We start from the raw sequence: 57,219 nt of genomic DNA, 5'->3' as shown, positions 1-57,219 counted from the left end.
ACGCAATAGGGTCAGGCGCCTATTCCCTCACCCCGCGCGATGCAAGCCGAAGGGGACGACCTTGTTGCCCGCATCATGGCCGATATCGGCGCGGCCAAGATACGGAATGTCGCAGCGCGCGCACCAGTGGCGCGCGATATCCTCGGCGTCGGCGCCGAAGGGCCGGTCGTTTTCGGGGATGTCGCTGACGCGGCCGAGCCGCAGCCCGGCCAGCCCGCGCGGGCCGAGATAGCTGGCGACATGGAAGAAGGCGCGATCGAAGGCGTAGAGATATTCGCTCACCTCCTCGACCAGCAATATATGACCACCAAGGTCGGGTTCGAGCGGAGTACCGAGCAGCATCGACAGCGTCATCAGGTTGAACGCCGCGTGGCGCGCGCCATGCTGAAGCCCCGGCTCGCACACCGCAGGATCGCGCGCGACGAGCCAGTCGAGCGCACGCAGCACCGCGGCATCGCCATCCGCGCGGCGGATATCGGCGACCATCGGGCCATGCGCGACATGGTCGAAGCCGTCGCGATAGAGCGCGCCGAGCAGATTGCCCTGGTCCGAATAGCCGAGATACGCCTTGCCGCGCGCGATGTCGGTCATCGCCGCGACCGCGTCCTCGGCGATCCGGCAGGCACCATAACCGCCGCGCGCGAACCAGATCGCGTCGATGTCGGGACGGTTCGCCATCTCGACCAGCGCCGCAAAGCGATGCCCGTCCTCGCCCGCGAAATGGCCGTGGACCGCGAAACATTGCGGGTCGAAGACGAGTTCGACGTCGGGATAGCCGAGGCTCGCCAGCGCGCGCACCGCCTCGGCATCGTCGGGCAATATGGGGGTGCTGGGGGCGACGATCCCGATGCGCATAGCGTTCGCCTCCCCTTCCCTTGCCAAGCCCTCGCCAACGCCATAACGCCGCGCCATGACCGAAAACAAATCCTATTTCTTTTGCGGCATCGGCGGGTCGGGCATGTTGCCGCTGGCGATGATCGTCGCGGCGCGCGGCGCGCAGGTTTCGGGCTCGGATCGCAGCCGCGACCAGGGGCGTTCGCCCGATAAATTCGCGTGGATCGAAGGCCAGGGCATCGCGCTGGTCCCGCAGGACGGCAGCGGCGTCGCCGCCGGCCAGACCCTCGTCGCCTCGGCGGCGGTCGAGGACAGCGTTCCCGACATCGCCGCCGCCAACAAGCTGGGCCTCCCCCGCATGACGCGCGCCGATCTCAACGCGGCGCTGTTCAACGAAGCGGCGCAGGCTGTCGGCGTCGGCGGCACCAGCGGCAAGTCGACTGTCACCGGGATGATCGGCTGGATCCTCGCGCGTGTTGGACGCAAACCCACGGTGATGAACGGCGCGGTGATGCGCAATTTCGCCAGCGACGAAACACCCTTCGCCAGCGCGCTGGTCGGCGATGCGGCCACTTATGTGAGCGAGGTCGACGAGAGCGACGGATCGATCGCGATCTACCGCCCCGACGTCGCGGTGGTCACCAACATCAGCCTCGACCACAAGAGCCTCGACGAGCTGCATCGGCTGTTCGGCGATTTCGCCGCGAAGGCGCGGATCGCGGTGGTCAATGTCGACGACCCCGAATCGCGCCCGCTGATGAGCGGCGAGAATGTCATGCGCTTCGGCTTCAGCCCGCTCGCCGGGATGCGCGGCAGCGATTTCGAGGCACTGCCCGACGGGTGCCGTTTCACCGCGCACTTCAACGTCACGCAGTGCGAGGTGCGGCTGCGGATGCCGGGGCGCCACAATGCGTCCAATGCGCTGGCAGCGATGGCGGCGGCGCGCGCGCTGGGCATTTCGATCCGGGAGTCGGCAGCCGCGCTCGCCGATTTCACCGGCCTTGCCCGGCGCTATGAGGTGCTGGGGCAAGCCGGCGGCGTCACTATGATCGACGATTTCGCGCATAATCCCGACAAGGTCGCCGCGACCCTCGCGGCGGTAGCCGAACTGCCGGGCCGCGCGCTGCTGTTTTTCCAGCCGCACGGCTATGGCCCGCTGCGCCAGATGGGCAAGGAACTCGCCGCCAGTTTCGCGGCCGGCATGCGCGACGGCGACAAATTGTTCGTCTGCGATCCCGTCTATTTCGGCGGCACCGTCGACCGCAGCATCGGCAGCGAGGCGCTGGTCGCCGACATCGTCGCCGGCGGCGGCGATGCGGTCCACCTGACGACGCGCGCCAATTGCGGCGCGGCGATGCTCGATGAGGCGAAAGCGGGCGACCGCATCCTCATCCTCGGCGCGCGCGACGATACGCTGACCGAGTTCGGGCGCGAATTGCTGGCGAAGCTCGCATAGTTCCTTCTCCCCTTGAGGGAGAAGGATACGAAGCCTTGCGCCGAAGGCGCTCGGCGTAGTTGGATGAGGGTTGCGCGCCAGAGGCGCGCGCGGCCCTGCGGACCGCAACCCCTCACCCAGCTTCGACTAACCGCCAAGGCGGTAAGTCTTCGCAACCCTCTCCCTCAAGGGGAGAGGGGCGGCATGCTTGATTCCCTCGCGCAAATCTGTATAGGCGCGGCCATCGGGGCGAGGCTTTGAGCCATCGCCCCGTTTGCTTTGCACCGATTCGCAAAGCGAGACGACAGCCGGAGGGGGTTCGCGATTGGCGCGGAACCAGCGATCGGCCAAATCGAAGGAAGCGCACCATGCCGTTCTACGAGCATGTTTTTATCGCGCGTCAGGACCTGAGCCAGGCTCAGGTCGACGCGCTGGCGGAAACCGTCACCAACGTCATCGGCGAATATAAGGGCGAGGTCCACAAGACCGAAACCTGGGGCCTGAAGCAGCTCGCCTACAAGATCCAGAAGAACCGCAAGGGTCATTATGTGATGTTGTCGGCCGAAGTGTCGGGCGAAGCCGTTGCCGAGATCGAGCGTCAGGCTGCGATCAACGAAGATATCATTCGCTGGATGACCATCAAGGTCGACGAACTCGAAAAGGGTCCCTCGGTCATGATGCGCAAGCAGGAACGTCGGGGCGGCCGTGGCGGCCGTGACCGCGACGGCGAAGAATAAGGAACAAAGACATGGCACGACCCTTTTTCCGCCGCCGCAAGACCTGCCCCTTCACCGCGAAGGACGCACCGGTCATCGATTACAAGGACGTCCGCCTGCTCCAGGGTTACCTGTCGGAGCGTGGCAAGATCGTCCCGTCGCGCATCACCGCGGTGTCCACCAAGAAGCAGCGTGAGCTGGCGAAGGCGATCAAGCGCTCGCGCCACATCGGCCTGCTCCCCTATATCGTTAAGTAAGGAGGGCTGGTCCGATGGAAATCATCCTGCTCGAACGTATCGAAAAGCTTGGCGGTATCGGCGATGTCGTCACCGTCAAGAACGGCTTTGCCCGCAATTACCTGTTGCCCAACAACAAGGCGCTGCGCGCGAACGACACCAACCGCAAGCTGTTCGAAGCCAACCGCGGCAAGATCGAGGCTGACAACGCCGAACGTCGTGGCGAGGCCGAAGGCCGCGCCAAGGATTTCGACGGCAAGCAGATCGTCCTGATCCGCCAGGCGTCGAACACCGGCCAGCTCTATGGTTCGGTTTCGGTGCGCGACATCGTCGATGCGCTGGCCGAAGACGGCATCACCGGCATCGGCAAGTCGATGGTCGAACTCGAACGCCCGATCAAGGCGCTCGGCCTGGTCGACGTCAAGGTCAAGCTGCACCCCGAGGTCGTCGTGACCGTCGGCGTCAACGTCGCGCGCTCGCCCGACGAAGCCGAAATGCAGAAGCAGGGCATCGACGTCATCGCCGCGATGTTCGAGGAAGAACAGGCCGAGGCTGCTGCCACGGCGCTGGAACCCGACAGCGAAGACGAGTTCGAAGAAGGCACGCCGCCTTCGGAAACCGCCGTCGAAGCGGTTGCGGACGACGCCGAAGAAGCCTGAGCTTTTTCAGCCAAAGCCATTTGAGAGGGCCGCGTTTCCGAAAGGGAACGCGGCCCTTTCTGTTTGGGGGTGATGGGTTGCGGGCGAACGCCGCGTTTGCGTAATCCGCATCGTCACCCCGGGCTTGACCCGGGACCCGCCTCCCTTCTTTCGCCGTCGGACCAAAGGCAAGGCAGGCCCCGGGTCAAGCCCGGGGTGACGATGAAATAGGTGCCCGCTCCCCACCCCAAAGCCGACGCACCCACCCGCCGATCCCCGCTGGCCAATCCCCCTCGCCTTTCCTATGGCCGCAACTGATGGCCGACGATCCCTTCCAGCGCCGCTTCGCCGGTGACGCGAGCCTGTTACCGCATATGGCGGACCTCGCGAACGACCGCGTCCTGATCGCGCTGCTGACCGAGGCCGATTATCGCGCCACGAGCTTCCTCGACCAGCGGCTGCTCACCGACCGGATCGGGCGCGAGTGGATGGCGTGGGATGCGCTGCCCGACCTTGGCCCGGCGGCACCGCGCCCGCACCATATCTTCCACATCGGCCATGTCGGCTCGACCCTGGTCTCGCGGCTGCTCGCCGAGACGGGCGACGTCCTGCCGCTGCGTGAGCCGATGCTGCTGCGCACGCTGGCGCAGGTCGCCGAGCGCATCGATCGGCCGGAGTCGGTCTGGTCGCCCGATCTGTATCGCCAGCGGCTGGCGCAGGTGTCGGGCTGGCTCGGCCGCGGTTTCGCCGCCGGACAGGTCGCGATGGTCAAGGCGTCGAGCGTCATCACCGCGATCGCCGACGACCTGACCGGCGCCGAGGGCCGCGCGCTGTTTCTCTACGCCCCGCTCGCGCGCTACATCGAAACCATTCTGGCGGGCGAGGCGTCGCTTGCCGAAACACTGGCGCAGGCGCCCGCCCGCATGGCGCGCCTCGCGGTGTTGTTTCCCGACTTTCCGCACCGGCTCTGGCAATTGCCCCCGGTCACCCGCGTCGCGATGAGCTGGCTTTGTGAAATGGCGACCGCAGCCCGCACCCTGCCCGCCGCCGATCCACGCCACCTGTGGGTCGATTTCGAGGCGATGCTCGCCGACCCCGCGACCAGCCTGACCGCACAGGCACGGCATTTCGGCCTCGCGCTCGACGCGGCGCGGATCGAGGCCGCGCTCGCGGGGCCGATCATGCGCCAATATTCGAAGGCGCCCGAGCATGGCTACAGCCCCGACCTGCGGCGGCAATTGCAGGCGCAGGCCGCCGCCGAGCACGCTCCGGCGATCGCCGAGGCCATCGCCTGGGTTGAAGCGCTCGCCGCACGCGATAAGACAGTCGGCGACCTGCCGATCCACGGCCGATAGGAACGACGATGTTCAAGCTTGTCCAGTTGCTCGACGATGCGGAAGTGCGCGCGCTGCGCGACATCGCCGCGGCCGGCCAGTTCGTCGACGGCAAGATCAGCAACCCGCATTCGACGATCAAGAACAACCTCCAGCTCCACGATGCGCAGGCCTATGAACGCTCGTCGAAGATCCTGCTCGACGCGATGGTGCGCAATCCCGATTTCATGGAGTTCAGCTTTCCCGCGCGGATCGCGCCACCGCTGCTGACGCGCTACAAGCCGGGCATGCATTACGGGCTGCACCCCGATGCCGCCTATATCCCGCTGCCCGATGGCCAGCTGCGCACCGACGTCAGCTGCACGGTGTTCCTGGGCGATCCCGCCGATTATGACGGCGGCGCGCTGCACGTGCAGCTCGGCAACGCCGACCTGCGCTTCAAGGAAGCTCCGGGCGTCGCGATCGTCTATCCCTCGCACACGCTGCACGAGGTCGAGCCGGTGACCCGCGGCGAACGGCTGGTCGCGATCACCTTCATCCAGAGCCTGATCCCCGACGTCGCGCACCGCAATCTGATGTACGAACTCAACGAGGTCGCGGCGCTCGAGGGCGGCAAGATGGATCCCGAAAATTATACGCGGCTGCAGGCGGTGCAATATCAGCTGCTGCGGATGTGGCGGCGCTAGGGCCGGTGAGTGGCCACGAAGAAACCCGCTACGAAGCCCGCCTCAACCACAGCGCGGTCACCCGCTTTCTCCATTCGGTCCGCTACAAGAACCTGCTCGGCGTCGTCGCAGCGCTATCGGGTTTCCGCGGCGGCAAGCCGATCCGAATCCTCGACATCGGCTGCGGCAGCGCGCGCGCCTTCGGCCTGCTCAATCCCCGGTTCGCCATCGACTATGTCGGTGTCGAAATGCGTCAGAAGCTATGCGCAGTCGCCCGCGACCGTTTCGGCGACCGCCCCAATTTTCGGGCCGTGCGGAACATCATCGGCAACCGGCTCGACCTGATCGACCAGGTCGACCTGGTCATCGCGCTCGAAACCCTCGAACATATTCCCGCAGACCAGGTCGCGGTGCTGGTCGAGCATATCGGTCGCGCCGAGATCGACGGATTCTATTGCACCGTACCGAACGAGATCGGTCCCGCCATCGCAGTCAAGAACCTGGGGTCGGCGATGATCGGATATCGGCGGCACCGCGAATATAGCTGGCAGGACACCTTCCACTCGGCGACCTACCGCCTCGACAAGGTCGCGCCGCACCGGACCGGACACAAGGGCTTCGACTGGCGCGCGCTGCAACGGGTGATCGCGGCGCATCTCGACATCCAGGCGGTGCACCGTTCGCCCTATGGCTGGGTGCCGCGCGCGGTGTCGCCCAGCATCGGTTTTTATTGCACCCCGCGGCCGCGGCTCAATAGCCCATCAGGCTGAGCACTTCCTTGCGGCTGCGCTCGTCCTCGAGGAAGCAGCCGAGCAGCCGGCTGGTCACCATGCCGACGCCCGGGGTGCGCACGCCGCGTCCGGTCATGCAGCCATGCTGGGCGTCGATGACGACCGCGACGCCATGCGGCTGGAGATTGTCCCAGATGCATTTCGCGACCTCGGCGGTCAGGCGCTCCTGCACCTGCAGCCGCCGCGCAAAGCCATTGAGCACGCGCGCGAGTTTCGAGATTCCGACGACGCGGTCCTTGGGCAGATAGGCAATCGACGCCTTGCCGGTGATCGGCGCCATATGATGTTCGCAGTGCGACTGGAACGGGATGTCGCGCAGCAGGACGATCTCGTCGTACCCGCCGACCTCTTCGAAGGTGCGCGACAGGTGGATCGCCGGGTCCTCGGCATAGCCCTGGCAATATTCGAGCCAGGCGCGCGCGACCCGTTTCGGCGTGTCGAGCAGGCCCTCGCGCGACACGTCGTCGCCGGCCCATGTGATCAGTGTGCGGACCGCATCAAGGACCGCGTCGGGCACCACCGGCCTGCCGTCCGGTCCCACTTCCACCTTCGTCATCCGCCCGCCTTCACTGTTGCTATCATGTCGCACATTTCGGGACGAAAGCGCCGCGAAGCAAGCCCCGCGCGACAATAATTTGCTCCAGCGGGCAAAGCTTACGTTGCGGAATCGGAGCTTTTTTCTCGTCTCACGTAATAATATTCCAGCAGGTGAATCTGGTTCAACAAGTCACTTGACGCTTTCGTCAACTGGGCGCAGTTTTATGAGGTTACAGAGCCTGCTCAAGCAGGCCGTGATCGGAGAGCCGGCGTTATTCCCCGAGCGCCGGGGGGAGAGGACGATGCCCAGCACGGCTGGCTACAATATATCGCGCACGCGCTCGCGCTGGACCGATGAGGTTCAGCGCTCGTAGTCACACGTCTGGACACATCCCCTCCCAATTGAGTGATGCAATTGGGCGATCCGCGACGCGGATCGAAAAAGGGAGGCTATATATGAAGTTCAAGGCACTGATCGGCACCTCGATCCTTGCGATGTCGGTGGCGAGCCCGGCGTTCGCGCAGAACGCGGCGGACGAGACCGAACGCGACGCATTCGGCGGCGAAATCGTCGTGACCGCGCAGCGCCAGTCCGAACGCCTGCAGGATGTTCCCATCGCGGTCAGCGCCTTTTCGACCGAAGCGCTCGAGGCGCAGCAGATCAAGACGCCATCGGATCTTCAGCTGACGCTGCCCAACGTCACCTTCACCAAGACCAACTTCACCGGCGCGAGTTTTACCATCCGCGGCATCGGCGACCTTTGCGTCGGCACGACCTGCGACAGCGCGACCGCGATCCACCTGAACGGCGACCCGCTCTTCTCGACCCGCCTGTTCGAAACCGAATTCTTCGACCTCGAGCGCATCGAAGTGCTGCGCGGGCCGCAGGGCACGCTGTTCGGCCGCAACGCGACCTCGGGCGTGGTCAACGTCATCACCGCCAAGCCCAAGCTCGGCGCGTTCGAAGCCGCCGCCGAAGCCGAGTACGGCAATTATGATTCGATGAAGGGCAAGGCGATGGTGAATATTCCCATCGGCGACACCCTGGCACTGCGCGTCGCGGGCATCTACCTCAACCGCGACGGCTATACCAAGAACACCTTCCTCAATACCCGCATCGACGACCGCGACCTGTATTCGGTGCGCGGTTCGATCCGCTGGGAGCCGACCCCGGACACCACGGTCGATTTCCTCGCCTCCTATTTCCACGAACGCGACAAGCGCACCCGCATCCAGAAACAACAGTGCCAGCGCGACCCGACCGGCATCCTCGGCTGTCTGAACACCCGCCGCGACAATTCGCCGTTCAACGGCAATGCGACCTTTACCGCCGCGCTGACGTCGAAGGAATTCCTCGCGACCCAGGGTATCCCGACGGCGTTCGCACTCGGCAGCCTCTATGGTCCCGACGTCTATGCCAACACGACGATCCCCGCCGATTCGCGTACCGTGAACACCGCCTTCACCCCGCAATATTTCACCAGCGAACTGACGCTGCAGGGCGAGATCGAGCATAATTTCGGGCCGGTCTCGCTGCAGGTTTCGGGCCAGTACCAAAAGGTCAAGCTCGACTCGATGCAGGACTATAACAGCAACGTCGGCAATCGGGCCCTGTATGCGGGCGGCCTGAACACGCTGGCCTTCTTTGCCGCCAATGGCATCCCGACCGGTCTTCCGGCGCCCTTTCCCGCCTTTGTTCCCGGTTCGGCCGCCTATTTCGCGCCGGTCGCCGCCGCGATCATTCCGCAGGGCCCGAACGGCCCGCTCTGCACCTCGCTGCCCGAGGAAACCGGCTTCGGCTCGTTCGGCGGCAACAAGATCTGCGACGCGACGTCGCTGCAGTTCGACCGGTCGAACCAGTATAACAGCAGCTGGTCGACGGAAGCCATTCTCAGCAGCGATCTCGACGGGCCGTTCAACTTCCTCGTCGGCGGCATCTATGCCGATTATCACCTGACCGAGAACAGCTATTATGTGAACGCCTTCCCGATCGACTATCTGACCGGCGTTCTCGGCGCGTTCAACTCGTTCGCCAACGGCCTGCCGCCGTCGTTCCTCGCGACGCCTTTCTTCCGCAACAACACCGACGATCTGAAGATCAAATCCTATGGCATCTTCGGCGAGGCCTATTTCGAGTTCAACGACCGGCTGAAGCTGACCGCCGGCCTGCGCTACAACAACGACAAGAAGAGCGTGCTCGCGCGGTCGACCCTCGCCAGCTTCCTGACGCCCTTCGGCCAGACCGGCGACGTGTTCGGTTCGCCCTTCGTCGGCTCGTTCGACGCCGATCCGGGCACGCCGGGCAACCAGCTCATCCAGGCGCGCAGCGTGAAGTTCAACAAGCTGACCGGACGCGCGGTCCTCGACTTCAAGGTCACCGAGGACAACCTGATCTACGCCTCCTATTCGCGGGGCTATAAATCGGGGGGCATCAACCCGCCGCTGCAACCGATCTTCCAGGTGCCCGAGAACTTCAAGCCCGAACAGGTCGATGCGTTCGAAATCGGGTCGAAGAACACGTTCGGCGACGGCGCATTGCAGCTGAACCTCACCGGCTTCTATTACAAGTACAAGGATCTTCAGCTCAGCAAGATCGTCGCCCGCACCGCGGTCAACGACAATATCAATGCCAATATCTGGGGTTTCGAGGCCGAAGCCATCGTCCGCCCCGATCCGAACCTCGTGATCAACCTGGGTTTCAGCTATCTGAACACCAAGGTCGTCGGCGACGAATATAGCAGCAATCCGCGTGACTTCGGTGGCGGCCGCAAGGATGCGGTGATCATCAAGGACATCACCAACGCCGCGAACTGCGCGGTGGCGTCGGCGTCGGGCAACGTGGCCGGGGTCAACGGCTATGTGAACCAGGTCAATGCGCTGATCAACCAGGGCGCCATTCCGGGTCTCAAGGCGGGCGCCGGCTTGCAAGGGACCACACCCTTCCCGTCGGATGGCGGCATCGCATCGACGGGCGCCTACAGCGTTTGCGCCGTGGTCATGGCGCTGGCACCGACGCTTGGCCAGGCCTTTGGCGGGATCGAGACCTCGGCCACGCTCAATGGCGAGCTCTTCCAGTATACGGCGGGTATTCCCGTCAATCTGAAGGGCAATGAACTGCCGCAGGCACCGAATTACAAATTCTCGGCAGGTGTCCAATATACCGTCAACTTCGGCGACGGCATGTCGCTCGTCCCGCGCTTCGACCTCGCCTACACCGGCGACAGCTATGGCAGCATCTTCAACGGCAATGTGAACAAGATCAAAGGCTATGCCCAGGTCAACGCCCAGATGCAGCTGAACGGCACCGACGACAAATGGTATGTGAAGGGGTTCATCCAGAACCTGTTCAACTCGTCGAGTGTCACCGGCCTGTACATCACCGACCAGTCGTCGGGTAACTACACCAACATCTTCACCCTCGAACCGCGCCGCTACGGCATCGCGGCGGGCGTGAAGTTCTAAAGCCCGACGGCGGCAACGCCCAAAAGAAAACCCGGCCTCTCGGCGGAGAGGCCGGGTTTTTCTATGCCCGAAATCCGGGGACCCGACAGCGGGGGGCAGGCGTGCCGCCCCCCGCTATCCCGATCCTCAGAATTTGAAGCGAACGACACCGCCATAGGTGCGCGGCTGGTTCGGGTAGCCCGAAACGCTGCCCGACTGCGCCACCGCGGGGAAGATCGTCGTCAGATAGGTCGCGTTGGTGAGGTTGCGGCCCCACACGCCGACTTCGACGCCATTGGTCAGCGCGACGGTGAACGACGCGTTGAGCTGGTTGACTTCGCGCTTCAGATTCTGCGCGACGCTGGCCGGGAAACCGGTCAGGCCCTCGACGATCTGCACCGGGCTCTCATAATGATAGTCGACGTGCAGGATCGCGCGCGTACCGCCCGCGAATTCATGCGTGTAGGTACCGCCAGCCGACACCGTCAGCGCCGGGATGCCCGCGGGCGTGCTGCCCGAGATATCGCCGAACGCCGAATTGATGAAGCTGTCGTACTTCGGATCGAGATAGGTGAGCGCCATCGTCAGGTTCAGGCCCTCGACCGGGCGGACCGAGCCGTCGAACTCGACGCCGAAAGTCGACTGCTTGCCCGCATTGGCGAGCGCGAAGCCGGTCCCGGTGAAGATGTTCGACTGGAAGCCCTTGATCGACTGCTTGAACACCGCGAGGTTCAGCGACGCGACCGACCAGTTGGCCTTGAGGCCCGCTTCATAAACGGTCGATTCTTCCGGCGCCGCGAAACGCGAACCCGAGGTGAGGTTCACCGTGCCCAGACCGCCGCTGATGATCGCCGGCAGGTCGCTGCGGAGCGGGCGGCTGTCGCGCGACAGGTTGACCGAGCTCGCCTTGAAGCCCGTCGCATAGGTCGCATAGAGGTTGACCGTGTCGGTCAGCTCATACGACGCGCGGACGCTGTAGGCGAGATCGCTGTCGTTGGTCTTGCCGGGCTCGACCGCATTGGGCAGGTTCAGGAACGGCGGCAGGAACTGGAACTGACAGAGGCCCAAACGCGAACCATCCGCCTGACGAGGACAGAGCGGATTTGCGCCAACAATCGTGGGATTGGCCGCAAGGAATGCGGCGGTCGCCGGATCGACGCCCGCACCCACCAACAGAGCCTGACGGAACGGCGCATAGGCCGCCGCGTCGAGGTTGATGCCCGAGAAGACGTCGCTGCTGACGACGTCGGTCGCGAAGCGCTTCTTGTCCTTGGTGTAGTTGGCGCCGACGGTGAGGGTCAGGCGATCGGTGACGTCGAAATCGACGGTGCCGAAGATCGACATGGCTTCATTCTTCAGGCGATAGGCTTCGTCGAGCCCGGTGCCGGTCTTGAAGAAGGTCCCTGCATATTTTGCCGGATTGCCTTCGAGCGCGCCGAGCGTGCCTTCGAGCAGTCCAACGTTGAGCGCGTTGCCGCTCGCCGCGCGGATCAGCGCATCGCCATAGGGACGGAACTGGGTGCCGAACTTGATCGCGCTCTGCTGGTCGATCTTCTCGTTGAAATAATAGCCGCCGAGCAGGAAGTTGAGCGGGCCGTCGAAATCGGACGTCACGCGGAATTCCTGCGTGAAGGTGTCGATGTCGACATAATCGCTCTTCTCACCGATCAGGTCGGCGCCGGTGAAGTCCGAATCCTGGTTGGTGTCGGCGCGAACCTGGCGATAGGCGGTGATCGAGGTCAGCGCGAGATTGCCGAGGTCGTAATCGATCTGCGCCGAACCGCCGTAGTTCTTGATTTTGTTCGACGACAGGAAGTTGTTGTACACATTGTACGAGAAGGGATTGTTCGCATCGACGCTGGGGCCGCCCGCCAGCGCGTTGGTGATCGCGACGGTGGGACCGGCGATGACGTTGCCGGCGATGCAGCAATTTTCGTCGATCTTGTCATAGTCGCCGATCAGGCGGATCGACAGCGCATCGGTCGGTTCGAACAGCAACTGGCCGCGCACGCCGTAACGGTTGCGGTCATTGACGTCGGTGCCAAGCTTCAGGTCCTGGGCATAGCCGTCGCGGCGGTTGTAGTTGCCGCCGATCGAGAAGGCGATCGTGTCGCTGATCGGGCCGGTGACATTGCCCTTCACGGTGATCGCGTCGTAATTGCCATAGGTGACTTCGGCGCTGCCGCCGAACTTGAACTGCGGCTTTTGCGTCACGATGCTGATGACGCCCGCCGAGGCGTTCTTGCCGAACAGGGTCGACTGCGGGCCGCGCAGCACTTCGATGCGCTCGACGGCGGGAAGGTCGCCGATCTGCGCGGCCGAGCGCGAGCGGTAGACGCCGTCGATGAAGACGCCGACCGACGGTTCGATCCCGGCATTGTTCGCGCCGTTGCCGAAGCCGCGGATGATGAAGTTGGTGTTCGCGCTCGACTGGAGCTGCGACACGCGCAGGCTCGGCACCGCCGACTGCAGGTCGATGAGGTCGCGGATCTGCGAACGCTCGAGGTCGGCGGCCGAGGTCACCGAAACGGCGACGGGCGTGTCCTGCAGCGTCTGCGAACGCTTGGTCGCGGTGACGATGATCTCGTTGCCATAATCGACGGTTTCGGTCGTCGTGTCGGCGGCCGGGGCGGCGTCCTGGGCAAAGGCGAAGGCAGGGGTGGTTGCGGCGCACAGCATGGTGGCGCCCAACAGGATGTTGCGCAAGGTCATGAGGTCTCTCTCTCCAACCCGCCGGAACGCGGCCCATGGGCCAAAGGAGGGGATGCTCCAGCGGGAACTGGCGGCTCTAGCCGCCCGGTTCGCCGCGTCAACGGGGCGGCGTTATCACATGACTGATTTTCCGGGGTTAAGTGACCAAAAAGCAACAGTTTGCACCGCACCATGACGGGTCAAGTCAGGCCATGGCATCGCCACAATAGGCCATGTCTTAACCTTGCCCCTTTAGGGTGACGCTACTGCGAGCGAGGAGATCATGATGCAAGCTACACATAGGAGCATGCCCCCCGGGATCGCCGCGGCGGCCGCGCTGGCGATCGCGGCATCCGCGGCCGCGCAACCCCCAGCCCCCGACGTTCCGATCGCCCTCGTGAACGGATTCCACAGCGGCGGCCATATCGAAGACTATGTCGCGCGGGTGGTCGGCGAGCTTCGCCAGGCGGATCGGGCCGGCGACGGCCTCGACCAGCGCGACATCGACTTTGCCATGGCGCGGCGCGCAGCGGTCCAGCGCGCCGGGCCGATCCAGCGAATCCTGCCGATGGACCTCGACGGCGACTTCCGGATCACCCGCGACGAAATCGGGACGAGCACGAGCGCCGATTCCGGCACGCCCGACGATCAAACCGCGCGCGATCGCCGCATCGAGCATCATCTCCAGCAATATGACATCGACGGCGATGGCGTCATTACCCTGCCCGAAGCCGCCGCGACCGCGCGCCAGCAGGCATGGGACTATCGGCTCGTCGCGCTGCTCGCGACCGATCCCGACGGCGACGGCCGGCTGACCGCCGCCGAACTGACCGTTTTGGCGGAAAAGGCCTTCCGCGCCGTCGATGCCGATGGCGACGGCACCACGTCGGAGCCGGAACTTGCGGCGATCCGGGGCAGGATACGCGAAAGCCAGATGACCTGGCAGGCCGAAATCTGCCAATTACCAGCCGTGCCCGCCGCTGCGAGGCTGATCGCCTATGGCGGCTATGAGAGCCGGACGATCTCGCCCGTCCAGATCGAGAGCAACGACAAGCGGGAGAAGACGCGGCTGGTCGAGGTGACGATCGAGCCGGGCGGGCAACCGCTCTATCTTGTCCTGACATCCTATGAAACGACGCTCTGGCGCCTCACCGGCGCAACGGACCGGGTGAGCCATGTCGTGGCCTCCTCCTACCGCGCCGGGCGCGGATCCATATCGGCGGCGGGCGTCACCGGGGTGCCGGCGAGGAAGGTCACGATCTCGAAGGCGGGGTGCCCCAATTATTTCAGCTCGACCACCGAGGAAGAGACCGAGCGCGCGCGCGCATCGATCCGCTTTTCGCTGAAGCGCGATCCCGACGCGATGTTCGCCGACTATGCCGCCGACCGGATATCGCTACCCTCGGGCACGATCGCGGCGACGCCGGACGAATGACCGCGAGACCGTCCGGCTGAGGTCATAAGGATGGGAAAAGTGGTGCCCGGGGACGGATTCGAACCGCCGACACTGCGATTTTCAGTCGCATGCTCTACCAACTGAGCTACCCGGGCACGGGCCTCGCGAAGCCGACCGGCCCGCTGGCGAGCGGCGGCTATAGGCAGGGTCTCGCATCCTGTCCAGCACCTTTGTTGCGCCGTTACGACCGGCTATTCGTCGGTGAAATTATCCTCGTCGGCGGTGCCGTCGGCGGGCTGGTCGACGGGCACGCGATAGCCCTCGCCGAACCAGTTGAGCAAGTCGCGGTCGCGGCAGCCGCGGCTGCAGAAAGGCTTGAATTCGTCGGCACGCGGCTGGCCGCATAGCGGACAGGTACGCGGTCTGGCGGCGGGTTTACTGGGCATGGCCCGATCCTTTGATGGCGGCATCGGCGATGAGTTCGACCGGGCGTCCGGTGCGTGTCTGCAGCATATGGGTCCACGCAGGGTGCGCCGCAATATGGTCGGCAACCGCCGGGCGCACGGTCAGGCGCAACACCCCCGTCCCCGCCGCGCGCTCGGCCTGCCGCAGCAGCAGCGCCGCGTCGGTCGCGGTCGCATCGAACCGCACCTGCTCGATCAGCGACGGCCGCTCGCGGCGGCGGATGATCTGCAGCAAGCCGAACCCGTTGGTTGCGGTGCGTTCGAAAGGCTGTGGCAGGATTTCGTCGATGAGCGCGTCGACGGCCAGCCGTTCGGCGCGGGTGCGAAGTGACGGAAAGTCGATTCCGATCGACCCGCCGACATCGCAGCAACGGATGACATGGGCCGCCGCCGCTGCCCCCGCCTTCGCGAGCGCCAGGGCGTCACCTTCGCCGTCGATATCGATCAGCGTCATCGCGGGCGTCGTATCGACCCACAGCGCGCCACCGGCAAAGGGCCAATGGCCGGCGCGGACATGGTCGATCACCTCGGACCACCCGGCCTCTTCAAGGCGGTCGAGGCCTGTCGGGTGCAAGTCGACCACCGGAAATTCCGTCGCGGCGATGCGCGTGCGAAGATCGGGTCCCGCGACCGGCGAACTGCCCTCGGTCGCCAGCCGAACGCGGGCGGGCTTGTCGCGTCCGCGTTCGCGTAGCGCCATGCGCGTGATTTCGACGATGAGCCTCGTACCGAGCGAGATGGGGGATGGCAGCGCCGCGATCGTCGCGAGGGGTTGGCCCGGCACATCGAGCATGACCTTGCCCGATTCGACCAGCCGGGCGGAAACAATCGCTCCGACGAGGGGAGCTTCATCGTCGCGTTCGATGCGGGCCTCGACGATTGCACCGTCCTCGACCAGCGCGGCGCGCGCCTCGCCGATCCCGGCTTCGTACAGCCACTCAGCCAAGCGGCACACCCGCGCTGCTCAGCAGACCGCGCGTCTCGAACAGCGGCAGGCCGACGACGTTCGAATGGCTGCCCGACAGGAGGCGGACGAAGCTTTCGGCCCGGCCCTGGATCGCATAGCCGCCCGCCTTGCCCATCCCTTCCCCACATTCGACATACCAGTCGATCTCGGCGGCGCTCAGCACCTTGAAGGCGACGATGGTGTCGGCGACGCGGACGCGCGGCTTGCCGTCGGCGCCGACGACGCAGACGCCCGACCAGACATGGTGCCGCCGTCCCGACAGCAGGCCGAGCATGCGACGCAAATCGGCCTCGTCGACCGGCTTTTCGAGGATGCGGCGTCCGACCGCGACGGTGGTGTCGCCGGCGAGCACCACCTCGTTCGGCGCGCGTTCGACCGCAAGCGCCTTGCCTTCGGCGAGCCGCGCGACATAGGCGCGCGGCAGTTCGCCCTTCAGCGGCGTTTCATCGATTTCGGGGGCTGCGACGCGCGTCGGGGTCAGGCCGATGCGCGCGAGCAATTCGAGCCGGCGCGGCGACGTCGAGGCCAGCACCAGCGCAGGAGCATCCACCGCCCCGCTCACTTGAAGCGATAGGTGATCCGACCCTTGGTCAGGTCATAGGGGGTCAGTTCGACGAGAACCTCGTCACCGACGAGCACGCGGATGCGATTTTTGCGCATCTTGCCGGCCGTGTGGCCGAGAATCTCGTGATCGTTTTCCAGTTTGACGCGAAACATCGCGTTGGGAAGCAGTTCGACCACCTGGCCGCGCATTTCCAGAAGTTCTTCTTTCGCCATCAATCCTCAAGGGTCTCGAACAAATTGGGATGCGCGCCCATAGCCGCAAAAGGCGGCGATGGAAAGCCATCTGTCAGTGGACAAGCCGCAGCTTCCGCGCGAGCCGCCAGCCGACGGTCTTGGCCCAGGCGTAGCTCGGCCAGCGCGGCGGCATCGCGGGGTCGAGCCCCATGCGGCGCAGTGCGGCGTTGGCCGCATGGGCTTCGGATTCGCGATAGCTCCATTCGCTGCGCCAGGTGATCGACAGCGAGATCGACGGTGCGTCGCCATTGGCGACATAGTGCGGCGCCATGACGGGCATCAGAACCGCGTCGCCGGGCGCGAGCGGCACGGCTTTCTGCCCGCCCTCATAGCCTTCCTCCCACGGCAAATTGCGGTGGCCGCCGGTGTGATAACGCTCATGTTCGCGGCGATGCGCGAAGCGTTCGTCGCCGGCCGGCCAGACGTTCATCACCTTGGTCCCGCGCAGTTGCAGCAGGATATTATGCTCGGGATCGAAGTGGAACGGGGTGATCGACCCCGGCGACGAGATGAAGATAAACCCCTGCGGCGTCAGCATCGCGCCGGTGCGCGGCTGCACCACGGGTTCGAGTTCGCCGAGCAGCGCCATCAGCAGATCGCGATACGGCGCCTCACTCTCGATATTCTTGAGCACCGCCCAGCTGCCATTGCTGTCGATGGTGCGGATCGTCTCGCCGATCGACAGGCCGTTGGCGGGAATATCTTCGGGCAATATGCCGATCGGCACGTCGCCCGGATTATATTCGACCTGCCCGGCGGGCAGGCCTTCGCCGAGCCGCGCCAGCGCTTCGAGCGACAAGAGCGGATGGTCGGGCAGCCGGTGATGCAGCAATCCGGCCTGTTGCGGATAAAGCCGTTCCATCGTTTCGAGCGTCTCGGGCGGAAAGACGCGGCTATCGATCTTTTGGTGCGCGGTCATGGCTGGTCCTGGTCTTCGGTCGTTTCGGCGGGTGCGGCATCGGTCCGTTTCAGCCGCCGCCATGCCTTTTCGGCCTTGGTGAGCAGCGAAAAGCGCAGCCGGTCGCCGGCGCCGCTCAGCGGCACATTGATCCAGACGAGCGCGCGGCGCTCGCGCCATACGCTGTCGATCATCGGATGGCCCGACGCGGCGCAACTGTCGACCCAGTCGATGCGATCGTCGTCCAGCAGGTCGAGGTTCGCCTGTTGCAGCAATACCCCGGGCGAAAAGCGCGCATAATCCTCATCGAACGCGGTCTTGAACGAAAAGCCGCCCGGCGGGCAGAGGAAGTTGACCAGCATCGCGAGCGGCCGGCCGTCGAGGTCGAGCGCACGCATGTCGAGCCGCCCGGCTTCCGCGGCCCCGGCGAGGATCGCGCGGAACCACGCCTCGGTCTCGCCATGGCTGGCGAGCGCCGATCCGGCGCGCCCCTTCCAGCCGCGCGCTTCGAGGTCGAGGAAGGCATCGACCCATGGTTCGACCGGTTCGCCCGCCGACCAGCGGCGAAAGGCGACCGCGCCCTGTTCGGCCAGCCGGTTCGCCTGCCGCCGATGTTCTTTGCGCTTTTTCGCGCGCACCGCGCCGTCCCAATAATCCTCGGGCGACAGGGCACTTTCGAGCAGCGCCCGCTCTTCGCGATGGACGATCTCAGCCTCGGCGCCGCGACCGCGAGCGACATCGACCAGCGCGCGGTGAAGCGGGCCGTCCTCGGTCAGTCGCGGCATATGGACCAGCGTCTTCGCCCAGCGCGCGGCGTCGCACCAGCCGAGCAGGATCGACCAGAACAGACTCTCGAACCCCGCGCGGACCAGCGGGGCGCCATGAAAATGATTGGGATGCGCCCAGCCGGTGACATGGCGAAACGGCAGGCGGCCATAATGGCTGGCGGGCGCCAGCGGCATGACGCCGATCACCGGCCCTTCGGCGCCGTCGCGGACCATGACGAGCCGCGTCAGCCGCTCGGGATCGAGCAGGTGCAGCGCCGACTGCAGGCACCAGCGTTCAGCAAAGGGGTTCGGCTCGCTCGCCTCGGCCGCAACCGCGTCCCACGCGGCCGCAAGCGCCGGAGACAGCGCCAGCGGATCGACGACGCGCACCGTCAGCGGCGTGGCGGCGGCGGGCGCGGGCATGCCGTCGGCGGGAAAGGCGGGATGAACCGTCATTGCGGCGAGGCTAGCAGCGAGGGGTTAAGATGAGGTGGCTGGAAGGATAAGCGGAGCGACCGGTTTCAGGCGGTAGAGGATAAGCTGCGCTATAGATCCCGTTTGTGTCGAGCGAAGTCGAGACACGCTTGGGGAGCGCCGGCCTTCGCGTGTCTCGACTTCGCTCGACACAAACGGAAATAGAGGATGGTCTAGAAATCATCCGCAAGCGGACCGTCGTCGCACCTCAAATCCCGAACAATTTCGCCAGCGACTTTTCCAGCATGAAGAATTGCCAAATCAGCCGCCCGTGATCGCGCCGTCCGCTCTGGTGCGCGGAGACGATGCGTTCGATCTCGGCCATGTCGAACCAGCCCGACCGCGCGAGGGTGGACGAGGTCGCAAGCGCCTTCGCCTGCTCGACCAGCGGGCCGCGAAACCAGTGCGATACCGGGGTCACGAACCCCATCTTGGGCCGATAGAGGATGTCGTGCGGCAGGTAACGCTCCATCGCCTGCTTCATGATCGCCTTGCCGGTGCCGCCCTTCACCCGCATCGACGCGGGCAGGCTCGCGGCGAATTCCACAAGGCGATAGTCGAGCAACGGCTCGCGCGCTTCGAGGCTCACCGCCATGCTCATCCGGTCGGTCTTGGTCAATATGTCGCCGGGCAGCCAGATTTTCAGATCGGCATATTGCGCACGATCGAGCGGTTCGCGCGCCGGCGCGTCGGCCATCGCCTGCCAATAACGCGCCTCGGCGACATGATCGCCGAGCGCGTTTTTCGCCGCATCGTTGAACAGCCGCGCGCGCTGGTCGGGGCCGGTCACCCCGACCGCCTCGCCATAGCCTTCGGCGCCGCTCTTCGACAAGCTGGCGAGCGTCGCGCGCGCGCGCAGCGGGCGCGGCGCCCAGTCCATCTGCGGCCAGACCTTCGCCAGCGGCCCGAGCAGATTGCGGCGCAGCACCCCGGGGATCAGCCCGCGCAGCCGTTCCTCCTGATGCTGGAACACCAGCCGGCGATAGCCCGCGAACGCCTCGTCAGCGCCGTCGCCCGACAGCGCCACGGTGACCTCTTCGCGCGCGAGTTCGCAGACGCGATAGGTCGGCAGCGCGCTCGCGTCGGCGAAGGGCTCGTCGAACATGTCGGCGATCCGGTCGACAAGGTCGAAGTCGCTGGCCGCGACCGTCCGCGTGCGATGGTCGGTCGCGAAGCGCTCGGCGATTGCTTGCGCATAAGCCGTCTCGTCGAGCGCCGCCTGGTCGAAGCCGATCGTGCAGGTTTTGACCGCCTTGCTGCTCGCCTCCGCCATCAAGGCCACCACCGCGCTGCTGTCGACCCCGCCCGACAGGAAAGCGCCGAGCGGCACGTCGGATACCATGCGGTCGGTCACCGCAGCGCGCATCAGGTGCGTCAGATGCTCGGCCGCCTCGCCCTCGCTGGCGCGGATACGCTTCGAAAAGTCGGGCGCCCACCAGCAGGTCGGCGGCGGCACCGGCTTGCCGCGTTCGAGCAGCAGATAATGGCCGGCGGGCAATTTCTGCACCCCCGCGACGATACAATTGTCGTCGGGGACGTAACCAAACGCGAGGAAGTCCTCGACCGCCGCGATATTCGCCTCCTGCCGCAGCAGCGGGTGCCGCAGCAGCCCCTTGAGCTCGGACGCGAAGGCGAGCGACCCGTCGGACAGCCGCGCATGGTGCAGCGGCTTCACCCCCAGCCGGTCGCGCGCGAGGAACAGGCAACCCCGCTGATGGTCGTGGAGCGCGAAGGCGAACATGCCGTTGAGCCGCGACAGGCATTCGACGCCCCATTGGCGCCAGGCCGCGATGATCACCTCCGTGTCGCCGCTGGTGCGGAAACGGTGGCCGCGCTCCTCCAACTCGGCGCGCAGCTCGCGGAAATTATAGATCTCGCCGTTATAGGTCAGCGTCACCGCCTCGTCGTCGCTCGCCATCGGCTGCGGGCTGCCGGCGATGTCGATGATCGAGAGGCGGAGATGGCCGAGACCGACGCCCGGCGCGGTCCACACACCGGTGCCGTCGGGGCCGCGATGCGCCATCGGATGGAGCATCGCGCGCAGCCGCGCCGGGTCGACCGGCTTTGCCGTGTCCAGATGATAAAGGCCCGCGATCCCACACATATTCGGCGAGGCTCTAGCGCAGTTTCAGCGCGCGGTCAGCCATCGCCTGCGCTCCGCCCGACGCGGAAACGAAATCGGTGATCGCAGATACGCCGCCCTGCCGCTCCTCGCTCGACACGATCAGCGACAGCGCGCGCGGGTCGCCGCCGAGCAGACGCGCCTTGAGACCGGCGAGCTTCGCGGCGCGGGGGTTGCCGGTGACCGCGCCGTCGACGAAATAGAAGGTCGCGGCGTCGCGCAGCACCGGACCGGGGTGCAGCACCCGTTCGGTCTTGCCGCCGTCGATCGCGGGCAGCGCCGCGCTCCACGCCCATTGGCTGTCGGGGTCGATCGCGCCCTGCCCGAAGGCGACGACCTCGCGCCCCTCGTCCTGCCGTTCGTAGCCGCCTAGTCCGACCGCGACGCGGCGCCCCTTGCCATCGATGAAATGGCGGAGCCAGAGCTGGTCGGCACCGGCGAAACGCGGCGCCCAGACGGTGCCTTCGCCGATCGTCTCGGTCCAGCCGGCGGGGACGGCGATCTCCATCTTGTCAGGCAGCGGCGCCGAGCGCGCACCGATGAGCGCCGCCCAACCGGCGAACAGCAACGGCACCGCCAGCGCAGCGGGCAGCACGGCCTTCGCAGCGCCCGCAAAGCGCGGCGCGCCCTGAAGCCCCGACACATCGACCGCGACGTCGTTCGCCGGGCGGTCGAACCAGCGGCGCGCGACGAGCATCACGATCAGGATGACGAGTCCGAAGAAGATCCAGCCATAAAAGATATGATCGATCCCGCCCGCCGCCTCGATCCCCCAGATTTCGGCGGCGACCATCGTGCCCCAGGCGCGCAGCGCGTTGGCGAGGATCGTCGTCGCGAGCGCGCCGACGACAAAGACGATGCGCCGGGCCCAGCTTTTGAAACAGAGATGCGCGGCAAAGGTCGAGTAAGCGAACATCGCGATCAGGAAACTGATCCCCGAACATTCCTCGGCGACCTCGAAGAAACCGGCGCGGGTGGTGATGAACACCCCCTCCATATGCGCGTCGAGCCCGATCAGATGGAGCAGCACGATGCTGATATGTGCGGTGAGCGTCTGGAGCAAAGGCACCAACTCCTCGCCAAACGGCACGAGGAGCAGCGCGTAGGCGAGCGGGAAGAGCAGCCCGCGCACCAGCTTCTCGCCCAGCGTCGCCGCGACCGCGCCCTGCAGCATCAGCACCAGCCCGAGCTGGCGGAACAGCCCGACGCCCGCCGCTTCGCCGACGAGCCACACCAGCCCCCCACCCGCCATCCAGATCAGCGCCGGCCACCAAAAGACCGGGGTCAGCGGGCGCAGCAGCGCGGCGCGCTGCGACACCAGCCAGCCGATCATCGGCACCATCAGCAGACAGTGGGTGAAGGTCGAGCTGTGCCACCAGATGCCCGCCATATCGGCGGCGTCGCGGTGAAAGAGCGCAACGATCGCCGCCGACAGCCCGGTCAGCGCGGCCAGATGCGCTTGCCAGCGCGTCCAGCTTTTCGGACGAACGAGGTTCGCCGCCCCCGCGATCATGCCGCGAGCCCCAGCAATTGCCCGAGCGGCGCGAGGCGGGCATCCCAGCCGTAGCGCGCGATCATCCGTTTGCGGGCGGCTTGCCCCATCGCCCGCGCGCGATCGCGGTCGTCGAAAAGCGAACACACCGCGGCCGACATGGCATCAGCCCCGTCGGCAACGAGCAGATGATCGCCGGGCGTCGCATCGATGCCCTCGGCGGCGGCGGCACTCGCGACCACCGGCCGCGCCATCGCCATCGCCTCGAGCAGCTTGTTCTGGATGCCGCGCGCGAGCAGCAACGGCGCGACCACCGCGTCGGCGGCGGCGAGCCAGGGGCGCACGTCGGGCACCTCGCCGGTGACGGCCACACCGGGCAGGTCGGCGAGCGCGCGCACCTCGTCGGTCGGCGCACGGCCGACGATCGCGAAGCGCGCCGCCGGATGGCACCGGCGGATCAGCGGCAATATGTCGGTGGCAAACCAGCGCACCGCATCGATATTCGGCCGATAGTCCATCTGGCCGGTGAACACCGCGAGCGGGCCTTCGCCCTGCCCGACCGGATCATGCGGCAAGGACGGATCGAATGTGTCGGTGTCGATGCCATTCTCGACCGCGCGGACCCTGTCCTCATCAAGGCCGCTGCGACCGCGAAACAGCGCGGCTTCGGCGGTGCTGACGAACAGGCTGGCGTCGACACGGCCCGCGACTTCGGCCTCATAGGCGCCAAGCCGGTCGGCCTCGCGCGCATGGACCCAGTGCAGCGGCTGGCGCTTGTCCTGCGCGGCGTAGGTGGCGAATTTGGCCGAATCGACGTCGACGAAGTCCATCAGCACCGGGCCGGCGAAATCGGCGGGCAGATATTGCGCCATCTGGCCCGAGAAGGCGACGATATGGCTGATCTCGCCGTGGCGGATCAGGCCGCCAACATGGCGCGCCAGCGCGGCGTTCCGGAAGAGCCGGTTCGACACCGGCTCGCCGCGCAGCACCGCCTGCGCCAGCGCGAGCGGGCGCGAGACCTTGCGCACCTCGATGGCAAGGCTCGCGCAGAGCGGCGCCATCTTGCGGCGCGCGACCTCGGCCTCGGCTTCATTGTCGGCGAGCGCGGCGACATGGACGGGCGCGAGCTTCGCCAGCGCCTCGAACATATGCCAGCTGCGGATGCGATCGCCGCGGTCGGGGGGCCAGGGCGCGCGGTGGACGAGGAACAGGATTTCGGCCATCAACCCAGCCCGCGCGCGATCAGCGGTCCGATGCGGTTGGCGGCCCAGAGCGGGAGTTTTTTCCACAGGTCGACCTGCAGGCGGTATTTGGCGCTGGTCGGGTTGGTGTCGCGCGGGGTCTCACCCTCGGCGAGCCAGCGCGCGTAGGTCAGTGCTTCGGGCTCGAAGCCCCAATTCTTCTTGTAGCTGTATGGCCCGGTTCCAAGTTTCGAGCGGCCGAAGTCGAAGCGGGTGCAACCCCGGGAACGCGCGTGGTTCATCAGCGCGAAGTACATCATTTCATTGGCGCGTGAGCCGCGCGCGGAGGCGAGGCCGCCGCCCCAATAGGGCATGACGGTGCCGCGCCAATAGAGGCTGAGGACGCCGGCCACAACTTCACGATCGTTGCGCACATTGAGGATGTCGGCGTCGGATCCGAATGCGTCAAGAACATGTGAAAACAAGGACTTGGGGAACACAGGCGTGCCAAGGTTGCGGACGCTGGTGGCGTAGACGCGGTAGTGGTCGGCGCGGTGGGCTTCGTCGGTGCCGACGGTGACCTTCAGATCGCTCCCAAGCGCCTTGCGAACCTCGGCGCGTTGCTTGCGGGGGATAGCGAGGAGTTCGGCCTCTTCGTCGCTGGCAAGGTCCCGCGCGAAGCCGGCGTAGACACCCTCCTCGATAGGCCATCCCTCTGGCAACGAACCACCCCGCAATTCGATCGACGGGACGCCGAGCGAGCCGGCGAGGTCGATCGCAGCGTCGGCCAATACCGCAGCGATGTCGGCATTGTCGGCGAGCAGGCCGCCGCCAACCGCAAAGCCGCTGGCGACAAGCGCCTGCCCGAACAGCGGCGAGCGGACATGGTGCAGCGGCAGGATGCCCACGATCTGCCCCGCCGCATCGCGCTGCGCGATCAGATGATGCTTGTGCCCCGTCGCCCTCGTGATCGCCTCGCACCAGGCGCGGGTGTGAAAGGGCGTCGCGTCGGGGTGCGCGGCGACATAGGCGTCCCACGCCGCGTCGTCGGAGAGCGGCGCGGCGACCGGATGCAGCGGCGCGTTCATGCCGCCTGCTGCCACGGCACCGCGCGGCCCTGTTGCGCGGGCAGCAAAGCGTCGGCGCGCGTCCATTCAAAATCGTCGAGCAGTTTCTTGAGCTTGCCCGCCATCGCCGAGAGACCGCTGTAATGGCGGATCTTCGATTTCAGCGGCGCATCGGCGACGCGCGGCTGGCCGGGGTCGATCTCCCACGGGTGGAAATAGAGGATAGCGGGATGCCCTTCGGCGTTCATGCGCGCGATCGCCCAGCGGGTGAAGCCATAGGGAAGCAGGCGCATGAAGCCGCCCCCCCCGGCCGCAAGCGTGCGCCCGGCGAAGCGCGCGGTGGTCACCGGCCATTCGACCAGGTCGCTGCCCGCGACCGGGCGCCAGGCGTGGCGCGGGCTGGCGGGCCAGCCATAATGGTCGTGGACCACCGGCGCGACGCTCGACGAATAGGCATAGCCCTGTTCGGCAAGGATCGGATGCGCCCATGGGGTGCGCTGGTCGACCGAGAAACTTGGCGCGCGATAGCCGCGCACGGGGACGCCGCCGAGATCCTCGAGGATCGCCTGCGTTTTCTTCAGGTCGGTGGCAAAAGCGTCGGGGGTCATCGCGAACACGCGCTGGTGGTCGTACCCATGGCTCGCGAGTTCGTGTCCCGCATCGACGATGCGTTTGATCAGCGCCGGATAGCGCTCGGCGACCCAGCCCAATGTGAAGAAGGTACCGCTGACCCCGGCCTCGGCGAAGAGTTGCAGCACCGCGTCGCAATTCGCCTCGACCCGGCATTCGAGCGCCGGCCAGTCGGCGCGGTCGATCACGCGCTCAAAGGCGCCGACCTGGAACCAGTCCTCGACATCGACCGACAGGCCGTTCTGCATGATCCCTCACCTTCATCGATCCGGCAGCTAGCCGCGACCGGGACGCCGTCAGGCGGCCCAGGTCTGCGTCAGCGTCGGATCGGGCGCATTCGCCGGATCGCGTTCGACCCAATCGATCAACAAATCAAGCACACGGCGCAGCGCCACATCCTGCTCGGCGATCCGCGCCTCCAGCCCGGCGAGCTGGCGCTGGAGCGCGACCAGTTGCGCCTCGTCGACCAATGCGGCCGCCGGGGCGTCGACCGATGCCTCGGCTTCGACCGGTTCGGGTGCGATCGCTTCGGGTTCGGCGAAGGCCGCGCTCGGTTCGGATGCTTCTTTTTCCTGCTCGACCGCGGCTTCGACGGGGTCGGGGGCAATGGCGAAACGCCGCGCTTCGGCAACGGGTTCGACTTCGGCGGCCGCCGCGGGCGCGAGGCCAAGCTGTTCGGCGACGAGCGAGCGGGCTTCGACGAAGCTCGTCGCGGCGTGCGACGGCGGCAGGATGTCGACCTCTTCGAGCGCGGCGCGCATCGACAGGCGTTCGAGGCCCATGGCGGGGGCTTCTTCGTCCGGGGCGGCGAAGGGCGGCGGCGGCGCTTCGACGCTTTCGGCTTCGACGACCGGTTCGGCGACGGCGGCGGCAGCCGGCCATTCGAGCGGGGCTTCGACCTCGGCGACCGGGGCGGCAAAGGGCGCGGGTTCGGCTTCTGCTTCGGGTTCGACGAAGGCCTCGACCAGTTCGAACGGCGCCTCTTCGGGCTCCGCGGGTTCGGGTGCGGCGGCCACCACGGGCGCGGGTTCGGGCCACACCGGTTCGGGTTTCGGCGCCGGGGCGGCCATCGCCGCGAGCGACGCCACCGGCGCCGGTGCGAAGGCGGCGGGTGCGGGTGCGGCAAAAGCCGGTTCGACCGGCGCGGGCGGCACCAGCGTCTTCGCATCGATGCCGCGATCGGCCTCGATCTCGGCGACGACGTCGCGGACATGCTGGGCGGTGATGCGATGCTGTTGCTCGACCGCGCCGAACAGCAACAGGCGGCTGACCAGCACGTTCAGCTTGCGCGGCACGCCTTCGCTGTAATCGAAGATTTCCTCGAAGGCGTCGGGGCTGAAGCTGGGGTTGCCGGTCCAGCCGACCTTACCGAGGCGGTGGAGGATATAGGGTTCGACCTCTTCGGGCTCCATCGGGTCCAGATGATGCGTCGCGATCACCCGCTGGCGCAGCTGTTCGAGCTGCGGCGAGTGGAACAAAGTCTGGCGGAATTCGGGCTGGCCGAGCAGGAATATCTGCAGCAGCGAATGGCCGCCGAGCTGGAAGTTCGACAACATGCGCAATTCTTCAAGCGCCGAGATCGCGAGATTCTGGCCCTCGTCGACGATCAGCAACGTGCGGCGGCCGGCGCGCGCCTGTTCGCGCAGATATTGTTCCATCGAACGCAGCAGTTCGGCCTTGCTCTCGCCTTCCCAGTCGAGCCCGAATTGTTCGGCGACGAGGCGCAGCAGGTCGTCGCCCTCGACCTGCGTCGACACCAGCTTGACCGCGGTCAGGCGGTTGGGGTCGATCGTGTTCATCAGATGGCCGACGAGCGTCGTCTTGCCCGCGCCGACGTCGCCGGTGATCACGATGAAGCCTTCACCCTGCGCCAGCCCATAGCCGAGATAGGACATCGCCTTGCGGTGGGTGCCGCTCTCGAAATAGAAATTCGGGTCCGGCGTCAGCTGGAAAGGACGTCCCGTAAAGCCGTAATATTGATCGTACATATTATCTTCCCCGTTACCGGAAATTGTAGCGCAGACCGAACAGCGCCGATGCCACGAGCTGGCTGTTGAAACCGTCCTGGTCGAAGCCGGTGAGGCTGGCCGCCGCGCTGCCGGTCAGCCCGCGCCAGAAGCGCTGCGAATAGACCGCCGACGCGCCATAGGATTGCACGTCGGTTGCCCCCGGCGAGCCATTGTCGAAATAATTGTAGAAGCCGCTGAACGACAGGTCGGCATCGCGGCCGAGCTGGCGCCCGATCGACGCGAAGAGATAATAATTCTCGTCGGTCACCCCGTTGAGGTCGGCAATCTGCGACAGCGCGGGCACGAGCAGGCGGCGGCGATCGTAACCGGCACCAAAGCCATAGCTCCACGCCCCGGCGCGGCTGGTGAAGATACCCTGGATGCCGCGGCTGCGGAACTGCGCGCCGGTCGCGTTCGACAGCGCGTTGTTGAGACAGCCGCCGCCCTGCGCACCGAACTGGCAGCTGTTGATATCGCCGTCGATCGGGTTGCGGGTCGGGTCGAACTGGGTCGGCAGGCCGGCGAGGCCAGCGGAAAGCCCGCGCCCGAAGCTGGAGATGCCGTCATAGACGCCGACCTGGATCTGCGTCGCATGGCCCGGGCGGTAATAGAAGCTGCCGGTATAGATGGTGTCGCCATAGCGGCGCCCGACCTTCGCGGTCAGCGAGGTGCGGCGGCTGGGCTGCCACATCACGCCCGCGTCCCAGATCAGCCCGTCGGTGTCGAACGACAGCTGGCGCGGGCTCGACTTGTCGGTGACGAAGCGCCCGTTCGCGTCGCGGACCGGCACGCCGTTCGCGTCGACGACGGGGTTGCGTTCGCTGATCTCGATATCTTCATAGCCGACGCCGCCGAGCAGCGCGACGGTCGGCCCGATCGGCACCGTCACGTCGGCGCGGGCGAACTTGCCCTCGAACCGCTGGTCGAGCTGGGTCGCATCCTCGCGCTCGTAACCGCCCGACACCTGCCAGCCGAACGGCAGGTCGCCCGGCCGCTGGCCGACGCTGCCCCACGCGACATGGTTGGTCGAGCTGTCGAAAATATCCTGGCTGGTCGCACCCGGCGGCAGCACTGCGGGGGTGTCGACCTCGACCTTGTTATAGCCGAAGCGATAACCGGCACCGACGTCGAGTCCGCCGATGCGGCGCGCGAAGGTCGGGCCGGCATAGATCGAATAGACGTCGGCGGAGTTCGACCCATTGCCGACGAAAATCGGATTGTCGGCGCCCTGCCCGTCGGCACGGGTGCGCGTCGCGAGCGCTCCCGCCTCGACATTCAGCCCGCGCGCCAGTTCGTAACGGCCGCGCAGCAGCCCGCTGATCGTGTCCGAATCGCCGAGGCCGCCCGATTCGCCGATGCGATATTCGTAGCGCAGCGTCGCCGCGACTTCGGCGCGGCGCGTCGCGATGACCGCGTCGACCCCGGCGGCGAGCGTCGTGTAGGTGAGCACATCGCCATTATTTTTGAGATCGGCCTGCAGCACCTGCCCGACTTCGAGATAGGGCGTAACTTCGACCGTGCGCTTGCTGCGCTTCTGGCCGCGCTCGTCGCGCTTGCCGGTGCCGCTTTCGGCCGAGGCCGGTGCCGACGACGCGGCGCCATCACCGCTGCCGCCTTCGGGACCCGAAAATTGCGCGTGCGCGCTGGTCGCGGTGCCCGCGAGCAGCAAGGCAACCGCCGTCATGACGCCATGGCGCGCGTGGGGGAGAGTGGTGCGCATGGTCAGGCGCCTCCTTGTCCATAATAGGTGCCGAAGCGGCGACCGCCCGGCGAATATTTGACCCCGTTGAGGAGCAGCTGGATGTGCGGGCAGGCGCCCATCAGCCCGATCGCGTCGCGCAGCGCGCTTTCGAGCGTCGTATCGGCGCGCACCACCATGATCAGCTGGCCGACATGGCCGGCGAGCACCGCGGCGGGCGACGCCGCGAGCACCGGCGGCGAATCGAGGATGATGATCCGGCCCGGCGCGCCCGCTTCGAGCTGGGCGAGCAAGGTTTCGGTGCGCGCCGAGGCGAGCAATTCGGTGTCGTGCATATGCGCGGTGCCCGCGGGCATGACCTTCAGCCCCGGAATATCGGTCTGGATCAGGCAATCGCCGAGCGGCAGGTGCGGGTCGGCGAGCGCGTCCATCAGCCCGGGACCATCCTCCAGCCCGAGCGCGTTCAGCACGCTGGGCTTGGCGATGTCGGCGTCGATCAGCAGCACGTCATGGTCGGTTTCGACCGCGAGGCTGAGCGCGAGGTTGACCGCCGAGAAGGTCTTGCCCTCGCCCGGATTGGCCGAGCCGATCAGCACGCGGTGGCCGCGCGGCAACACCGGACGGCTGCCGCTGCCCGCAAAGTTGCGGATCAGTTCGCGCTTCACGATGCGATATTCTTCGGAAATGCCGCTGACCGCCGCCCCCGGCACGATCATCCCGCTGGCGGCGAGCCGTTCGCGATCGATCGTTCCCTGACGCGTCGGCACGACGGCGGGCGCCGCCCTGGCAATATCCTTGCGCGGCGACGGTTTCGGCGCCGCCTCGACCGCGGGGGCCGCCTCGACGACGGGGTCGAGGATTTCGGCCTCGGGCGCATGGGGGGGCGTCGCCGGTGCTTCGGGCTCGGCCTTTTTCTTCGCCTTGCCCTTGCGGACCGGCTCTTCGGGCAGGCCCGAGACGTCGATCGTCGGTGCGCCGGCGGCGGGATCGGTGCCGAACATGTCGGCGGCGCGTTCGAGCAGCGAGGGCGTGCGCTTGATGGGGCGATGTTCGTTCATTTTCTTGTCCCCCGTCACGCGACCATGCCACGCTGGACGAATTCGGCGACCAGCAGCAGGACGAACAGCGCCACCAGCGCGCCGCTGCCTCCCGCGAGCCAGACGAGTTTCTTCTTGCGGTCGGCGTGCCGTTCGGGCGTCACGACCTCGGTGATCGATCCGATGACCGGCAGGCCGCTGGCGCGTTCGAGCTTGGCCGCGGTCGCATAGCTGGTGCGCACCTGACCGAGGCCGAAGGCGACCCCGATGCCGCCGCCGATGCCCGCGAACAACACGAGGGTCAGGAACAGCGGCCGGTTCGGTGCCGCGGGCGAGGTCGGTTTCGTCGGCGGGTCGAGCAGTTCGACCTTGATCGCATCGGTTTCGGTCTGCACCTCGCCGCGCATGCGCACCTGTTCGCGCTGTGCCATCAGCCGGTCCGACTGCGCCTTGAGCGCGGTATATTCGCCGTTGATCCGTTCATATTCGGCGGCGACGCCGGGGTTCTGGATCTGCGCGGTGGTGATGCGGTTGATGTCGGCCGACAATTGCGCCTTGCGCGACGACAGCGCCGCGACGGTCGCCTGGCGTTCGGCGCGCATCGCCTGCAGCGTCGCATAGGCGGGATTCTGGGCGTTGCCGCCACCACCGGCGCCCGCGCCTTCGCGGTCGGCCATGGCCTTCAGCGAGGCGATCTGGCTTTTCAGCGCGATGACGTCGGGGTGCGCGTCGGTCAGCCCGCGCGCGCGCATCGACGACAGTTCGTTCTGCGCCCCGGCGAGCTGCTGGCGCGCGACACCGCCGCCGACGCCGCCCATGCCGGGGACGTTGATCGTCGCCGGGGTCGACGCCATCTGGCCGTTCGCCGCCGCGAGCGAGCCCTGGGCGGCGGCAAGCTGGGTTTCGATCTGGCCGAGTTCGGCGCGCGCGGCGTCGATGCGCTGGCCGGGCGAACCGGTGCCGCTGGAGATCAGGCCGATATTCTTCGCCTCAAAGGCGGCGCGGCGCGCCTCGACCTCGCCGAGCGCCTTTTCGCGGTCGGCGAGCTGGGCGTCGAGGAATTTCAGCCCCTCGCGCGCGGTCATCCGGCCGCCGCGCAGCTGTTCGTCGCGGAACACGGTGATCAGGCTGTCGAGGACGCCGCTCGCAAGCTTGGCATTGTCGGCGTCGGACAGGCTGCCGACTCCGATCGACGAGGTGATCTCGAAGATATTTTCCTGCTGCGGGATGACCTTGATATTCTTTTGCAGCATCGCGACCGCGCCGGCCTTTTCGCGCTCGCCGGCGCCGGCGGGGAGCATGCCGGTGGTCACCGCGACCTTCTCGAGGTTGCGCGCGCTGGTCAGCGTCTCGCGAATCTGGTCGATCTGGGCGCGGTCGGCATAGGGGCCGCTCTGGCTGTCGGCCGGAACGATCTCGTTGATGTCGACGAGCAGGCGGGCGCGCGAATCATAACGGTTGGGGATCGACGCGATCGCCAGCCAGCCAAGGATGCAGATGCCCCAGGCCACGGCCAGAACCAGCCAGCGGCGCGTCCAGACGCTGTGCAGCGCCACCCGGAATTCGTCGTAAAGGCCGTTCATTGTCTGGTTTCAGTCCTTGGCAGGTTTGAGGAGTCGGCCGCGCGGTGGCGCGTCAGAACATGCTTTCGGGGATGATGATCACGTCGCCCGGCTGGAGCCGGACGTTCGCCTTGATGTCGCCGCGCTTGACGAGGTCGTTGAGGCGCAGGCCATATTCATGCTGCTTGCCGCTGCCCTTGTCGTAACGGACAAGGCGCGCCTTGTTGCCCGCGGCATATTCGCCGAGGCCGCCGACCGCGATCATCGCGTCGAGCACGGTCATATTGGCGCGGAACGGGATCGACGCGGGCTTTTCGGTCGCGCCGACGACGCGCACCTGCTGCGAGAAAGTGCTGTTGAAGCTGGTGACGATGACGCTGACGATCGGGTCGGTGATATATTGGCTGAGCTGGAGCTTGAGGTCCTGCTGCAGCATCGTCGGGGTCTTGCCGACCGCGGGCATGTCGGTGATCAGCGGGGTGGTGATGCGGCCGTCGGGGCGGACCTGGACCTTGCCGCCCAGCTCGGGGTTGCGCCACACGAAGATCTGCAACTCGTCGAGCGGGCCGATGATATATTCCTCGCCGGGCCCTTCCTGATTCTGGACGAAGGTCGCGCTCGGCAGCTGCGGCGCGGCGGCGCCGCCGCCCATGCAGCCGGTCAGCGCGGTCGCGGCGATCCCGCACGCGAGGGCCACGCGCGCGGCGCGAAGGGCGGGGAAGGACGTCGTCATGGTATCACCTTTCCTGCGGCAGCGGCGTCGCCGCGAGCTAAATGCCCGGGGCGAAAGCCAATGCGTCAGGGTCAGCGATGACCGAAAAGGGTGAATATACCGTTAGTAGTCGGCTAGGTTTGCGCCGCGCTCGTCGCACTCTGTGCCGGTTCGGGACAGAAATGGCCATTCCGATCCTCCCCATCGCGTAGCGTTGGGGAGGTGGCAGCCCGCAGGGCTGACGAAGGGGTCGACGCCGTCAGGCGTCGGTGCAACCTTTCAACCCCTCCACCACCGCTTCGCGGCGGTCCCCCTCCCCAACGCTTCGCGATGGGGAGGATCTTAAACGAGCATCTCCCTTGCCGGACCCTGGCCGAGGAAAGCCGAGGGGCTGGCGGTCGCGCCATAAGCCCCCGCCTGGAAGATCGCCACAAGATCGCCAACCTCGCCGCGCGGCAGCGCGACCTGGTCGCCGAGGCGGTCGAGCGGCGTGCAGAGGCAGCCGACGACCGACACCGTCTCGACGGGCTCGGCGCCGAACTGGCTGGCGAGCGCGATCGGATAGTTGCGGCGGATCACGGTGCCGAAATTGCCACTCGCCGCGAGCTGGTGATGAAGGCCGCCGTCGGTGACGAGGAAAGTCTCGCCATGGCTGGTCTTGCGATCGACGATGCGGGTCAGATAGACCCCCGCCTCGGCGACGAGCCAGCGCCCGAGTTCCATCGCGAAGCGGCTGGCACCCAGCATCGGGTCGCGCGCCGCGAGCGTCGCGGCGAGCGCGTCGCCGACGGCCTTCGCATCGACCGCCTTATCGCCGGGGAAATAAGGCACCCCCATGCCGCCGCCGAGATTGACGAGCGGCGGCACCGCGCCGATCTCATTCGCGAGCCGCGCCGCGAGCGCGACGGTCTGCGCCTGCGTATCGGCGATAGCGCCGGCGTCAAGCGCCTGCGATCCGGCGAAAATATGGAAACCCTGCCAGTCGGCGCCGGCATCGAGCAGGCGCCCCACCAGCGCCGCGACCTCGGCGGCATCGACCCCGAAAGGCTTGGCGCCGCCGCCCATCTTCATGCCCGACCCCTTGAGGTCGAAGTCGGGGTTCACGCGCACGGCGAGTCGCGGGACGATGCCGAGCCGCGCCCCGATCGCGAGCGCGCGTTCGGCCTCGCCCGCCGATTCGAGATTGAGCGTCGCGCCCGCCTTGATCGCATATTCGAGTTCGGAGTCGCGCTTGCCCGGCCCCGCGAAGCTGATGTGCCCGCTCGCCATACCGCTGGTGCGCGCGGCCTTGAGCTCGCCGCCCGACGCGACGTCGAGTCCGTCGACCATCGCCGCCATATGGCCGAGCAGCGGGCCATAGGGGTTCGCCTTCATCGCATAATGAAGCTGCAATTCGGCGGGCATCGCGGCGCGCCATTCGGCGACGCGCGCGGTGAGCAGCTTGCTGTCATAGACGAACAGCGGGGTGTCGCCGGCATCCTCGGCGAGGTCGTCGGCGCGCTGGCCGCCGATCAGCAACATGCCGTCGGCATCGGCGGCGAAGCCGGGCGGGATCGGACCATGCGGTTTCATGCTGCCACCTTCCAGTCGGCGGCGATCGCGACGCGGTCGAGCTTGCCATTGGGGTTGCGCGGCAGTTCGGCGCGCCATTCGATCGCCTGCGGCTGCATGAAATTGGGCAGGTTCGCCTTGAGATAGGCGGCGAGACCGTCGGGATTGCCCTCCCCCTTGCCGCGCACGATCAGCACGATCGCCGCGCCGAGCCGGGCGTCGGGGACCCCGAACGCCACCGCCTCGTAAATCAGGCCCGAGGCGATCGCGACATCCTCGACCTCGGTCGGGCTGACGCGGTTGCCGGCGGTCTTGATCATCGCATCGTCGCGGCCGACGAAATAGAGCAGGCCATTGGCGTCGCGACGCACCGTGTCGCCCGACCACACCGCCATGCCGCCATAGTGCGACGCACGCGGCGCGGGTTTGAAGCGCAAGGCGGTGCGTTCGTCATCCCGCCAATAGCCCTGCGCGACGAGCGGCCCGCAATGGACGAGTTCGCCCGGCTCCTCGTCGGCGGTGATCGTGCCGTCGGCGCGGCACACCAAAATCTCGGCATGCGGGATCGCGCGGCCCATCGAGGTCGGGTGATCGGCGACCAGCTTTGGTGGCAAATAGGTCGATCGGAAGGCCTCGGTCAGCCCATACATCGGATAGACGTCGGCATTGGGGAAAGTCGCGCGCATCGCGTCGATCAGCGACGGGGTCAGCGCGCCGCCGCTGTTGGTCAGGCGCTTGAGATGCGCCGCGCTTTCGGCGGGCCATTCGCTTTCGACGAGCTGCACCCAGAGCGGCGGCACACCCGCCAGCGTCGTTGCGCCATGCCGCGCGACCGCCTTCACGACGTCGCGCGGGGTCAGGTAATCGAGCGGCGCGACGGCGGCGCCGGCGAACCAGCTCGAAAGCAGCTGGTTCTGACCATAATCGAAGCTCAGGGGCAGTAGCGCGAGCACGCGGTCGGCGGGCACGATCTCCAGATAGGACGCGACCGCCTCGGCCCCCAGCCACAGATTGGCATGGCTGAGCATCACCCCCTTGGGGCGCCCGGTCGAGCCGCTGGTATAGAGGATCGCCGCCAGATCGCCGGGCTCAGCGAGCGACGGGGGAAGCCCCTGCCCGCCCGAATCAATCACTTCCTCGGCGATCTTCAAATCCTGCACGACGCAATCGACCGGCAGGGCTTCGCCGAGCGTGTCGCTGCGCGCCGCATTGGTGACGAGCAGCTTCGCGCCGCTGTCCGCCAGGATATGCGCAACCTGCGGCGCCTTGAGCAGCGGATTGACCGGCACATGGATCAGCCCCGCCCGCGCCGCCGCGAGCGGCATCAGGCACGCGAGCCGCGTCTTCGCGCTCCAGCTGGCGACGCGTTCGCCGGGACCGCCAACCTGCTCGAGCAGCCACGCGGCGAGCCGGCCGACGCCGGCATCGAGGTCGGCGAACGTCGTGACCTTGTCGCCGATCAGCAACGCCGGCGCATCACCTGCGCCGCAAAGGGCGAGATGGTCGATCGGGCGCGACGAGGGGATCAGGGCTTCGGTCATCGGTTCTTTAGGACTGGGTGATAGAGCGCCAGCCTATGCAAGGGAACGGTGAACATCGCGCTAATGATGACGCGGGGCTGCCCGCCGACGCGCGCGCGGCCGCGCCCGCGTCGCCGTTCGACCGCGCGGCGTGGTTCGACTTGCTGACGGACTATGGTTTTGCGGGCGAAGGCCGCGTCGATGCGCATGGCCATGCAGGCGATGTCACCGCCTGGCTGCCGCTGCGCCGCGACCGGCCGGGACAGCTGAGCGGGCTCACCAACTGGTACAGTTTTGCGATCCGGCCACTGTTTACCGGCGAGGGCGACCGGAAAGCGGCGCTGCGCCTGCTGTTCGCGAAGCTGAAGAAACAGGCAGGGCGGCTGACGCTCTATCCGATTCCCGATATGGTGCAAGCCGACCTCGCGGCCGCGCTCCGCGCCGCCGGCTGGTGGGTCAAGGCGACGCCCGCAGGCGACCGCCACTGGCTCGACCTGACCGACCTGACACATGACGACTGGTGGGAACGCCGCCCCGGCGCGCTCAAGAACACCGTCAAGCGCAAGGCGAAGAAGGGCGTGGTAGACATCCAGCTGCTCACCGCCTTCGATCCCGGCAGCTGGGCCGCCTATGAGAGCATCTATGCCGCGAGCTGGAAGCCCGAGGAGGGCCATCCCGCCCTGCTGCGCGCCTTTGCCGAGGCCGAGAGCGCGCGCGGCACGCTGCGCATGGGGATCGCGCGGATCAAGGGCATTCCGGTCGCCGCACAGTTCTGGACGGTCGAGGACGGCACCGCCTTCATCCACAAGCTCGCGCATGTCGAGGACAGCCTGAAAGCCTCGCCGGGAACCTTGCTGTCGGCCGCTCTGTTCCGCCATGTGATCGAGGTCGACGGGGTCCAGCGCGTCGATTTCGGGACCGGCAACGACGGGTACAAGAAGGACTGGATGAACCGCCACGAACCGCTGTGGCGATTGGAGGCTTTCAATCCGTCGCGCATCGCGGCATGGGGACCCGCGATAAAGGCTTTTGCGCGTTCCCTTACGGCACGCGAGTGAGGACGTGATGACCGATACCCCCGCCAGCCCCACCTCTTCCGGCGTCGATGCGACCCTGCGCGCGCTGCTCGCCGACATTTTGGGCCTGGGCGAGGCCCGCGCCGCGGCGCTGACCGAGGACAGCGGCCTGTTCGGCGCGCTGCCCGAGTTCGACTCGATGGCGGTCGCGACGGTGCTGACCGAGATGGAGGACCGCCTCGGCATCATCATCGACGACGACGAGATCGACGGCGAGATTTTCGAAACCTACGGCAATTTGCTGGCATTTTCGCTGCGCAAAGTGACCGACTGAGGGATGCCGAATGGCGCGTTCCTCTCCTGATTGTCATCCCGGCGAAGGCCGGGATCTCGCCGTCGAATATTCCGCACCGGCGAGATCCCGGCCTTCGCCGGGATGACGGCAGGTTGAAACAGAGGTCCGCGTCATGGCCACCTCCGAGCATATCCTGCGCATAGAGCCCACCGGAACGCCGCGCGCCACCGTCCTGATCGTCCCCCCGCTGTTCGAGGAAGCGAACCGCACGCGCCGCACCCTCGTGCTCGCGATGCGCGCGCTCGCGGCGCGCGGATTCGCGGCGGCGATGCCCGACCTGCCGGGGCACAATGAGAGCCTCGTGGCGCTGGAAAGCGTCGACCTCGACATGTGGCAAGCCGCCCTCGCCGAAGTTGCGAAGACAATCGACGGCCCCGTCCTCGTCGCTTCGGTCCGCGGCGGAGCGCTGATCGACCATCGCGTGAAAGCCGCCGCTTGGTGGCGACTGGCGCCGGTGGGCGGGGCATCACTGCTGCGCACCCTGCTCCGCGCGCGCGTCTCGGCCGACCGCGAGGCGGGAGTGACATCGTCGCTCGAAAGCCTGGGCGAGACGGCGAAAAGCGAACCGCTGCTGCTGGCGGGCAACCGGCTTTCGCCCGTGATGATCGCGCAGTTGGGCAGCGCCGAGGCCCAGCCGGTCGAGCCGTTACGCACCGTCGCGCTCGGCGTCGACGGCATCGCGGGCACCCCGCTATGGCTGCGCGCCGAACCCGGCGAAGATGCGGCGATGGCCGAAACGATCGCCGACGACATTGCGGATTGGGGAGCGGCATGCGGCGTCAACTGAGCTTCGCCTGCGAAGGCGCGGCGATCGCCGCCACGCTCGACGAAGCGCCGGGGACGACCGGGCTGCTGATCGTGTCGGGCGGCAACGAGATTCGCAGCGGCGCGCATCGCGGTATGGCGATGCTGGGGCAGCGCGTCGCCGCGGCGGGGCATCCGGTGTTGCGTTTCGACCGGCGTGGGATCGGCGACAGCGAGGGAACGAACGGCGGCTATCGGTCGAGCGGCCCCGACATCGCGGCAGCGATCGCGGCGTTTCGCGACGCGGTACCGCAGATGAGCCGCGTCGTCGCGTTCGGCAATTGCGACGCCGCGAGCGCCTTGCTGCTGCACCAGCCGCTGGCGCTCGACGGGCTGATCCTCGCCAACCCCTGGACCTATGAGGATGATGGCGACGACGACGCGGAAGCCGACGAACCCGCCCTGCCCCCGCCCTCGGCGATCCGCGCGCGTTACCTGTCGCGGCTGAAGGACCCGAAAAGCCTGCTGCGGCTGGTGAAGGGCGAGGTGGATGTCCGGAAATTGTTTCGCGGGCTGTCGGCGCTGGGGAAAAAGCCGGTGGCACCGGCGTTCGGCAGCCTCGCCGACGAACTCGACAGCCTGCTGGCCGAGGTCTTCTGTCCGGTGACGGTCCTGCTCGCAACCGGCGACCGGACGGCGCAGGCGTTCATGGAAAAGCTGGCGAAATCGCTCGCCTATATCGAGCAAAATCCGGGATCGATCCGCGTAGAGCGGCTGGCGAGCCCGTCGCACAGTTTTGCGGGGGATGATGCCGAGTGGCTGGCGGAACGGATTTTGGCCGCCCTCAAATAATCGTCGCCCCCGCGAAGGCGGGGGCCGCAATCGGCCTAAATCTGCGTCGCTGTGTAAACCGACAGCGGCCCCCGCCTTCGCGGGGGCGACGGTTTGTTACGCCTCCACCAACGCCTTATACTCCGCCTCGGCCAGAAACCGCTCGGCATCCAATGCCGCCATGCAGCCCATGCCCGCCGCGGTCACCGCCTGGCGGTAAATTTTGTCGGTGACATCGCCCGCCGCGAACACCCCCGGGATCGACGTCAGCGACGTACCCGGCGTGACCTCCAGATAGCCGTCGGCGTCGAGCGGCAGCTTGCCCTTGAACAATTCGGTCGACGGGCTGTGGCCGATCGCGACGAAGCCGCCGTCGGTCGGCTCATGGCTCGCTTCGCCGGTGACGGTGTCGATCAGGTCGACCCCGACAAGCCCCGCGACGCCCTCGCCCGCGACGAAACGGTCGACCTTCTTGTTCCACAAGACCTTGATCTTGGGATTGGCGAACAGCCGGTCCTGCAAAATCTTCTCCGACCGCAGATGGTCGCGGCGGTGGATCAGCGTCACGTCGTCGCTGTGGTTGGTGAGGTACAGCGCTTCCTCGACTGCGGTGTTGCCGCCGCCGATCACCACGACCTTCTTGCCGCGATAGAAGAAGCCGTCGCACGTCGCGCACGCCGAAACGCCCTTGCCGCCCAGCTCCTGTTCGCCTTCCACGCCGAGCCACTTCGCCTGCGCGCCCGTCGCGATCACCAAAGTTTCCGCCAGATACACGTCGCCGCCGTCGCCGGTCAGCTTGAACGGGCGCTGCGACAGGTCGACATCGACGATCGTGTCCCAGATCATGCTGGTGCCGACATGCGTCGCCTGCGCGGTCATCTGCTCCATCAGCCAGGGGCCCTGCACGACCTCGGCGAAACCGGGGTAGTTTTCGACGTCGGTGGTGATGGTGAGCTGGCCGCCGGGCTGGAGCCCCTGCACCACGATCGGCATCATGCCCGCGCGCGCCGCGTAGATCGCGGCGGACAGGCCCGCGGGACCGGAGCCGAGGATGAGCATCTTGGTGTGGTGGGTGGCGGGCATGATCGTCCTTAAACTGGCGGGGTTCGCCTAAATGGGTGTTGCCAACCGCGCTAGCAAGGGACAGGCTGCGCGCCAAGGGGAGTGTGCCGATATGGCGAGCTGGTGGGAACGTCACGGAGTACCGCGCCTGATCAAATGCGCCTGTTCGCAGGGGCAGATCATGAAGGCGCGCAGCAAGGTCGTGCCGCATGCGGCGGGCGATGTGCTCGAGCTTGGCTGCGGCGGCGGCATCAACATGGAATTCTATGACCGCGCCCGCGTGACCAGCTTCACCGGGCTCGACCCCTCGCCCGAATTGCTGGCGATGAGCCGCGCGGCGGCGCAGGCGCACGGCATCGACGCCGATATCCAGGGCGGGGTCGGCGAAGCGATGCCATTCGAAAGCGGGCGGTTCGACACGGTGGTGACGACCTTCACCCTCTGCTCGGTCGCCGAGCAGAGCGCGGTGCTGAGCGAAATCCGCCGCGTGCTCAAACCCGGCGGGACCGCGCTGTTCCTCGAACATGGCGGCGCGCCCGATGCCGGGGTCGCGAAATGGCAGCGGCGGATCGAGCCGATCTGGAAACGCATCGGCGGCAATTGCCACCTCACCCGGCCGATTTCGGACGCTTATGCCGCCGCGGGTTTCGCGGTCGAGCGGCAGGCCGCGCTGTATATGCCCAAGACCCCGCGCCCCTTCGGCTGGGTCGAATATGGAGCCGCCCGCCCGAACTGACGACGAAAGGACAGCTAAGATGACGCGTTTCTGGCTACCCCTTTTGACCCTGCTGATGCTGCTGGCGCCCGCCAGCGCCGAGGCGCGCAAGGTCGCGCTGGTCATCGGCAATTCGGCCTATGCCAACACCGGCGCGCTGACCAACCCCGCGAACGACATCCGGATCGTCGCCGATGCCGCGAAAGCCGCGGGCTTCGAGGTGGTCACCGCGAGCAACCTCAACAATCAGGCCTTTCAGACCGCGATGCGCGACTTCCGCACCAAGGCCGACGGCGCCGAGGTGGCGATGGTCTATTTCGCCGGCCACGGGATCGAGGCGCAGGGCAAGAACTGGCTGCTCCCCATCGACGCCAAGCTCGAATCGGATCTCGACCTGCCCTATGAGGCGATCGAGCTCAGCCGGTTGATGGAGGCGGTGTCGGGGGCGCAGGTACGGATGGTCGTGCTCGACGCGTGCCGCAACAATCCCTTCGGCAGCAAGTGGCGGTCGGGCACGCGCGCGGTGGCGCGCGGCATGGCGGGGGTCGAGGCCGACGATGTGCTCGTCATCTTCGCCGCCGCGCCCGGACAGACCGCGAGCGACGGGACCGGCGCGAACAGCCCCTTCGCCCTCGCCCTCGCGCGGCGGTTGCCCGAGCCCGATCTGCCAGTGCAGCTCCTGGGCGGCGCGATCCGCGACGATGTGCTGGCGGCGACCGGCGGCAACCAGCGGCCCTTCGTCAGCGCGAGCATCACCGGTACCCCGGTCTATCTCGTCCCGCGCACCGTACCGACTTTGGTCGCCGCGGCGCCGGCGGTGCCGGCCGGCGACCGCACCGCGAGCGAGGAGATTTTCTGGAAGGGCGCGCTCGCCGAAAGCAGCGTCCGCGCGTTCAGCGCCTATCTGTCGGAGTTTCCAAGCGGGCGTTATGCGGGCGATGCTTCGGACGCGATCGCCCGGCTGCTGGCGCCGGGCGCCGACGGCAGCGCCGTGCGCGGCGGCAAATATCGTGTGTCGGACATCGTGATCGAATGTGTGAAGGTCACCGGGTTTCTCGGTCTGCCCGATCAATTATTCCTGCGTTTCGGAGGAGACCAGCGCTTTCCCGAGAGCAAGAAGGACAGCTATACGATGAAAAAGGGCCAGCGCTGGGTCGTGCCGCGCAGCTTCGATTTCGACGGCAATTCTACGGTGCAGCTGCTCGAGGACGACGATGTCGGCGGGAACGACATATTGGGGACGATCGACCTCGAGCCGCGGGTGGGGAGTTTTACGCGGACGATCAACGGCGATCGCAGCGAGTATAAGGTGACGTATCGGGTCAGTGCGGAGTAGCGGGCGGGAATGTCGGGAAGCGGCAGGAGTGAACAAGCCGACCTGCATATCCCGTTCGTGTCGAGCGAAGTCGAGACACCCATCGGGAGTGCGTGCCTTCGGGGTGTCTCGACTTCGCTCGACACGAACGGAAAGAGGGGATGGCCCTAAACCAACCCAAAGCAACCGCCCCTATTCCTTCTCCCCCACCTCGACCAGCCCATGCCCGACGCTCACCCGCTCGTCGAAGACGAAGCAGCTGCCGTGCCAGCGGCTCTCGGTTTCGGGAACCTGTTCGAGATAGGCGAGGATGCCGCCTTTCAGATGGACCACGTCGTCGATACCTTCGCTGCGGAGGTACGCGGTCGATTTTTCGCAGCGGATGCCCCCGGTGCAGAACATCGCGATCCGCTTGCCGGCGAACTCGTCCTTGTGGTCGCGCCACCAGCCGGGGAAGTCGCCGAAGCTTTTCGTCCGTGGGTCGATCGCGCCGTCGAAGCTGCCATAGCCGACCTCGAAATCGTTACGCGTGTCGATGACCACCGTGCCCGGATCGGCGATCACTTCGTTCCAGTCGGCGGGCGCGACATAGCGGCCGACGTCGCGCGACGGGTCGATGCCCGCGACCTTCATCGTCACGATTTCCTTTTTCAGCCGCACCTTGAGCCGCTGGAACGGCATCGCGGCGGCGGCCGAATATTTGACGTCGAGATCGGCGCAATCGGGCAGTGCGCGGATATGCGCGATCACCGCGGAAATGCCGGCTGCGGGGCCGGCGATCGTGCCGTTGATGCCTTCGCGCGCGAGCAGCAGCGTGCCCTTGACGCCTTCGGCCGCGCAGAGGTCGAGCAACGGCTGGCGCAGCGCGGCGGGGTCTTCGAAGGGCGCGAAGCGATAGAGGGCGGCGACTTGAAACATCGGCGCCCCCTACTCCCACAGCGCATCAAACAAAAGCTACGTCATTGCGAGGAGCCGAAGGCGACGCGGCAATCCAGAGCCCGCGTAAACCGCTCTGGATTGCGTCGCTTCGCTCGCAATGACGAGTCGGGTCACCGAAACGGATCGCCCCGCCCGGTCGCATAATGCGCCATCGCCATCGTCGTCCATTGCGCGTTGACGCGGATGCAGCTCGGGAAGGTGCTCGCGTCGGTGACCAGCACATTGGTCGTGCCGTGGACGCGGCATTCGGGATCGACGATGCCATATTCGGGATTCTCGTTGATCGCATTGCCGCCATGCGCGTGGCTGCTCGACAGCGTCAGATCGTCCTGCTGCTTGATCTCCCGGGCGAAAAATTCGTCGACGTCCATGCCGGGCTTGATCGTCTTGCCATTCGCCAGCGCGGGATAGCATTCGAGCGCGCCCGCCGCGAAATGGACCTTGGTCAGCGTCGCCATCGCCTCGCGCAGCACCGGCATGTCGTCGTCGACGTCGAGGCGGAAGTGCAGCTTGCCGTCGACCACCTGCCCGCGCCGGTCGGCGGGGAAGAGGATGCCCGCCGAATGGACGCGGCTGAAATTCCGCATCCGCTCCGCATGGGTGCCGAACCAGCCGGGCATCAGCGACGCCATCGCCATCGGCGGCTGGAAATGGCTTTCGAGCAGATATTTGCCGCAGTCGACATAGCTGGTCATCTGGTCCTCGTCCCACGCATTGCCGCCGACCCCGGCGGGCATCAGCGCGACCACCGGCGAGGCGACGTTGAGCGAGATCTGGTACCCCGTTCCTTCGATGCCGCTGCTGTCGAGCAGTTTCGACGAGGCGATGGTGCCGCCCGCGACGATCACCCCGACGCGGGCGCGGACGAGGCGGCGGGACCCGTCGGGCATGACGAGGCGCACCGCCTCTGCCTCCAGCTTGTCGTTCGCGGCGTCGCGCCACAGGATTTCCTCGGCCTTGGTTTCGGGCAGAATACGCGCGCCATGGTCGCGGCACGCCTGCGGCAGATAGGTCTGCGCCATGCCCATGCGCCGCCCATAGGGGCAGCCCGAGTTGCAATAACCGCAATAGGCGCAGGCGTTCGGGGTGTTCGGCGGGCCGAAATTCTTGTCGAACCAGTCGGTCACCGCACGCTGTTCGCGCGGGTCCGACGAAGCGGCGGCATGTTTGTGCCAGCCGTTGATCAGATGCGTGCCATTGTGGCGCCCGCTGCGCGGTTCGGCGCGGCCGATGCCGAGCTTTGCCTGCACCGCGTCGTAACTGGCGTGAAAGGCGGCGGCGTCGACGGGCGCGCCGATGCTCGCCCATTTGGCGAGCACGTCGGGCGCGTCGGGATGCGTGCGGCCTGCTTCGTTGACGCGCAGGCAGATGCCGTTGTTGACCGTCGACGACCCGCCGACGCAGCGCCCCTGGAAGATCACGAAATCATTGTTGGTCGTCGTCTGGACGCCGCCATGCTTGTAGAGCGCGGCGATCATGTCGAGTTCGCGGTGGGTGATGCGCGGCGAGGGATAAAAGGGTCCCGCCTCGACGATCAGCACTTTATAGCCCTGCGCCGCGACATTATAGGCGGCGACCGCGCCGCCCGCGCCCGAGCCGATGACGACGACGTCATACTCGTCGGCGAGCGTGTCGGCGGTGAGGATATGGTCGGGATGAATCTCGCGGCCCGCAACGTCGGCGATCGGCATTTCGGGCGGGTCGGTGCGGGCGCGGAATTTCGGCAGGGTGAAGCCGATCTGCTGATGCACCGGGTTCGCGACATTGGCGTCCTGCCCCGCGTCGCGCGGCTGCTCGCCGCCCTGCCAATAGCCATAATAGCAGGCGTAGATGATGCCGCGCAGCCGGGCCATGTCCTGGAACAGGTCGAACTCGCTGTTCTGGAGCCGGTCGCGGACGCGTTCGGCGCGGGTGTCGACGTCGAGTTCGACGAACACCGGCGCCAGCGCCAGTTCGGTCATGTTGAGCGAGAATCGCACCTCGTCGAGTTTGGTCCCGCCGACCTTGCCGAACAGCTCGACGACATTGGCGACGACCTGTTCGGCGGTGATCGCCATGTCGACGCCGTGGAACAGCGCCTCGGTCAGCGCCTCCAGAAATTTGAGTTGCCCGAAATTGAACGGTGCCGTCATCGCCCTGCCCCCTGCTGGTCCTGCGCCCACGAATGCGGGTTTATAGCAAATGAAGGCAAGAGCTTATTGTACGGGAACGACGGCTTTGGGGTGGGAAGCGGACCTTGCCGATCCTCCCCATCGCTTCGCCGCAGGGAGGATTTATGCCCGCTATTCGGTCATTAGCGGTCGCCCCGACGGCGAATATCAAATGCGCGCAGAGGCGCAGAGGTCGCAGAGAGGAGAGACCCAGCGCCTCTGTGATCTCTGCGCCTCTGCGCGCACATCTTCGAAACGGGCCAGAGACGCGGGATTCCCGCCTTCGCGGGAATGAGGAAGACAGGTCGTCGGCGGCCACCCCCGACGCTGCCCGGTCAGCCTATCCAGTCCCAGCCGTCGTCGCGGTGACTGACGATCAGGTCGCGCGGCGCGGGCAGATCGTCGATCAACCCGCCGCGCAGCCGCAGCACCCCCGGCAGGTCGTCGCGGCGGCTGTACACCGGCGCGCCGCAGCCCGAGCAGAAAGCGCGATATTTGCCGGGCGAACTTTCATATTCGCGCACCCGGTCGCGCGCGTCGAAGCGGACATCGGCGACATCGGCCAGCACCGCGACGTTGAACGCGCCGCCGTTCGCGCGGCGGCACTGGCCGCAGTGGCACAGCACCACCTCGCCCACCGGCCCGTCGAAGCGATACCGCGTCGCGCCGCACAGGCACGAAGCGGACAGCGTCACGCCGCCGCCTTCTTCTTCTGGCGATAGGCGTGGAGCAATGGTTCGGTATAGCCCGACGGCTGGGTCACGCCCTCGAAGATCAGCGCGCGCGCCGCCTGGTAAGCGATGCCATCGGGGGTCAGCTTTTCGTAGAGCGCATCGCCCGCGTTCTGTGCGTCGACCTTGGCCGCCATGCGGACCAGCGCGGCGTCGACCTGCGCCGCGGTACACACGCCGTGGAGCAGCCAGTTGGCGAGCGCCTGACTGGCGATCCGCAGCGTCGCGCGATCCTCCATCAGGCCGACATCGTCGATGTCGGGCACCTTCGAACAACCGACGCCCTGGTCGATCCAGCGCACGACATAGCCCAAAATGCCCTGGCAATTGTTATCGAGTTCGCGGGTAACCTCGGCCTCGCTCCAGTTGCGGCCGGTCGCGACCGGGATGTTCAGCAGCCGATCGAGCGACGGAACCGCCTCGCCCGCGATCTCCTTCTGACGCGCGAACACATCGACCATATGATAGTGCAGCGCGTGCAAGGTCGCGGCGGTCGGCGACGGCACCCAGGCGGTGTTCGCGCCCGACTTCGGATGGCCGATCTTGGCGTCGAGCATCCCCTTCATCAGGTCGGGCATCGCCCACATGCCCTTGCCGATCTGCGCCTTGCCGCTGAGCCCGCAGGCGAGGCCGATGCGAACGTTGCGGTCCTCGTAGCTCGCGATCCAGTCGCTCGCCTTCATCTCGCCCTTGGGGATCATCGGCCCGGCGCGCATCGAGGTGTGGATCTCGTCGCCGGTGCGATCGAGGAAGCCGGTGTTGATGAAGACGATGCGGTCCTTCACCGCATGGATGCACGCCGCAAGGTTCGCGCTGGTGCGGCGTTCCTCGTCCATCACCCCGACCTTGATCGTGTGGCGCGACAGGCCGAGCATATCCTCGACGGCGTCGAACAGCCGGTCGGTGAAGCCGCATTCCTCGGGCCCGTGCTGCTTGGGCTTGACGATATAGATGCTGCCCGCGCGGCTGTTGCGGAGCGTGCCGAGGCCCTTCAAATCGTGGAGCGAACAGAGGCTGGTGAACACCGCGTCGCAAATCCCCTCGGGCGCTTCGCTGCCATCCGACAGCTTGACCATCGGGGTGGTCATCAGATGGCCGACATTGCGCACGAACATCACGCTGCGACCGGGCAGGGTGAAGGCGGCGCCGTCGGGGGCGGTCCACTCGCGGTCGGGCTCCATCGCGCGGGTGACGGTGGCGCCGCCCTTGGCGAACACCTCGGTCAAATCGCCGCGCATCAGGCCGAGCCAGTTGGAATAGCCGAGGGTCTTGTCCTCGCCGTCAACCGCCGCGACGCTATCCTCAAGGTCGATGATGGTGGTCAGCGCGGCTTCCACGATCACATCGCAAATGCCGGCCGGATCGGTCTTTCCGATAGGGTGGCTGCGGTCGAAAACCACTTCGATATGCAAGCCATTGTGCCGGAAAAGCAGCGACCGGTCGGTCGAGCCCACCGGTTGGCCGTCTTCACAGACGAACAGTTCGACTTCGGCCCGATCGACAACATCTTCCCATTCGACCGCCAATGGCGCGACTTCATTGAGGAAGGCCTTGGCGCGCGCGATCACCGCCGTGCCGCGTGCCGCGTCATAACCGCCGGGCTGCGCGGGCGGCGCATCGAGCGCGTCGGTGCCGTAGAAGGCGTCATAGAGACTGCCCCAGCGCGCATTGGCGGCGTTGAGCGCAAAGCGCGCGTTCAGCGCCGGGACGACGAGCTGCGGCCCGGCCATCGTCGCGATTTCGGGGTCGACGTTCGTCGTACCGACCTGGAAGGCGGCGGGTTCGGGGACGAGGTAGCCGATGTCGCGGAGGAAGGCCTGATAGGCAGCGGGATCGTGCGCCTGCCCTGCCCGTTCGATATGCCAGGCGTCGATCTTTGCCTGCAAATCCTCGCGCTTCGCGAGCAGCGCCGCATTTTCGGGCGCGAATTTTCCGAGCAGCGCCGCGAAGTCGGCCCAGAATCTGTCGGCGTCGAGCCCGGTGCCGGGCAGCGCGCGATCCTGGACAAAATCGACCAGCCGCGCATCGATCGACAGCCCGTGGCGGTCCAGAAATTCGGTCATTGCAGCACCCTTTGGTTCGGCGCATTCGCGCCCGTTGGTCCGGGGAGGAAAGGGTGCCGCCCTATGCCTTCATTGCGGCATATTGGCAATGGGGGGTGCGCCGCTCGCGATCATCTGTTCGAACGTCTGCACGATAAACTCCGCCGGATGGGTGATCGCCAGCGTCGCCGAAACGACCAGCCGGCCATCGAGAAGATCCTGTCCCGTCATCGTCTTGCCAAGACCGCACTGCACCTGAAAGGCATCGCTCGCCTTGTCGCCCATCAGCCCGCCCTGCTGCCACAGCCCGGTCAGGAAGCTGGAAATCGCGGCGCTGACCGTCGCCCAGGTGGTCGCGTCATTGGGCGCGAAGGCGAAGGACTGCAGCGCCGCCCTGATCGACTGCCCGACATAGATCAGTTCGCGCCGCACCTGGATATAACGATAGTCATTGCTGTTGCCGTCGAGCGTCCGGGCGCCCCATACCACCACCCCGCGCCCCGTCTGCGCGCGCAGGACATTGATCGCCAGGCCATTGACGGGGGCGTTGAACCCGCCCTGCTCGTCGTCGGTGAAGACCCACAGCGGCGACGTCACCGCGGCGAGCGCGACGTTCGCCGGGGCGTTCCACACGCCGCGTTGCTGGTCGTTCTGCGCCCACACCCCGGCAACGATGCCGCTCGGCGGCTGGATATTCAGCGCATCGGTCATCGCCTGCGCGATTCGGGCGTACAGCGGCAGCGCGGCCCGCAACAGATCGTCGAGCGTGAGCTGCCATTGCGCCGGCGTCTGCGGCGAGGCGAGCACGGGATAGGCGCTGCCGTCGGCCGAATATGTCGCGCTGTTGCCGGTAATCCCGGCCGAGGGCGGAAACGCCGTCGCGATCGCGGCCTGCACCGTCGCCAGTTGGGGGTCCCGATACAGCTCCACCGCATTGGCCGTCAGCAGGCCGTTGATCGCATCATTGCCGCCGTCCGCCGCGCGCAACTGCGTATAGCTTGTGTCGGCCGGCGCGACGATCGACGCATTGACCGCGGGCGCATAGGCCGCGCCATAGCGGACGCTGGCCAGCGCCGGGGCGATCGCGGCCCAGAAGTCATCCTGCGCGGCGGTCAGCAAGGCGAAGCTGTCGGCGGCAAGACAGCCCGGCAGGTCGAGGATCGCCACTCGGTCCTGCAGGCAGTCCGCCTGCGTCAGCATCGCACAGGCGACGGTGCCATAACCGGCAAGGTCGAGCTGGCACGCCTCGGGCACCACCAGCATCGCCGGGCCGACCGCATGGCCGGCCGCGTTGATCCCGCCGATCAGGTCGGCGGCGCGGATGGCGCCGGGCGGCGACGTGCCGATATTTTCCGCGTTGGTCGGATAGTCGTCGGCGCCGTAGCTGCCGACCGACACGATAAAACAATCGCCGCCGCCATTGGCGAAGAACAGGCGCATCTGCCAATAAAGGTTGAAGGCGTCGGGGCCCGCCCCGCCCGCGACCGGCGCCAGGGTGAAACCGTCCGCGGCGGCCGCGTCCGCCGCAACCACGAAGCGTTGCACCGCCGGGCCGCCGAAATAACTGACAAATTCGGCCATCGACGCGATCGCGACCGGCGTGTTGTACAGCGACGCCCCGGTGACCGGGTTGCCGGCAAATTGCGTATAGCCGACGAAAACGGGCACACCGGTCGCGACGCCGACGACCGACGACCCGAAGGCGTCGATTTCCGTGATATAGACTCCGGGCGTTCTATACTGGGTCGCCATCCGGTATCTCCTTTGGCTCACAATGGCAGAGCCGGCGCAGGGCGGCCAGCGGATTGGCGTGACCGCGGCGCCGGGGCCTCGCCAAACGCCCCGCCATCCGTCTATACGCGCCGCATGACCCCCCGCATCCTCCTCGCCACCGCCGACGTCCCCGGCGGCGATCCGCTGCGCCTGTTCCAGCGCGGCGACGATTATTTCATCACGCTCGGTCACAGCGAATTGATGACCAGCCGGATGAGCGGGTCCGAGGAAGCACTCGCGGAAATGAGCTGCGACCGGCTGCGCGACGACGACGCCCCGCACCTGCTGATCGGCGGCTACGGCATGGGCTTCACCCTGCGCGCGGCGCTTGCGCGGCTCGGCGCCGACGCCCGCATCACCGTCGCCGAACTGGTGCCCGGGATCATCGACTGGGCGCGCGGGCCGATGGCGTCGCTCACCGCGAGCTGCCTCGATGACCCGCGCGTCGACCTGGTGCTGGACGATGTCGGCGCGGTGATCGGCGGTGCGACGCGGCGCTACGACGCCATCCTGCTCGACGTCGACAACGGCCCCGATGGACTGACGCGCACCGGCAACGACCGCATCTATTCGATGGCAGGCCTCGCACGCGCCCGGGCCGCGCTGCGTCCCGGCGGCATCCTCGCGATCTGGTCGGCGGCGCCCGACGTCCGCTTCACCCGCCAGCTCAAGGACGCGGGCTTCGCGGTCGAGGAGGCGGCAGTGCGCGCCCGCGCGAACGGCAAGGGCGGCCGCCATGTCATCTGGTTCGCGTGCACGCCTTAGGTCGGCGCCCCGCCCCCCAACGCCTGATAGAGCGCGACATAGGCGGTGAGCCGGTCGGTGCGCAGCTGGATCAGCGCGATGTCGACCGCGAACAGCGCACGTTGCGCGTCGATCTGTTCGAGATAGGGCGAATAGCCGGCGCGATAGCGGTTGGTCGCATGGCGCAATGTTTCGGCGACCGCCGCGCGCTGCGCGAGCAGCGCCTGTTGCTGCACCCCGATCCGGTCGATCACCGCCAGCTGGTCCTCGACCTCGCGAAAGGCGGTGAGCACGGTGCGGCGATAGGCGAAGGCGGCCTGGTCGCGCTGCGCGGTCGCCGCATCGAACTGGCCCTGCAGCCGCCCGCCCGAAAAGATCGGCGCCAGGATGCTGCCGCCGATCGACCAGACCGAGATCGGATCGTCGAGCAGCGACGAGATCGCCGCCCCCGCCGACGCCGACAGGCGGATTTGCGGTAGGAACTGCGCGCGCGCGCCGCGCAGATTGGCGTCGGTCGCGGCGAGCGCATATTCGGCCTGCGCGATGTCGGGACGGCGGCGGACGAGGTCGGAAGGCAGTACCGCCGGCACCCCGGGGGTGACGAGCGCGTCGAAATCGGCGCCGCGATCGATCGCATGCGGCGTGTCGCCGACGAGCAGCGACAGCGCATTTTCCTGCCGCGCGATCGCCGCCTCGATCGCCGGAATCTGCTGCTCGGTGCCGCGATATTCGGCCTCGGCCTGGCTGAGTTCGAGCCGCGAAGTATAGCCCGCCTCGGCGCGGTCGCGCGCGATGCGCAGCGCCTCGCCGCGCGACGCCAGCGTCTGCACCAGCAAGGCGCGCCGCTCGTCGAGCGCGAGCAGCACGATATAGCTGCTCGCGGTCGCGGCGCTGACCGACAGCGTCGCCGCCTCGCGCGCCGCCGCGACGGCGGCCGCATTGGCGCGCGCCGCGTCGACCGTCGCGGCGTTGCGCCCGAACAGGTCGATCTCATACGCCGCCTGGAACGCCGGCTGCGCCGAGAAACTCTCGCTCGGCTGGCCGAAGGCGTTGACGCTGCGCGCCTCGGCGCCGGGGACATTGGCCGACAGCGTCGGCAGCAGCAGCGATCGCGCGACGCGCTCCTGCGCCCGCGCCTCGGCGACCCGCGCCGCCGCGATCGCCAGATCGCTGTTGTTGGCGCGCGCCTGGTCGACCAGCGCCGACAATCGCGCGTCGCCAAAGCCCGCCCACCAGGCGCGCTCGACCGGACCGGCGGCGGGCATCGCGGTGCGCCAGTCGGCGGGCGGCGCGACGAGGCTGGCATCGGGGCGCGGCGTGATCGCCGGGGCACAGCCGGCAAGCAGCAGCACCGCGATCGGAAGAACGCGCCGCATCACTCGGCCCCGGTACGGACGGTCGCGATCACCGACATGCCGGGTCCGAGCCGCTCGGCGAGCTTCTGGCCAGGTTCGATGCGGATGCGCACCGCGATACGCTGCGGCACCTTGACGAAATTGCCCGATCCGGTGTCGGGCTTGACGATGCTGAACTCGCTGCCCGCCGCGGGGGCGATGTTTTCGACCACGCCTTTGAGCTCGGCGCCGCCGAGCGCGTCGATGCGCAGCGTCGCCGACTGGCCGACGCGGATCTTCGCGGTCTGCGCTTCCTTGAAATTGGCGACGACCCAATGTTTCTGCGGCACCAGATACATCATCTGGGTGCCCGGATTGACGAGCTGGCCGACGCGCACCGTCACTTCGCTCAGCTTGCCCGCGCGCGGCGCCCGCACCACCGTCCGCATCAGGTCGATGTCGGCAAGCCCGCGCGTCGCCTTCGCATTCTCGACCCCGGCCTGCAGCCCGCCGCGCCCGACGGTGACCGAGCGCACCTGTTCGAGCGCGATCTGGCGCTGCGCCTCGGCCGCGCGGACCCCGGCTTCCGCCTGACGCAGCGCGGCGAGCGTCTGGTCGCGTTCGCGCAGCGACACCGATCCCGCATCGACCAGTTCATTGACGCGGCGCATGTCGGCCTGCGCGCGCTGCAACTGGGCGCGGGCGTTGGCGACCGCGGCGTCCTGCGCCTTGACCTGTGCCTCGGCCGAGCGCTGACTTTGCGCGCTGTTGTCGAGGCTGGCGGTCTGCGCCGCGATGCTGGCGGCCCCTTGCGCGACGCGCTGGCGATAGATGCTGTCGTCGATCCGCACCAGCACCTGCCCGGGCTGCACGGTCTGGAAATCCTGCACCAGCACCTCGGTCACATAGCCGCCGACCTGCGGCGCGATGATCGTCGTCTGGCCGCGCACATAGGCGTTGTCGGTGGTCTGGCTCGACGCGCGGAAGGGCGGCAGACCCCAGGCATAGAGCGCCGCGAGCACCCCGGCGACGATGACGAGGCCGAACAGCACCATCTGCCGCCGCGAACGATCGGGCCGCCAGCCGCTGGCTTCGCCGCTTTCGGCGGGCGCGGCATCGGCGGGCGGCGCGGCCGGTTCGGGTGCGGGCGTCGGCGCGGGCGCGGGCGCGGGCTTTGCCGTTTCGGCGGGAACCGGCGGCGGGCCGGCGGGCGCGGGATCGGATGTGGTCTTGTCGGTCATTGAGTCCTTGCCAACATTTTCTGGAGGGCTTCGAGTTCCTTCGCCAGCGGGTTGACCCCGCGCCGGCGATCATAGAGCCAGCGCGCGAACATGACCACGAAGGCCAGCGCCGACAGGCTGCCGATGACGAAGAAAATATCGTTGAAGGCGAGGATCGCGGCTTCGCGCGCCACCTCCTGCACCACCTGGGCCCCCGCGACCCCGCTGCGCAGCGCCGGGTCGGTCATCGTGCCGCCGAGGCCGTTCGCGAGCGCGTTGATCGCCTGCGCCACCCCGGGGTCGCTCGTCGACAGGCTGCTGCCCAGCGTCATCAGATGCTGCTTGGTGCGCAGCGTGTGGAACGCCGACAGCGCGCCGACCCCGGCGAGGCCGCCCAAGGTCTGCGACAGGTTGAAGACCGCGAGGAAGCTGATGACGTACGACGGCCCCTTGGCGAGCGCGCGCACAAAGCCCTCCATCAGCATCGGCCCCATGAAATAGACCGCGGCAAAGGCCAGCGCCGCCTGGGTCAGATACAGGTTCCCGGGCCGCGTCATCAGGCCCGAATGGGTATCGGCGAACGCGGCGACCGCGATCACCGCGAGCGAGACGAGGATCGGCCGCCGCAGGTCGAGCGGGTTGAGCCGCGCCACCGTGAGCACGCCGCCCGCCAGCGTCGCGGCCGCGAGGATCGCATAATAGGTGACAAGCTGGTCGTTCCCCATGCCGACCGCCGTGAGCAGGCCCGAGGCGCCGAAATTCTGTTCGGACAGCAGCACGCGGACCGCGGCGCCGGTCAGCGCGAATTTCAGCAGGTCGCTGCTCCCCATCCAGCGCGTGTGGAGCATCGGATTGGCGCGGTTATGCTCGATCAGGAAGGCAATGCCGATCAGCAGGATCGCCGCCGCCAGCGTGCCGCCGAGCCAGGGCGTGGTCCACCACACGATGCGGCCCTGGACAAAAAAGGCGCAGAGCAGCCCCACCCCGACCGCGAGCAGCGGAAAGGTCACGAGGTCGAGCTTGCCGAACGAGCGGACGGTATCGCCCTGCGGCAATTGCAGGACATTGACCAACCCGACCGCGACCAGCGACATCGCGAATTGCAGCACGAACAGATTATAGACATTGCCGTCGGCGAGCAGCAGCGGCGAAATCGCGCGCGCCAGCGGCAGTCCGACCTGCGAGATGCCGATCGCCAGCAGCAGCCCGCCGATCCGCGCCTTGGCCGGCATGCCCTGCATCAGATAGAAGGCCGCGAGCGTCGACAGCCCGCTCGCCGCGATCCCCGATATGCCGCGCGACACCAGTTCGAGCCGGTATCCCGCATCGAACAATTGCAGGAAATTGGCGAGCAACAGCGCCCACATCGTCGCGCGCACGAAGCGCTGGATGCCGAATTCCTGCCGCACCTTGAACAGCAATATGCTCATGCAGGCGTTGGTCATGCTGTAGACGGCGGTGACCCATCCCGACTCGACGGGGGTGAGGTCGAGATGGCCCTGCAACACGGTCAGGTTGGCGAGCAGCAGCCCGTTCTGGAACCCGCCGACGATCGCGAGATAAAAACCGATAAACAGGTAGAAAAGCTTGCGCCGCCCCGGATGGTCGGGGTTCGCGGGCGATCCCGGCATGATCGGGCGTTCGTGCGGCTTGTAGACATAGCCGCCGGATACGGACCCCTCAGCCATGGCGAGTATAGGGCGCGGTTCCCGCGTGCATGGTCCGGCCGTTTCCGATCATCGGCCTCCTATAGCAGGGCAGGCCGGATGCGACACACCTTATCGTCGCGCCGGGCGCTGCGCCGCGTCTCCTAACCCGCCGCCACCCCCGCCGGCTGCATCGGTGCGAGTTCGGAGAGCATGGTACCGACACGGTTCCGCCCGCCCGCCTTGGCCCGGTAGAGCGCGGCATCGGCGCGGTGTGAAAGGGCCAGCAGGCCGTCGTGGGCCGCCAATTGCGCGACTCCGAACGACGCGGTGACGGCCCGCGTGATGCCAAGATGGGCGAATGATGTCGCGGCAAAGGCGGTGCGGACCGCTTCGGCAAGGCCCCGCGCCTCGGCGAGCGTTGCGCCGGTGACGAACACCGCGAACTCCTCGCCCCCCAGGCGGCTCACGATCGCGCCGGGCGGCATATGGTCGCGCAACAATCGGGCAAAGGCGGCGATCACGTCATCGCCCGCGGCATGGCCGAAACTGTCGTTGATCGCCTTGAAATGGTCGAGGTCGGCGGCGATCAGCACCGCGGGCTCGCCAAGCCGAAGTGCGCGGGCCAGCGCGTCTTCGGCCCGCGCATCAAACCCGCGGCGGTTGAGCAGGCCCGACAGCACGTCGGTTTCCGACCGCGCGACCATCTCCGCCGCCGTGTCGCGCATGATGACGAGCAGCAACACGAGCGCGATCGCGACGAGCAGCACGACGCTCGCGCTCTGCGAGATGGCGCCATAGGCCGAGTCCATATAGCCTTGCGGCGAGCGCGCGTTGCCGACGATCGCGGCGATCAACGGCTTGGCGAGATAGAGCAGCGCCACGCCCAGTTGCAGCGCAAGGAACAGCATGTCGAGCGGCTGGCGGCGGCGCGATCGCCACACCAGCGCGGCGAACAGCAACTGCATCGCGATATAGGGCGCCTGATAGAGGATCGACCGCAACGGCGAGCCATAGACGAGGCTGAAAACGACCGGCACCGCGAAGATGGTCAGGCTCCAGATCGCCGCCATCGCGATCCACGGCGGCGCGACGCCATAATGGCGCGCGACGCCGATCATGCAAAAGCTCTGCGAGAGCAGGAAGACCAGGAAGATGCCGACCTCGACCGGGATCGCGTCGGCCTGGGTCGTCTGCAGATATTCGAGCGCGAGATATGCGATTCCCGTCGCATAGCCGAGCGCGATCCAGCGCACGCCGCGCGCTTCGCGATTCATCGCCGCCACGACCGCGAAGGCGATCGCGAAGATGCCGATGAGCGACATGTTGGTGGAAAGGGTGAAGGCGGCTGTCATGGACCCGTGCTGCGATGATGTCGTGGTAAATAGCGCAACAGGCACGAATCTTTCGTTAACGACGCCGCTTGCGACGCGATGATGCGGCGCGCCGGATTGCCCCGGTATCACGTGAAACTATATTGCAGCGCGGGGGGTGCCAAAGCGCCGCGTCGCCCGCTATAGCGGCGCGATGACCAGCCTGACCGCCAGCGAAAGCGCCACCCTCGAACGCGCCGCCGACGCCCCGATGCTCGGACAGGTCGAGCGCTGGGCGGCGGTGAACAGCGGCACCGGCAATCTTGCCGGGCTCAAGACCGTCGCCGCCATGCTCGCCGACGCTTTTGCGGCGCTGCCCGGCGACATCCGCCTCGTCGCGCCCGATCCGGTCGAAAGCGTCGATGCGGCGGGGAATATCCGGACGACGCAGCGCGGCGACCATCTCCACCTGCGGGTGCGGCCCGCGGCGCGGGTGCAGTTGCTGCTCACCGGCCATATGGACACGGTGTTCGCCGCCGATCATCCGTTCCAGACGCTGCAATGGCGCGAGCCCGGCGTGCTCAACGGCCCCGGCACCGCCGATATGAAGGCCGGCATCTCGGTGATCCTCGCCGCGCTGACCGCGCTCGAAGCCTCGCCGCTCGCGGCGCGCGTCGGCTACGACGTAATGATCAACAGCGACGAGGAAACGGGCAGCCACGCCTCCGCCGCGCTGATCGCCGAACTGGCGAAGGGCAAGACCGCCGCGCTGACCTATGAACCCGCGCTGCCCGACGGCACGCTGGCGGGCGCGCGGCCAGGAAGCGGCAATTTTTCGGTGACCGTCCACGGGCTGTCCGCGCATGCGGGGCGCAATCCCGACGACGGACGCAACGCTTTGCTTGCCGCCGCCGACCTCGCGCTGCGGCTCGCGAAATTGAAATCGCCGACGCTCAAGGTCAATCCGGCGAAGATCGACGGCGGCGGGCCGAACAATGTCGTCCCCGACCAGGCGATCCTGCGCGTCAATATGCGCCCCTCGACCCCCGAAGCGATGATCGCCGCCGAAGTCGCCCTGCGCGATGCGGTCGCCGCGGTGTCGCGCGAGCATGACGTGCATTGCCACCTCCACGGCGGCTTCAACCGCCCGCCCAAGCCGCTCGACGCCGCGGCGACGCGCCTGTTCGAACTGGTGCGCGACTGCGGCGCGGCGCTGGGCCTGCCGCCGATCAGCTGGCATGCGACCGGCGGCGTGTGCGACGGCAACAATATCGCGGCGTGCGGCGTGCCCGTCGTCGACACCATGGGACCGCGCGGCGGCGCGATCCACTCTTCGGACGAATTTCTGATCGTCGACAGCCTGGCCGAACGGGCGCAATTGTCGGCGCTGACCATGATGAAAATAGCGGAACGGGGGACGGTGTGAATTATGTGATCCGGGCGGCCAAGCCGGGCGATTTGCAGAGCATTTACGAGATGGCAAAACTGACCGGCGGCGGCTTCACCAACCTGCCCCCCGACCGGCAGGCGCTACGCACCAAGCTCGAGCGCGCCGAGGCGAGTTTCGCGTGCGAGAAGGAATATCCGTCGGACGAGCTGTATCTGCTCGTGCTAGAGGACCTCGA

The 57,219-nt window shown here is 67.1% G+C and carries 48 protein-coding genes, 1 tRNA gene and 1 pseudogene (1 of these 50 cut by a window edge); 18 read left to right on the top strand and 32 right to left on the bottom strand.

Annotated features, from left to right (window positions below; all coding sequences use genetic code 11):
• Positions 1 to 27: 27 nt before the first annotated feature.
• Positions 28 to 855 (bottom strand): LD-carboxypeptidase, encoded by an 828-nt coding sequence (locus AC07U1_RS11900; RefSeq protein WP_495176370.1) that lies wholly within the window; start codon positions 853 to 855, stop codon positions 28 to 30.
• A 55-nt stretch (positions 856 to 910) separates the two neighbouring features.
• Between AC07U1_RS11900 and AC07U1_RS11895 the strand changes: the two genes are divergently transcribed.
• The 7 genes from AC07U1_RS11895 to AC07U1_RS11865 all read left to right on the top strand — a co-directional run bounded on the left by AC07U1_RS11895 (position 911) and on the right by AC07U1_RS11865 (position 6,628).
• The gene (locus AC07U1_RS11895; protein ID WP_495176371.1) at positions 911 to 2,290 is read left to right on the top strand and encodes a Mur ligase family protein; all 1,380 of its coding nucleotides are present in this window, start codon (positions 911 to 913) and stop codon (positions 2,288 to 2,290) included.
• Positions 2,291 to 2,637: 347 nt separating this feature from the next.
• Complete coding sequence (gene rpsF / locus AC07U1_RS11890) at positions 2,638 to 3,006, top strand: 30S ribosomal protein S6 (protein ID WP_056346855.1); 369 nt, start codon at positions 2,638 to 2,640, stop codon at positions 3,004 to 3,006.
• 11 nt (positions 3,007 to 3,017) lie between these two features.
• The gene (gene rpsR / locus AC07U1_RS11885) at positions 3,018 to 3,242 is read left to right on the top strand and encodes a 30S ribosomal protein S18 (protein ID WP_056346852.1); all 225 of its coding nucleotides are present in this window, start codon (positions 3,018 to 3,020) and stop codon (positions 3,240 to 3,242) included.
• 14 nt (positions 3,243 to 3,256) lie between these two features.
• Complete coding sequence (gene rplI, locus AC07U1_RS11880) at positions 3,257 to 3,880, top strand: 50S ribosomal protein L9 (RefSeq protein ID WP_056346850.1); 624 nt, start codon at positions 3,257 to 3,259, stop codon at positions 3,878 to 3,880.
• Between the two features lie 296 nt (positions 3,881 to 4,176).
• Positions 4,177 to 5,214 (top strand): hypothetical protein, encoded by a 1,038-nt coding sequence (locus AC07U1_RS11875; protein ID WP_492739092.1) that lies wholly within the window; start codon positions 4,177 to 4,179, stop codon positions 5,212 to 5,214.
• A gap of 8 nt (positions 5,215 to 5,222) precedes the next feature.
• The gene (locus tag AC07U1_RS11870) at positions 5,223 to 5,879 is read left to right on the top strand and encodes a Fe2+-dependent dioxygenase (RefSeq protein WP_187140328.1); all 657 of its coding nucleotides are present in this window, start codon (positions 5,223 to 5,225) and stop codon (positions 5,877 to 5,879) included.
• A 5-nt stretch (positions 5,880 to 5,884) separates the two neighbouring features.
• Positions 5,885 to 6,628: a class I SAM-dependent methyltransferase gene (locus AC07U1_RS11865; RefSeq protein WP_495176372.1), complete on the top strand. Its 744-nt coding sequence runs from the start codon at positions 5,885 to 5,887 to the stop codon at positions 6,626 to 6,628.
• Here the strand turns inward: AC07U1_RS11865 and folE are convergent.
• A complete protein-coding gene (folE, locus tag AC07U1_RS11860; protein ID WP_495176373.1) occupies positions 6,609 to 7,205 on the bottom strand; it encodes a GTP cyclohydrolase I FolE in 597 nt (198 codons plus the stop codon). The two genes, AC07U1_RS11865 and folE, sit on opposite strands and share 20 nt — an antisense overlap.
• A 437-nt stretch (positions 7,206 to 7,642) precedes the next feature.
• Here folE and AC07U1_RS11855 point away from each other — a divergent pair, with 437 nt between their 5' ends.
• Complete coding sequence (locus AC07U1_RS11855; protein WP_495176374.1) at positions 7,643 to 10,648, top strand: TonB-dependent receptor; 3,006 nt, start codon at positions 7,643 to 7,645, stop codon at positions 10,646 to 10,648.
• A gap of 126 nt (positions 10,649 to 10,774) precedes the next feature.
• On the opposite strand, the gene AC07U1_RS11850 is transcribed toward AC07U1_RS11855, so the two are convergent.
• Entirely contained in the window at positions 10,775 to 13,339 is a 2,565-nt protein-coding gene (locus AC07U1_RS11850; protein ID WP_495176375.1) for a TonB-dependent receptor, read from the bottom strand.
• 286 nt (positions 13,340 to 13,625) lie between these two features.
• Here AC07U1_RS11850 and AC07U1_RS11845 point away from each other — a divergent pair, with 286 nt between their 5' ends.
• Entirely contained in the window at positions 13,626 to 14,753 is a 1,128-nt protein-coding gene (locus AC07U1_RS11845; protein ID WP_495176376.1) for an EF-hand domain-containing protein, read from the top strand.
• Between the two features lie 40 nt (positions 14,754 to 14,793).
• Here the strand turns inward: AC07U1_RS11845 and AC07U1_RS11840 are convergent.
• The 19 genes and pseudogenes from AC07U1_RS11840 to AC07U1_RS11750 form a co-directional block, all read right to left on the bottom strand.
• A tRNA-Phe gene (locus AC07U1_RS11840) sits at positions 14,794 to 14,869 on the bottom strand.
• A gap of 96 nt (positions 14,870 to 14,965) precedes the next feature.
• Positions 14,966 to 15,160, bottom strand: coding sequence for a DNA gyrase inhibitor YacG (locus AC07U1_RS11835; protein ID WP_495176377.1), 195 nt, complete (start codon positions 15,158 to 15,160; stop codon positions 14,966 to 14,968).
• A complete protein-coding gene (locus AC07U1_RS11830) occupies positions 15,150 to 16,133 on the bottom strand; it encodes a ribonuclease (RefSeq protein ID WP_495197703.1) in 984 nt (327 codons plus the stop codon). Before AC07U1_RS11830 ends, AC07U1_RS11835 begins: the two co-directional genes overlap by 11 nt.
• Positions 16,117 to 16,707: a Maf family protein gene (locus tag AC07U1_RS11825; RefSeq protein ID WP_495197702.1), complete on the bottom strand. Its 591-nt coding sequence runs from the start codon at positions 16,705 to 16,707 to the stop codon at positions 16,117 to 16,119. Before AC07U1_RS11825 ends, AC07U1_RS11830 begins: the two co-directional genes overlap by 17 nt.
• Positions 16,704 to 16,922, bottom strand: a complete 219-nt coding sequence (gene infA, locus AC07U1_RS11820; RefSeq protein ID WP_010162480.1) for a translation initiation factor IF-1 — start codon at positions 16,920 to 16,922, stop codon at positions 16,704 to 16,706. The genes AC07U1_RS11825 and infA overlap by 4 nt, the downstream gene beginning before the upstream one ends.
• Positions 16,923 to 16,995: 73 nt before the next feature.
• Positions 16,996 to 17,862 (bottom strand): cupin-like domain-containing protein, encoded by an 867-nt coding sequence (locus tag AC07U1_RS11815; protein ID WP_495176380.1) that lies wholly within the window; start codon positions 17,860 to 17,862, stop codon positions 16,996 to 16,998.
• Complete coding sequence (locus AC07U1_RS11810; RefSeq protein ID WP_495176381.1) at positions 17,859 to 19,064, bottom strand: GNAT family N-acetyltransferase; 1,206 nt, start codon at positions 19,062 to 19,064, stop codon at positions 17,859 to 17,861. The genes AC07U1_RS11815 and AC07U1_RS11810 overlap by 4 nt, the downstream gene beginning before the upstream one ends.
• Positions 19,065 to 19,290: 226 nt before the next feature.
• The gene (locus AC07U1_RS11805) at positions 19,291 to 21,186 is read right to left on the bottom strand and encodes an XrtA/PEP-CTERM system amidotransferase (protein ID WP_495176382.1); all 1,896 of its coding nucleotides are present in this window, start codon (positions 21,184 to 21,186) and stop codon (positions 19,291 to 19,293) included.
• A 13-nt stretch (positions 21,187 to 21,199) separates the two neighbouring features.
• Positions 21,200 to 22,717, bottom strand: coding sequence for an exosortase A (xrtA, locus tag AC07U1_RS11800; RefSeq protein WP_495176383.1), 1,518 nt, complete (start codon positions 22,715 to 22,717; stop codon positions 21,200 to 21,202).
• Positions 22,714 to 23,919, bottom strand: coding sequence for a TIGR03087 family PEP-CTERM/XrtA system glycosyltransferase (locus tag AC07U1_RS11795; protein ID WP_495176384.1), 1,206 nt, complete (start codon positions 23,917 to 23,919; stop codon positions 22,714 to 22,716). The genes xrtA and AC07U1_RS11795 overlap by 4 nt, the downstream gene beginning before the upstream one ends.
• Complete coding sequence (locus tag AC07U1_RS11790) at positions 23,919 to 24,965, bottom strand: FemAB family XrtA/PEP-CTERM system-associated protein (RefSeq protein WP_495176385.1); 1,047 nt, start codon at positions 24,963 to 24,965, stop codon at positions 23,919 to 23,921. The genes AC07U1_RS11795 and AC07U1_RS11790 overlap by 1 nt, the downstream gene beginning before the upstream one ends.
• Positions 24,962 to 25,822: an XrtA system polysaccharide deacetylase gene (locus tag AC07U1_RS11785; protein ID WP_495176386.1), complete on the bottom strand. Its 861-nt coding sequence runs from the start codon at positions 25,820 to 25,822 to the stop codon at positions 24,962 to 24,964. The genes AC07U1_RS11790 and AC07U1_RS11785 overlap by 4 nt, the downstream gene beginning before the upstream one ends.
• Before the next feature lie 774 nt (positions 25,823 to 26,596).
• A pseudogene (locus AC07U1_RS11780) lies at positions 26,597 to 27,562 on the bottom strand (XrtA/PEP-CTERM system-associated ATPase); the annotation flags it as partial.
• 13 nt (positions 27,563 to 27,575) lie between these two features.
• Positions 27,576 to 29,303 (bottom strand): hypothetical protein, encoded by a 1,728-nt coding sequence (locus tag AC07U1_RS11775; protein WP_495176387.1) that lies wholly within the window; start codon positions 29,301 to 29,303, stop codon positions 27,576 to 27,578.
• 2 nt (positions 29,304 to 29,305) lie between these two features.
• The gene (locus AC07U1_RS11770) at positions 29,306 to 30,340 is read right to left on the bottom strand and encodes a P-loop NTPase family protein (RefSeq protein WP_495176388.1); all 1,035 of its coding nucleotides are present in this window, start codon (positions 30,338 to 30,340) and stop codon (positions 29,306 to 29,308) included.
• A gap of 14 nt (positions 30,341 to 30,354) precedes the next feature.
• Entirely contained in the window at positions 30,355 to 31,902 is a 1,548-nt protein-coding gene (locus AC07U1_RS11765) for an XrtA system polysaccharide chain length determinant (protein WP_495176389.1), read from the bottom strand.
• Between the two features lie 52 nt (positions 31,903 to 31,954).
• Positions 31,955 to 32,614: an XrtA/PEP-CTERM system exopolysaccharide export protein gene (locus AC07U1_RS11760; RefSeq protein WP_056346818.1), complete on the bottom strand. Its 660-nt coding sequence runs from the start codon at positions 32,612 to 32,614 to the stop codon at positions 31,955 to 31,957.
• A gap of 321 nt (positions 32,615 to 32,935) precedes the next feature.
• Complete coding sequence (locus AC07U1_RS11755; RefSeq protein WP_187140312.1) at positions 32,936 to 34,165, bottom strand: pyridoxal-dependent decarboxylase, exosortase A system-associated; 1,230 nt, start codon at positions 34,163 to 34,165, stop codon at positions 32,936 to 32,938.
• Positions 34,162 to 35,685, bottom strand: a complete 1,524-nt coding sequence (locus tag AC07U1_RS11750; RefSeq protein ID WP_495176390.1) for an acyl-CoA ligase (AMP-forming), exosortase A system-associated — start codon at positions 35,683 to 35,685, stop codon at positions 34,162 to 34,164. Before AC07U1_RS11750 ends, AC07U1_RS11755 begins: the two co-directional genes overlap by 4 nt.
• A gap of 35 nt (positions 35,686 to 35,720) precedes the next feature.
• Between AC07U1_RS11750 and AC07U1_RS11745 the strand changes: the two genes are divergently transcribed.
• The 4 genes from AC07U1_RS11745 (at position 35,721) to AC07U1_RS11730 (ending at position 38,631) form a co-directional block, all read left to right on the top strand.
• Entirely contained in the window at positions 35,721 to 36,722 is a 1,002-nt protein-coding gene (locus AC07U1_RS11745) for a GNAT family N-acetyltransferase (RefSeq protein ID WP_495176391.1), read from the top strand.
• Between the two features lie 7 nt (positions 36,723 to 36,729).
• Positions 36,730 to 37,014 (top strand): phosphopantetheine-binding protein, encoded by a 285-nt coding sequence (locus tag AC07U1_RS11740; protein ID WP_056346809.1) that lies wholly within the window; start codon positions 36,730 to 36,732, stop codon positions 37,012 to 37,014.
• Between the two features lie 133 nt (positions 37,015 to 37,147).
• Complete coding sequence (locus tag AC07U1_RS11735; protein WP_495176392.1) at positions 37,148 to 37,822, top strand: alpha/beta hydrolase family protein; 675 nt, start codon at positions 37,148 to 37,150, stop codon at positions 37,820 to 37,822.
• Positions 37,807 to 38,631 carry a hydrolase 1, exosortase A system-associated gene (locus AC07U1_RS11730; RefSeq protein WP_495176393.1) on the top strand — a complete coding sequence of 275 codons (825 nt, stop codon included), beginning with the start codon at positions 37,807 to 37,809 and terminating at the stop codon, positions 38,629 to 38,631. The genes AC07U1_RS11735 and AC07U1_RS11730 overlap by 16 nt, the downstream gene beginning before the upstream one ends.
• A 96-nt stretch (positions 38,632 to 38,727) precedes the next feature.
• Here the strand turns inward: AC07U1_RS11730 and trxB are convergent, their stop codons facing one another.
• Entirely contained in the window at positions 38,728 to 39,693 is a 966-nt protein-coding gene (gene trxB, locus AC07U1_RS11725) for a thioredoxin-disulfide reductase (RefSeq protein ID WP_495176394.1), read from the bottom strand.
• 91 nt (positions 39,694 to 39,784) lie between these two features.
• Here trxB and AC07U1_RS11720 point away from each other — a divergent pair, with 91 nt between their 5' ends.
• A complete protein-coding gene (locus AC07U1_RS11720; protein ID WP_495176395.1) occupies positions 39,785 to 40,408 on the top strand; it encodes a class I SAM-dependent methyltransferase in 624 nt (207 codons plus the stop codon).
• Between the two features lie 19 nt (positions 40,409 to 40,427).
• Entirely contained in the window at positions 40,428 to 41,723 is a 1,296-nt protein-coding gene (locus AC07U1_RS11715; RefSeq protein WP_495176396.1) for a caspase family protein, read from the top strand.
• A 171-nt stretch (positions 41,724 to 41,894) separates the two neighbouring features.
• On the opposite strand, the gene trhO is transcribed toward AC07U1_RS11715, so the two are convergent.
• The 5 genes from trhO to AC07U1_RS11690 form a co-directional block, all read right to left on the bottom strand.
• Positions 41,895 to 42,620 carry an oxygen-dependent tRNA uridine(34) hydroxylase TrhO gene (gene trhO, locus AC07U1_RS11710; protein ID WP_495176397.1) on the bottom strand — a complete coding sequence of 242 codons (726 nt, stop codon included), beginning with the start codon at positions 42,618 to 42,620 and terminating at the stop codon, positions 41,895 to 41,897.
• A 131-nt stretch (positions 42,621 to 42,751) separates the two neighbouring features.
• The gene (locus AC07U1_RS11705) at positions 42,752 to 44,773 is read right to left on the bottom strand and encodes a GMC family oxidoreductase N-terminal domain-containing protein (RefSeq protein ID WP_495176398.1); all 2,022 of its coding nucleotides are present in this window, start codon (positions 44,771 to 44,773) and stop codon (positions 42,752 to 42,754) included.
• A 353-nt stretch (positions 44,774 to 45,126) separates the two neighbouring features.
• A complete protein-coding gene (locus AC07U1_RS11700) occupies positions 45,127 to 45,486 on the bottom strand; it encodes a GFA family protein (protein ID WP_495176399.1) in 360 nt (119 codons plus the stop codon).
• Positions 45,483 to 47,585, bottom strand: a complete 2,103-nt coding sequence (locus AC07U1_RS11695; RefSeq protein WP_495176400.1) for a malate synthase G — start codon at positions 47,583 to 47,585, stop codon at positions 45,483 to 45,485. The genes AC07U1_RS11700 and AC07U1_RS11695 overlap by 4 nt, the downstream gene beginning before the upstream one ends.
• Before the next feature lie 69 nt (positions 47,586 to 47,654).
• Positions 47,655 to 49,316, bottom strand: a complete 1,662-nt coding sequence (locus tag AC07U1_RS11690) for a phage tail sheath family protein (protein ID WP_495176401.1) — start codon at positions 49,314 to 49,316, stop codon at positions 47,655 to 47,657.
• 114 nt (positions 49,317 to 49,430) lie between these two features.
• Here AC07U1_RS11690 and AC07U1_RS11685 point away from each other — a divergent pair, with 114 nt between their 5' ends.
• The gene (locus AC07U1_RS11685) at positions 49,431 to 50,102 is read left to right on the top strand and encodes a spermine/spermidine synthase domain-containing protein (protein ID WP_495176402.1); all 672 of its coding nucleotides are present in this window, start codon (positions 49,431 to 49,433) and stop codon (positions 50,100 to 50,102) included.
• Here AC07U1_RS11685 and AC07U1_RS11680 read toward each other — a convergent pair.
• The 4 genes from AC07U1_RS11680 to AC07U1_RS11665 all read right to left on the bottom strand — a co-directional run bounded on the left by AC07U1_RS11680 (position 50,099) and on the right by AC07U1_RS11665 (position 55,636).
• Positions 50,099 to 51,457: an efflux transporter outer membrane subunit gene (locus AC07U1_RS11680; protein ID WP_495176403.1), complete on the bottom strand. Its 1,359-nt coding sequence runs from the start codon at positions 51,455 to 51,457 to the stop codon at positions 50,099 to 50,101. The two genes, AC07U1_RS11685 and AC07U1_RS11680, sit on opposite strands and share 4 nt — an antisense overlap.
• Positions 51,457 to 52,656 carry an HlyD family secretion protein gene (locus AC07U1_RS11675; protein WP_495176404.1) on the bottom strand — a complete coding sequence of 400 codons (1,200 nt, stop codon included), beginning with the start codon at positions 52,654 to 52,656 and terminating at the stop codon, positions 51,457 to 51,459. Before AC07U1_RS11675 ends, AC07U1_RS11680 begins: the two co-directional genes overlap by 1 nt.
• Positions 52,653 to 54,323, bottom strand: coding sequence for an MFS transporter (locus tag AC07U1_RS11670; RefSeq protein ID WP_495176405.1), 1,671 nt, complete (start codon positions 54,321 to 54,323; stop codon positions 52,653 to 52,655). The genes AC07U1_RS11675 and AC07U1_RS11670 overlap by 4 nt, the downstream gene beginning before the upstream one ends.
• A 122-nt stretch (positions 54,324 to 54,445) precedes the next feature.
• Entirely contained in the window at positions 54,446 to 55,636 is a 1,191-nt protein-coding gene (locus tag AC07U1_RS11665) for a GGDEF domain-containing protein (RefSeq protein ID WP_495176406.1), read from the bottom strand.
• 172 nt (positions 55,637 to 55,808) lie between these two features.
• Here AC07U1_RS11665 and AC07U1_RS11660 point away from each other — a divergent pair, with 172 nt between their 5' ends.
• Together AC07U1_RS11660 and AC07U1_RS11655 are read left to right on the top strand one after the other, a co-directional pair.
• Positions 55,809 to 57,020, top strand: a complete 1,212-nt coding sequence (locus AC07U1_RS11660) for a hydrolase (protein WP_495176407.1) — start codon at positions 55,809 to 55,811, stop codon at positions 57,018 to 57,020.
• Positions 57,017 to 57,219, top strand: partial view of an arginine N-succinyltransferase gene (locus tag AC07U1_RS11655; protein ID WP_492739126.1) — the start only. The gene runs 799 nt beyond the window's last position; 203 of the gene's 1,002 nt are visible here — the first part of the coding sequence; the start codon lies at positions 57,017 to 57,019; its stop codon lies off the right edge, out of view. The genes AC07U1_RS11660 and AC07U1_RS11655 overlap by 4 nt, the downstream gene beginning before the upstream one ends.

The organism is Sphingopyxis sp. GW821-FHT02C12 (assembly GCF_059421785.1).
Note: the sequence above shows the minus strand (reverse complement) of the source record. Positions and strands in the feature narration are given on the sequence as shown.

Bases quoted from the DNA above. Each gene is read 5' to 3' on its own strand.
- AC07U1_RS11900 (WP_495176370.1), bottom strand. From the start codon at position 855: ATGCGCATCGGGATCGTCGCCCCCAGCACCCCCATATTGCCCGACGAT.
- AC07U1_RS11895 (WP_495176371.1), top strand. From the start codon at position 911: ATGACCGAAAACAAATCCTATTTCTTTTGCGGCATCGGCGGGTCGGGC.
- rpsF (WP_056346855.1), top strand. From the start codon at position 2,638: ATGCCGTTCTACGAGCATGTTTTTATCGCGCGTCAGGACCTGAGCCAG.
- rpsR (WP_056346852.1), top strand. From the start codon at position 3,018: ATGGCACGACCCTTTTTCCGCCGCCGCAAGACCTGCCCCTTCACCGCG.
- rplI (WP_056346850.1), top strand. From the start codon at position 3,257: ATGGAAATCATCCTGCTCGAACGTATCGAAAAGCTTGGCGGTATCGGC.
- AC07U1_RS11875 (WP_492739092.1), top strand. From the start codon at position 4,177: ATGGCCGACGATCCCTTCCAGCGCCGCTTCGCCGGTGACGCGAGCCTG.
- AC07U1_RS11870 (WP_187140328.1), top strand. From the start codon at position 5,223: ATGTTCAAGCTTGTCCAGTTGCTCGACGATGCGGAAGTGCGCGCGCTG.
- folE (WP_495176373.1), bottom strand. From the start codon at position 7,205: ATGACGAAGGTGGAAGTGGGACCGGACGGCAGGCCGGTGGTGCCCGAC.
- AC07U1_RS11855 (WP_495176374.1), top strand. From the start codon at position 7,643: ATGAAGTTCAAGGCACTGATCGGCACCTCGATCCTTGCGATGTCGGTG.
- AC07U1_RS11850 (WP_495176375.1), bottom strand. From the start codon at position 13,339: ATGACCTTGCGCAACATCCTGTTGGGCGCCACCATGCTGTGCGCCGCA.
- AC07U1_RS11845 (WP_495176376.1), top strand. From the start codon at position 13,626: ATGCCCCCCGGGATCGCCGCGGCGGCCGCGCTGGCGATCGCGGCATCC.
- AC07U1_RS11835 (WP_495176377.1), bottom strand. From the start codon at position 15,160: ATGCCCAGTAAACCCGCCGCCAGACCGCGTACCTGTCCGCTATGCGGC.
- infA (WP_010162480.1), bottom strand. From the start codon at position 16,922: ATGGCGAAAGAAGAACTTCTGGAAATGCGCGGCCAGGTGGTCGAACTG.
- AC07U1_RS11815 (WP_495176380.1), bottom strand. From the start codon at position 17,862: ATGACCGCGCACCAAAAGATCGATAGCCGCGTCTTTCCGCCCGAGACG.
- AC07U1_RS11810 (WP_495176381.1), bottom strand. From the start codon at position 19,064: ATGACGGTTCATCCCGCCTTTCCCGCCGACGGCATGCCCGCGCCCGCC.
- AC07U1_RS11805 (WP_495176382.1), bottom strand. From the start codon at position 21,186: ATGTGTGGGATCGCGGGCCTTTATCATCTGGACACGGCAAAGCCGGTC.
- xrtA (WP_495176383.1), bottom strand. From the start codon at position 22,717: ATGATCGCGGGGGCGGCGAACCTCGTTCGTCCGAAAAGCTGGACGCGC.
- AC07U1_RS11795 (WP_495176384.1), bottom strand. From the start codon at position 23,919: ATGGCCGAAATCCTGTTCCTCGTCCACCGCGCGCCCTGGCCCCCCGAC.
- AC07U1_RS11790 (WP_495176385.1), bottom strand. From the start codon at position 24,965: ATGAACGCGCCGCTGCATCCGGTCGCCGCGCCGCTCTCCGACGACGCG.
- AC07U1_RS11785 (WP_495176386.1), bottom strand. From the start codon at position 25,822: ATGCAGAACGGCCTGTCGGTCGATGTCGAGGACTGGTTCCAGGTCGGC.
- AC07U1_RS11775 (WP_495176387.1), bottom strand. From the start codon at position 29,303: ATGCGCACCACTCTCCCCCACGCGCGCCATGGCGTCATGACGGCGGTT.
- AC07U1_RS11770 (WP_495176388.1), bottom strand. From the start codon at position 30,340: ATGAACGAACATCGCCCCATCAAGCGCACGCCCTCGCTGCTCGAACGC.
- AC07U1_RS11765 (WP_495176389.1), bottom strand. From the start codon at position 31,902: ATGAACGGCCTTTACGACGAATTCCGGGTGGCGCTGCACAGCGTCTGG.
- AC07U1_RS11760 (WP_056346818.1), bottom strand. From the start codon at position 32,614: ATGACGACGTCCTTCCCCGCCCTTCGCGCCGCGCGCGTGGCCCTCGCG.
- AC07U1_RS11755 (WP_187140312.1), bottom strand. From the start codon at position 34,165: ATGAAACCGCATGGTCCGATCCCGCCCGGCTTCGCCGCCGATGCCGAC.
- AC07U1_RS11750 (WP_495176390.1), bottom strand. From the start codon at position 35,685: ATGACCGAAGCCCTGATCCCCTCGTCGCGCCCGATCGACCATCTCGCC.
- AC07U1_RS11745 (WP_495176391.1), top strand. From the start codon at position 35,721: ATGCAAGGGAACGGTGAACATCGCGCTAATGATGACGCGGGGCTGCCC.
- AC07U1_RS11740 (WP_056346809.1), top strand. From the start codon at position 36,730: ATGACCGATACCCCCGCCAGCCCCACCTCTTCCGGCGTCGATGCGACC.
- AC07U1_RS11735 (WP_495176392.1), top strand. From the start codon at position 37,148: ATGGCCACCTCCGAGCATATCCTGCGCATAGAGCCCACCGGAACGCCG.
- AC07U1_RS11730 (WP_495176393.1), top strand. From the start codon at position 37,807: ATGCGGCGTCAACTGAGCTTCGCCTGCGAAGGCGCGGCGATCGCCGCC.
- trxB (WP_495176394.1), bottom strand. From the start codon at position 39,693: ATGCCCGCCACCCACCACACCAAGATGCTCATCCTCGGCTCCGGTCCC.
- AC07U1_RS11720 (WP_495176395.1), top strand. From the start codon at position 39,785: ATGGCGAGCTGGTGGGAACGTCACGGAGTACCGCGCCTGATCAAATGC.
- AC07U1_RS11715 (WP_495176396.1), top strand. From the start codon at position 40,428: ATGACGCGTTTCTGGCTACCCCTTTTGACCCTGCTGATGCTGCTGGCG.
- trhO (WP_495176397.1), bottom strand. From the start codon at position 42,620: ATGTTTCAAGTCGCCGCCCTCTATCGCTTCGCGCCCTTCGAAGACCCC.
- AC07U1_RS11705 (WP_495176398.1), bottom strand. From the start codon at position 44,773: ATGACGGCACCGTTCAATTTCGGGCAACTCAAATTTCTGGAGGCGCTG.
- AC07U1_RS11695 (WP_495176400.1), bottom strand. From the start codon at position 47,585: ATGACCGAATTTCTGGACCGCCACGGGCTGTCGATCGATGCGCGGCTG.
- AC07U1_RS11690 (WP_495176401.1), bottom strand. From the start codon at position 49,316: ATGGCGACCCAGTATAGAACGCCCGGAGTCTATATCACGGAAATCGAC.
- AC07U1_RS11685 (WP_495176402.1), top strand. From the start codon at position 49,431: ATGACCCCCCGCATCCTCCTCGCCACCGCCGACGTCCCCGGCGGCGAT.
- AC07U1_RS11680 (WP_495176403.1), bottom strand. From the start codon at position 51,457: ATGCGGCGCGTTCTTCCGATCGCGGTGCTGCTGCTTGCCGGCTGTGCC.
- AC07U1_RS11675 (WP_495176404.1), bottom strand. From the start codon at position 52,656: ATGACCGACAAGACCACATCCGATCCCGCGCCCGCCGGCCCGCCGCCG.
- AC07U1_RS11670 (WP_495176405.1), bottom strand. From the start codon at position 54,323: ATGGCTGAGGGGTCCGTATCCGGCGGCTATGTCTACAAGCCGCACGAA.
- AC07U1_RS11665 (WP_495176406.1), bottom strand. From the start codon at position 55,636: ATGACAGCCGCCTTCACCCTTTCCACCAACATGTCGCTCATCGGCATC.
- AC07U1_RS11660 (WP_495176407.1), top strand. From the start codon at position 55,809: ATGACCAGCCTGACCGCCAGCGAAAGCGCCACCCTCGAACGCGCCGCC.